Here is a 54,720-nt window from a genome sequence, read left to right on the forward strand (position 1 = left end):
GACCGCCCTGGGGTCCTACGCGGGTCTGCCCCGCTGACGTCTTCCGGACATGCCGAAGGGCGGCCCCCCCGACGGGAGCGGCCGCCCTTCAAGCTGCTCGCTTGTGCGGGCTGGTGGCACCCACGGCGAGCTGCCGGCCGCGGCAAGGTACGACGACCGGTCGCCCGACGTTCGAAGGAACCGGCAGGCGAGCCGCGGAGCGACCCGGCGGTCAGGGGGACGGTGGGGCCGGGCGTCGGGTGGCGCGGCGGGTGGTGCGTTCGGCTTGGAAGACGTCCTCCAGGCGGAACAGGTGGGCGCGGCCCGACTTGCCGGCCGGCCGCAGATGGCCGAGCTGGACCCACTTGCGGATCGTCGCCGGGGCGACGCCGGCCTCCTGGGCCGCCAGGGGCGCGGGGATCAGGGTGGGAAGGAGGCGGTCGTTCATCGGGTGGCCTCCCCCTGCGCGGTCGTACGTCCCCACTCCCCTTCTTCCCACGCGTGCCGGTACGCCGGGTCGTCGTGGCAGCCGCAGAGCGGGTCGGCGCAGCGGCACGCGGGGTTGACGCAGAGGATCGCGGCGCGGTCGGGGAAGGCGCGCAGGGAGACCGAGTCGCACCAGGGGCAGCGGCCCGGCATGCGGACCACCGTCTCCGTGTCGCCCAGCGCGCGGGCGCACCGGCGGGCCATGCGGCGCGTCTCGTCCCGCACATGGGCGGCCAGCACGGGATCCGCGGAGACGTCGTCGAGCAACGCGGTGATGCGGCGCAGCCGTTCGGGCACCGTGGCCCGGCGGGCGCGCGGCAGGCCGAGCCGGTCGCGGACGGCCTCCTCCAGCTCGACCACCCCGTCGGTGAGATCGCGGATGGTGTCGGAGATGTGCAGCCGCAGCGGTGCGGCGCTGTAGCCGGGGGCGACCAGTCCGTGCCGTTGTTCGAGGAGCAGGGCTTCCGTTCGCTCCTCGTGGCGGCGGGCGGCGAGGTCCGGCGGCGGGGGTGCGGGGCGGCGCGAAGAGGCGGCGCGGCCGGGGGCCAGCTCGGCGGACAGCTCGGGGAACTGCTGGAGCAGCATGCCGAGCCACAGGGCCGCCTGGGCCGCCGGACGGTCGTCGGGCAGCGGGGACGCGTCAGACAAGTCGGCCTCCCGCCGGGGTGAGCGTCGGCGCGAGGTCCGCCGGAAGCGGCACCGGCCGGCCCGAGCGCCACAGGCGGCCCGCGCAGACCCCGTCGAACCAGTTGTCCGCCGGGGCGACGACCCGCTCGCAGTGACCGCGGACCGTGCAACCGGCGCACGCCCGGAGCGCGGGCGCGGCCTCCTTGACCTTCTTGGAGAAGACGACCTTGGGCGGCAGCCCGGCGCAGGCCGCGGCGGACCGCCAGCCGGGAGGATCGAGCGGCGGGACGCCACCGCTCATCCCGGGGGCGTCCGGAAGACGCGATGGGCACGAGCCGGAGACGGACATGGGGCCTCCTGATGGGGCGGAACGAGCGAGCACGAGCGGCCCTGGGTCCCCGGAGGGGGCGGACCGAACGCGCCCAGAGTTACAGATTGCGCGCGCGCTCGCAACAAACATTGCCCCAAGCCTCAGCGCCCTCTTTCGCCCCACCGCTCCATCCCGCCCCCTTTACACCCCCTTCACCGTGCTTGCACGAAAGCACGTAATACCGCGCGCGCAAGCAAGCTAAACTCGGAACCCCCGAAGGAGAGCGAGCACACAGATGACCAGCCAGGACCTGGCCGCGTTCGCCGCGTGGGTCGAAGACCTGATGCGTGACCGCGGATACGACATCGACAGCCCGCGGGGGGGCGGGAAGTCGCGGATCGCGGACGAGGCCGGGGTGCACCGCGCCGCCGTCACCCGGCTGCTGCAACGGCAGAGCATGCCGGACCTCGAAACCACCCGCCGGCTCGCCCGGGTGCTCGGCGTTCCGGTGCGCGAGATGCTGATCCGCTCCGGCCGGCTGACCGCGGAGGAGCTGGCCGACCCGCACGATCATCCGGCCTCCCCCGCGCCCAGCACCGAGCTCGGCCGCCGGCCCACGCTGGAGGAGGTCGCCGAACTGCTGGGAATCCCGGCCGACCGGCGCGAGATGTTCGTACGGGTCGTGGAGCAGTTCCTGCCGCAGGAGGCCGAGCAGGCGTCCCACGCCCCGTAGAAACACCCGCCCCCACCGAAGAAGCACACCGAAGAAGCACCCGCCCCGCGCGCGGGTGCATCGGCATGTCCGGCCGCTTCACCCATCCTTCGGCAACCGGCCGCCACCCTCGCCTCCATTTTAGTTGCGTGCGCGCACGCTCGTCTGTCACAGTTGGTGCAGCGGCGGAGCTGTGCCCACCGGCCTCCGCCGCCACCCCACCCGCGCCCCGCGCGCCCCGCAGCCCGCAGCCCCGAGGTGACCCGGTATGACCACACCCACTCCACCGAGCACGTTCCCGGACGTCGAGGCCCTCGTGGTCGACATCCTCAAGCAGGACCCCGCGCTCGCCACCGCGCTCGTCGCCGTACAGCCCCCGTCGACCTTCGACGGCACCACCGCCGCCGTACTCGTCAACCGGCGCGGCGGCGCCTGGGTCGGCGAACTCCACGTCGACCAGCCGCTCATCGAGCTGGAGGTGTACGGCCCGACCAAGCAGGCCGCACACGTCCTCGCCAACGAGGCCCGCCGCGCGCTGCTGGCCACGGCCGGCAACCGGTACGGCACCAACCTCGTCACCGACGTGGAGGAACAGGACGGCCCGCGCTGGCTGCCCGACTACCTCTACCGCGCGGCCAACCGGTACGTGAGCGTGCACAAGGTGTACCTCGACGTGTACTGATCCGTACCCGGTCGTCCAGCCGACGGCCGCCGCGCCACCCCCAGACCGAAGGCCCCGCCCTCCCCATCCCGGCGGGGCCTTCGCCGTACCCGGAACCGCCGGGCACGGCACCCCCGATAAAGGAGAGACACCACCATGGCAGGTACCAACACCTCCGAGATCCGCGTCGCCGGAGTCGGCCGTCTGTACGTCGCCGGCCCCGACACCAAGGTCCCGACGACCTTCTCCGCCGACGGCTCCGCCGACTGGACCGGCTGGAAGGACCTCGGTTTCACCTCGGGTGACGGTGTGACCTTCAGCAAGAAGGACAAGCTGGAACCGATCGACGTGTGGCAGGCCGTCAGCCCGGTGCACTTCGTGTACTCGGACCGCGACCTGACGCTGAAGTTCTCGCTGCTCCAGTTCAACGAGGACACGCTGCCGTTCTTCATGGGCGGCGGCGCCGTCGACCAGGTGACCGGCGCCACCGGCGTGTACCAGTACGACATCGCCGAGCGCCCGTTCGCCGACGTGCGCGCCCTGGGCCTGGAGTTCACCGACGTCCGGGCCAGCGACGGCTCCACCGTGACCTACCGCTTCGGCATCCCGCGCGGCCAGGTCACGGCGGCCGACGACATCAAGCTGGCCCGCAAGGCCGCCTCCCAGCTCGGCATCACCTTCACCGCGATGTCCGCGGCGGACGGCTCCGCGCTGGCCAGCTTCGTGATGAAGGACTCGGCGTACGCCCAGGCCTGATCCGGCCTGAAACCGGCGGGGCGGACCACGGCCCGTCCCGCCGGCCCCCTCCTTCCCCTTCCCCTGTCCCACGGACTCAAGGAGTACGCGTCACCATGGCCCGTTTCGACGTCAACGCCGCCCGCGCCCAGCGCCTGGAAGCCCTCGGCCGTACCTGGTCGTTCGACCTGGACGGCGAGAACTACACCCTGCCCACCGAGCTGAGCCGCGCCACCGCGAAGGCGCTGCGCAAGCTCGACGACAACGACGTGGACGGGCTGCTGCGGCTGCTGATGGGCGAGAAGCAGTTCGCCCGCTTCGAGCAGCACGAGGTCACCATGCAGGACATCGCCGCCATCCTGGAGGCCTACGGCAAGGAGACCGGGCTCGGCCTGGGGGAAGACTGAGCCTCGTCGGGTTCGTCGACGAACACGCCGAGGCGCTCGAAGCGGACCTGCTCCGCTACTACGGCATCGACCTGCTCGACTGGCACCGCGACCGCCTCTCCGCCCGGCGGCTCTCGGTGCTGGTCAAGCACCTCCCCCGGGACAGCGCCCTCAACCGCGAACTCCACGGGGAGGCCGCGGACTGGTCGGTGACGGACCACCTGCTGGCGGCGGCCGTGGACCATCTCGCCGCCGCCAACTGGATGTTCGCCTGCGTCAACTCCGGCGAGGGCGACGAGCCGGAAGCGCCGGTGCCGGTGCCGCGGCCGGAGTACCGGGACGCGGAGGAGGACACGGAGTCCCGGGCGGAGGAGGGCGAGAGGGGGGCCGGACCGCGGTCCGCCACCACCCCGAGCGGCCCACCGCCGTCCCCCTCCCAGCTGGCGCACTTCTTCGGCTGAGCGGGGTACGGGACCGCCCGCGTCCGGCTCATCTGCGTACCGGCGGCCCCGGCTGGTCGTCGCGGCGGCGGGGCTGGGGGACCCGGCCCTCCAGTTCGTCGGCGAGGGCGCGGGCGCGGTCGGAGAGGCGGGGGCGGTCCTCGTCGGGGGCCGGCGGTTCCTTCGGGTCCGCGCGGCGGGCCTTGCCCGGGGCGTCGTTCTGCCGCGCCAGCGGAGGCACGCTCGGGCGGCCGTTGCGGCGCAGCACCGGGCGCCGTTCGGAGGGGGCCGGCCTTCTCTCCCGTAGCTCGCGGGCGGAGAGCAGGATGTCGGCGGCGGAGCCGGAGTCGGTCTCCGGTCCGTCCGCGCCGGTCTCCCCTGCTGCCGGCTCCCAGCCGTCCTCGGTGGCGCCTTCGCCTTCGTCGGCGGCACCGGACACCGGCGTCCCGTCCGCGACCGTCCTCTCCCGCTCCCCGCGCTGTTCGACGCGCGTCAACTCGACGGGCGGCCGGTGGAGTTGGACGTACGGCAGCGGTATGACCTCCCCACCGTCCCCCTCACCCCCGGCCCGGCGGGCCCGGCGCGGGCGGCGGCCGGTGCGGGCGTCCTCCTGGCCCTGGAGGTAGGCGGCGGTGATCCGCTGTTCGTACGCCTGCCGTACGGCGGGGAGTTCCTCGTCCACCACATCGGCCCAGCCGGCGCTGTACGCGGCCAGTTCCCGCCGGTCGAGTTCGGCGCGCGGCAGGACCACGAGGTCGTCGGGCGCGTAGCCGAGGCTGAGGACGAGCTCGGAGACACGGGCGATGAGATGAGGCAGATCCGGGGCCTGTTCCAGCCAATCGATCATGTGCCGTTGCCGCGCACCGCTCGCGTCCCCGTCCACCCCGTAGGCCCTGCTCTCGTCCCTGCCCCATCGCGCCCCCGCGCGAGAACGGCTGCCCCACCGCCGTCCACCGTCGTCTGACCGGCCCTCAGACCCCGTGTGTCCCCAGGACGTTCACTGTTGCTTCACCGACGGGAGGAACGGCCGGATCCTACTCCACGGCTTCGCCGCGCCCTCTCTCCGACCCCTGCGTCACCGCAGGTGGAGTCCGGGAGCGGAGCGCAAGCTCCCGGCCAAACCTCGAACGGCCCGCGGGGTTTACTCGTACACTAGTTCGAACAGCACGCTTCGAACGCCACGGAGAAGCGCCACACGCACCACAGCGGGACCCAGCGGACAGACCGGAAAGCAGGACGACATGGCGACTGGCACCAGCAACCTCCCGGAGCAGCCGAGCGACACCTACGCCCGCCTCGCCGCCCTCCTGCACTCCCCCGCCCCGAACCCCGAGGCCCTGCTGGACCGGCTGTACGAGGAGCTGCTCGCGCGCGAGTCCCGGGCGTACGCGGCGGGCTGGTCGGACGCGCTGGCAGAGGTACGCCGGCCCCGCCCGGCCCGGCCCGGCGCCTGACGCCGCCCGGATCGGACAGTGGCCCGTATGGCACCGGTCCCGTAATCTCGTCGCCCCCAGGAGCTCTACCCGGAGGCGCAGTGACCGACACGGCGGACAGACGGAGCAAGGGACGCACGTTGATCTTCTGCGCGGTAGGGCTGCTCGTGCTGATCGGGGCGCTGGGGATCACCCACGCCGTCCGTGAGACCGATTCCCGTGCCGCCGCGGTGGCGGACACCGGCAAGGCGTTCCTGAGGGCCCTTGGTTCGGATGACGGCAGACGCGCGTGTGCCCGCATGACCCGGACCGCGCAATCCGCACTCGCCATGGAAGAGCACCGGCACAGCTGCCCAGGGGCTGTCGACGCCCTCGTCGGTCCCCTCGACGACACCGAGCGGCACCGGCTGGCCGACTCCTACGCCTCCACGTTCTTCGCGAGGGAGGGAAGCTTCGGACACGTCAATGTCCGCGACAACCCGCTTCAGATCACCGAGTTGCTCCTTTCCGAGAGCCAGGGCAGCTGGCTGGTCGCTGAAATGAAGTAGTCGGGCCGCCTGAACCCGGTTCTCCCGCAAAAGGGGTCGTCAGTTCGCTGACGGCCCTTTGTCGTGCGCGGGAGAAGAACTGCCTGCCCGCTACCGCCCGCACCACCGACCCCGAGCACTGGAGACACCATGGGAACCCCTCCCGAAGATCCGTACAGGATGCTCAACGAACAGTTGGCGGAAATCGTCAGCGAGACCAAGAAGAAAATAGAAGAGGTCACCGGAGCTGCCTGGGACAGCGCCGGAAGTTTCCTCGACAAGCCGGCGGTGGCGATGCACGCCGACCCCAACGCCAGCTCTATCAATGCGTCGAGCCAGGCCCTCTACTACAGCCAGCAACTCGGAAAGTTCGACGTCAGTGCGGTGACCACGTCGTTCGACGCGTTCAAGGTGGACGAAAGCGGCATCTCCTTCATGGGCGCCAAGCTCTACGAATTCCCCTGGGTCTCGAAGATCGAGGAAAAGTTCGGCACGGCCTCGGCAAGCGCCAAGAAGGTCGAGGACCTGGAAAAGAGAATGGCCACCGCGGAGCAAACCATCAACGGCGATGCGCGCACCGCCGAGTCCCGGAACCGCGAGATCTACGGTTACAAGGAAGAGTCGGAAAGGTCATTCCAGCGCATCAAAGATATCCATGGAGAAGCCAAGACCTTCGCCCAGGACGTCGAGCGCCGGACCAACGCGGCCAAGGACGAGCTGGTGAGGGTCATCGAGGCGATCGACCAGGCGATCGGCAGGTCCTGATGCCTGCCGGCCATCCAATTCCCAGCAGATGGGGTGAACCATGTCACTCGTGAGTTCCCTGAACAGCGCGTCGACTGCGCTGAAGGGGTTCAAGACCCAGGCCGGGGCGGCCGGTACCGCGGCGAAACAGCTCGGCGACAAGGCGAAGACGGGAGGGGGACAGCTCAAGGGTGTCAAGTCGTCGGCCCAGGAGTCCAGCACCCAGCTGAAGAACCTCAAGACCGCTTCCGACCAGGCCGAGAAGTCCCTCGGCAAGGCCGGCAAGACCGGTTCCAGTGCCGGAAGCAACCTCGGGAAGTACGAGTCCGGGGCGAGCAAGGCGGCCAAGGGCCAGGACAAGATGAACAAGTCGATGAAGGGCAACTTCTTCGGCATGCTCATGGACCTGCTCCAGCCGCTCATCCAGAAGGTCGTCGACATGGCGACCCGTTCGAAGACGATGCAGAAGGTCATGAAACAGGCCTTCACCGTCATCAAGACCGTGATCAGCAGCGTCATGAAGGCCATCGGGCCGATCATGAAGAGCGCCGGCAAGCTGATCCAGTCCGTCTGGACCGGCGTCAAGTCGACGGTCTCGTCCATCTTCAAGAGCATCGCAAGCGCCATCCGGTCCGCCGTCAACACCTGGAAGTCGGTCATCGACGGCGCCCTGAAGGCGATCAAGTCGGTCGTCTCCGGCGCCTGGAAGGCCATCAAGGCCGTCATCTCGCCGGTCGTCAACTGGATCAAGTCCGCGATCCCGAGCGCCTTCAAGGCCGTCAAGGACCGGCTGTCCAGCATCTGGGGCGGCCTCAAGGGCATCGCGAGCAACGCCTTCAACGGCATCAAGAGTGCGGTCACCGGCCCCATCAACGGCGTCATCGGCATCATCAACCGCGCCATCAGCGCCCTCAACGGCATCCACGTATCCATCCCCGGCTGGGTCCCGATGGTCGGCGGAAAGACCTTCGGCGTCAGCCTTCCGCACATCCCCGCCCTCGCCACCGGCGGTGTCGTCATGCCCGTCTCCGGCGGTGTGCCCGCGATCCTCGCCGAGGCCGGTGAGGCGGAGGCCGTGCTGCCGCTGAGCAAGCTCGACCTGCTGCTGCGCCGGGCCGCCGCGCGGGGTCGTACGTACGGCGGTGCCGCCGGTGCCGACGGCGGGGCGCTGCACATCGAGCACTACTACGCCGCCGAGACCAGCAGCCCGCAGCGGACCGCCGACGCGCTGATGTTCCTGGCGAAGGCGCGCGGATGAGTGCGGCGACACCGGCCGACCCGCTCGCAGGCGCGGTATCCGCCCTGCGTTCCTTCCAGTCCCGGCTGGAACAGGGCAGTGGCAGCCTGCGACAGCTCGTCGACCGGATCAGGAACGCTGCCACCGCCGTCGGCGGTCTGCGCCCTGCCGCCGACGGTTCGACCTCCGCCGTACGCGGCACGAAGACGAACGCCGACGCCGCCGCCCGCTCTCTCACCAACGTCGGGCGTTCCGCCGGCAGGGCCAAGTCCGGCGTGAAGTCCTTCGGCGGCCGCGCCAAGGGCGGGTACAAGGCGCTCGGCAAGCTGGTGACAGGACTGGGTGTGCTGGCCCTGGTCGCCGGGCTCGTCGACGTCGCCGGCCCGCTGGGCGGCCTCATGGACAAGTTCGGCACCGCCATGACCATCGGCTCCGGCGTCATGCTCGCCATCAACCTCGTCACCCGCGCCAACCCCGTCGGCTTCCTCACCGGCGTCCTCCTGCCCGTCGCCGGCTGGCTCCTGGATCTCGCGATGAACTCCGAGACCGGGCAGCGGCTGATGCAGCAGCTCGCCACGCTGGTGCTGAAGTACGTCGAGTCGGTGCTGACCGTCCTCACGCCGGTGCTCAAGATCATCGCGACGCTGGTGGGCACGTACGTGAAGGGGTACTTCACCGTCATCCGCGCCGCGCTCACCGTCCTCGGCGTGCTGATCGGCACCGAGTTCGCCCTCCTCAAGGCCCTCACCACCGGCGACACCCGCGCCCTCGACGGCAGGGTGTCGGCGATCTGGAACGAGCTCAAGGCCACGGTGCGGCCGGTGCTGGACTGGATCAGCAAGGACGTGCCCCGGATGTTCCAGCGGATCAAGGACGCGGTCTCCGGGACCCTGAACGGCATGGGGCGGTTCGTCACCACCGGGGCGCAGACCGTCGCCGGGGTCGTCAAGGGGCCGATCCAGGGGCTGGTCGCGTTCGCCAACTGGGTCATCGACGGGCTGAACAAGATCAGCTTCAGCTTCTTCGGCAAGAAGTTCGGCGTCCACCTGGACAAGATCCCGATGCTCGCCGCCGGCGGCGTCGCGGTCCCCGGCGCCCACTCCCGCGCCGGCCGGGTGCTGCCCCTGACCGCCCTCGACCGGCAGCGCGCGCTCGCCGCCCGGCACCGGACCACCACGCAAGCCCGCCACCGGGTCAAGGAGTTCCACGAGAGCAGGAGTGCCGGTGCCCACGGCACCGCGGAGGACCTGCTCTTCCTGGTCTCCGCCCATGCCTGCCCATGACGACAGCCAAGTGAGGTGACGGCCCCATGGCCGACCTGACCACCACCGCGTACACCGACGACCTCCCACCCGGCTCACTCATCACCCTCGACGGGCAGATGCAGTGGGCCGGACTGCTGCTGGGCCCCGGTACGCCGTACGAGATCGACAGCGGCGGCCTCACCGGCTGGGAGGACCTGCCCGACTACGACACCACCGACGCCGACCACCCCACCGCGCACGGCGCCTGGCCGGGCGCCCGCTACGCCAAGCCCCGCAAGGTCGGCGCCACGGTGTGGACCGTACCGCCGCAGGACGACACCGCCTCCTCGCTCGCCGCGATGCGCGCGCTGCGCCAGGCGCTGCTGCTCGGCGACGACGAACGCTGGCTCGCGGTGCGGCTGCACGGCGAGACGCTGGCCATCCGGGCGCGGGTCAGCCAGCGGGTGCTGGCCGCCGACCGGACGTACACCACACAGGGCGTCTCCAAGGCGGCCGTGCAGTGGTACGCCACCGACCCGCGCCGCTACGCCATGGCCGAGCAGACCGCCGTCACCGGTCCCCCGCAGCCGGAGAGCGGGCTGACCTGGCCGCTGACCTGGCCGCTGTACTGGGGGCAGGCGGACTCCACCGGTGACGTGGACGCCGACAACGACGGCTCGGCACCCACCCACCCGGTGCTCACCTTCACCGGCCCGTGCCTCAACCCGACCGTCACCGACCGGACCTCGGGGCTCCGGCTGCGCTACGAGATCGCGCTGGCCGCCGGTGACGAGCTGGTCGTGGACACCGCGGAGGGCACCGTCACCCTCAACGCCACCGCCTCCCGCCGGCACACCGCGGCCGCCGACAGCAGCCCCGAGGAGCTGTTCGCCTTCGAACCGGGGCGCGCCCGCCTCTCGTTCCGCCCGGACAGCCACGACGCCGGTGCCCGCCTCACCGTCCGCTGGCGCTCGGCGGAGTGGTGAGACCCGCGCCCGCCCGCATCCCAGCCACGAGAACACGGGAGACCGACAGATGAACCTCCGCAGCTCATGGGTGGCCGAGACCGGCCAGACCCGCGAGGACACCCGACTCACCCAGATCGGGGCGACCACCCCGGCCAACCCGCTCGAAGTCCGCTCCGGCATCCTCCCCGGGTCCTACGACGGTCTCAACCGGCTGTCCGGCTTCTGGCTGGACGGCACGGCCGGCACCATGCAGGCCACCGTGCACGAGGGCCGGGCCGTCGTCGCGGCCGGTGCCACCCAGGGCGCCTACCCGGTCACGCTGCCCGAACCGGCCCCCCTGACCTTCGCCGACGGCGAGGACAACCCCCGTATCGACCTCGTCGTGCTGAAGATCTACGACGCGCTGTACGACACCGGCACCCCCGGCGGCAGCCGGCCCTCCACGGCCACCCTGGAGATCGTCAAGGGCACCGCGGACCCCAACCCGCAGCCGCCCGCCGCCCCGGCCATCGGGCTGCCGCTCTACCAGGTCCTGGTCCGCGCCGGGATCAGCGCGGGCAAGGGCGGCATCAACTGGAGCACCGACGTCACCGACCTGCGCACCCCCACCGTCGCGGTCGGCGGCATCCTGCCGGTCGTCGGCGACACCGGCAACGGCGCCTACCCGGGCCAGTACCGCGACTCCGGCGGCGCGCTCCAGCGCTGGGACGGCTCGGCGTGGGTGTCGTACCCGAGCGCGCTGGGCGGCATCGCCCCGGCCGGCACCGCCAACACGGCGAGCTACACCGGGCAGTACCGGGACTCCTCGTCCGGGCTGCTCCAGCGCTGGAACGGCTCGGCGTGGGTGTCGTACCAGCCGGTGCCGAAGTGGACCGACTACACGCCGGTCTGGGGGGCCGAGACCGGCGCCAAGCCCGTGCTCGGCAACGGATCGCTGAACGGGTCGTACGTGAAGATGGGCAATGTCGTCACGGTCCGCATGTATCTCAGGATCGGCTCCACGACCAACCTCTCCGCCCAGGACCCGAACGCCAACTGGACCTTCTCGCTGCCCGTCGCGCCGGTCTCCACCGCCTGGAAGCTGGACGGCCGGACGCTGACCGCGGTCGCCTACGACTCGTCGGCGGAGTACTTCTACCAGGGCACCGCCATGCTGGCGACGACGGGCGGCGGCATCGCCCGCTCGCTGCGCGACGGCTTCTCGTTCAGCGTCGGCATCTGGGACAAGGCGCTGCCGATGGCCTGGGGCGCCAACGACACGCTGACCCTCTTCGGCACCTACGAGTCCGCCTCCTGACGAAAGGGCCTGCCATGACCGTCAGTTCCGCATGGCTGTCCCCGGACGGCCAGACCCGGGCGGACACCCGGGTCACCCAGACCGGGGCGCTCACCCCGGTCACCGAGAGCACCGGACGCTCCGGCGTGCTGCCGGGCTCCACCGGCGGGCAGTACGTCACCGGGGGCCTGTCGCTGACCGGCACCACCGGCACCATGACCGCCCAGCTCGGCGCCGGCCGCGCGGTGATCCAGACCTCGCCGGTCCGCGGCGCCTACCCGGTGACCGTCACCGAGCCGGTCCCGCTCACCTTCGCCGACGGCGACGCCCAGTACGGCCGGATCGACCTGGTCGTGCTGCGGATCTACGACCACGACTACGACGGCAGCGGCCGTTACGAGGCCGTGCCCGAGATCGTCCCGGGCAAGCCGGTCGCCACCCCCACCGCGCCCACCGTCCCGGACGCCTCGCTGCCGCTGTTCGCGGTGGCCGTCCCCGCGGGCGCCGGCGCCGCCAAGGGCATCGACTGGACCACCGCCCTCACCGACCTGCGCTCCCCCACGGTCGCGATCGGCGGCATCCTGCCGGCCCGCGCCGGTGACACGGCCGCCGGCGCCTACCCGGGCCAGTACCGCGAGTCCTCGGCCGGGGCGCTCCAGCGGTGGAACGGCTCGGCCTGGACCTCGGCCGTGGTCCCGTCGGCGTTCAGCTGCGACATGGCCGCGGGGTCCACCAACTCGACGGCGTACACGTCCACCCTGGCGGTCACGACCGTCAGCGCGCTGAGCCTCTCCTTCGTCGCGCCGCCCAGCGGCGCGGTGCTGCTGCACTTCGGCGCCCGCATGTGGACCACCGACAGCACCAACAGCTCCGCCTTCATGATCCCGCAGGTCACCCAGAACAACACCGTCGTCTACACCGCGAACGACAACTCCGCCTGCATGTACGGCGGCCCGGTGAGCGGCTCGGTCGCGACCATGTGGCGGATGTACGGCCTGACGCCGGGCCTCGTCCACACGATGACCGCCATGCACCGCTCCAACGACGCCAACGTCACCTGCTGGTTCGACAACCGCTTCATGCGCGTCGATCCCGCCAACTGACATCCCTTCGAGAGGAGTTCGACGTGGCCGCACGCTCGGTCTGGCTGTCCCCCGACGGACAGTCCCGTGAGGACACCCGCCTCGTGCCGCTCGGCACGATGACCCCCGTCTCGCCCGTCGCCGTCCGCTCCGGCATCCTGCCGGGCTCGGCCGACGGCACGACCCGCCTGTCCGGCTTCGCCGCGGAGGGCGTCGCCGGGACCATGAACATCACCGTCCACCCGGGCCGGGCGGTGCTCCAGGGCCCCGACGGCCAGGGCGCCTACCCGGTCGCCCTCGCCGAGGACCTGACGGTCACCTTCACCGACGGCGACGCCCAGTACGACCGGGTCGACCTGATCGTGCTGCGGATCTACGACCACGACTACGACGGCAGCGGCCGTTACGAGGCCGCGATCGAGGTCGTCCCGGGCAGCGCGGGCGCCACTCCCACCGCCCCGCCCGTCCCGCCCCTCGCGCTGCCGCTGTACGAGGTCCGCGTCCCGAAGGGGGCGAGCGCGAGCACCGCCCCGAACTGGAGTTCGGTCATGACCGGGCGCCGTACCGCCACGGTGGGCCTGGGCGGCATCCTGCCGGTCACCAGCGACACCACCAACGGCGCCTATCCGGGCCAGTACCGGGACCTGGGCAGCGTCCTCCAGCGCTGGAACGGCACCGCCTGGGCCGACTACCAGCCGCCGGTCGCCGTGGAGACCACCACCAGCGGCGCCACCGCGGCCACCGACTGGTCGGTGCTCAGCTACAGCGCCCGCCGTACCCACGGGGTGTGCTCCTTCACCCTGGCGCTGGCCCGCACGGGCGCCAACCTCGTCGCGACCGCCGCCGGCACCACCAACCCGGGCAACGTGAACGACACCCAGATCGCCACCCTGCCGACGGGCTGGCGCCCGGCCCAGGACAGCTACGCCATCGCCACCGACGGATACGCGGACGGCAGCGTCCGCATCCTCCCCGACGGCTCGGTCCTGCTGCTCACCTGGGCGACCAGCGGCATCATCCAGACCGGCAACAACGTGCGGATCTCCGCCTGTTACGTGCTCTGACGAGCGAGGAGCCGACCGCCGTATGACCACCAACACTCCCTACCGCGCGATCTTCTGCGACCTGCTCACCGACAACACCATCGACATCCTGCCGCTGCGCGACGTCACCGTCGACGACTACATCGGCAAGGCCGGCTCGCTGACCGGCACCATCCCGATCCCCAACAGGGAGACGGCCGCCCGGGTCCGCCGCATCGAGGAGGGCCGCACCGCGGTCTACCTCCAGCGCGGCCACGACCTGTGGTGGGGCGGGATCATCTGGACCAGCACCCTCCAGAGCGACGACCAGGGCATCCTCACGCTGGAGATCCAGGCGGCGACCTTCGAGTCGTACGCGGGACGGCGGCTGATCCGGGCCAGGAAGCCCGTGTACGACCCCGCGTACACGCTGCCCTTCACCGACGCCGACCAGCTCGACATCGCCCGGGGCCTGTGGACCGACCTCCAGACCTCGCTGGACGGTGGGAACATCCTCGTCACCTACGGCACCGAGACCTCCGGCGTGCGGCGCACCATCAGCTACCGGGACGGGGACGAGACCGCCTACCTCGACGCCCTGGACTCGCTGGCCGCGCTGGAGGACGGCTTCGAGTACCACGTCGCCGTCTACACCGACTCGGCCACCGGGGCGCGCGTGCGCCGGCTGGTGCTGGGCCACCCGAAGATCCAGACCGGCGGTGCCGACCTGGTCCTGGACCGGCCCGGCACCGTCCTGTCGTACTCCTTCCCGCGCGACGCCACCCGCGGCGGCACCACCGCACGGGCCCGGGGCGCCTCCACCAACTCCGACCAGGCCAGCGAGTCCCGGCCGCTCGCCTCCACGGTCGCGGTCGCGGACCAGCTCATCGGCACCGGGCCCGGCCACGCCGGATACCCGCGCATCGACCTGACCTCGGACCACAACGACATCAGCGACACCACCACCCTGGACGCCGTCGCGCGGGCCGAGCTGAAGACCGCAACCGGCGCGGTGGTGATCCCGGAGATCACCATCCGGCTCGACGACCTGGTGCCGCCCGCGCTGCTCGGCCGCACCGCCCGGCTGCGGATCACCGACGAGTGGTTCACCGAGGGCCTCGACGCCCGCTACCGGATCATCGGCGTCAAGGTCAGCCCGGCCCAGCGCGGCCGCCCCGACACCGCCGACCTGTACCTGGAGGAGGTCTGATGCCCCAGCTCCCCGAGGACATCATCGACCGGCTGATCCAACTGGAACGCCGGATCCAGCAGCTGTCCACCGCCGTCAACACCCGGCCCGCCCAGAACACGATCTCGGGCGGCGGCGTGGAGATCACCGGCGGCGGCTATCTGTCCGTCCGGCCGCCGGCGGGCGGTCCCGCCGTCTTCGCGGTCGGCAAGTGGACCGGCGACGAGTACGGCCTGGCCATGCGCCGCCAGACCGGCGAGACGGCCCTGACCCTGAACAAGGGCGACGGCACGAGCACCTCGATGCAGCCGCTGCGGATCTTCGACAAGGCCGGCCGGGAGCTCTTCTCCGACGACGTCGTCTCCGGCGGCCTCGCCCGGCCCTGGCTCGCCATGCTGCCCCCGCAGAACACCGCCCTGTCGACCTGGCCGCTGACCACCGCGACCACATGGACGACGATCGCGATGTCCTACAACGTGATCTGGCAGCCCTACATGCGGCTGCTGATCAACACCCGGGTCAGTTCCGGCGCCACCGGCAACGTCCGGGTGCTCGTGAACGGCACCGCGTGGGGCAGCCCCCTCACGGTCACCTCCGCCGCCGACTTCGACTACACGGGACCCGTCGCCGCCGACTTCGGCTCGGTCTTCCGCTCCCAGGTCAAGGTCGAGGTCCAGGCCTACGTCTCCAGCGCCTCCGGCACCGTCTACGCCAACCCCGTGCTGATGCACGGCTGCCAGACCCCCTGAGAAAGGCGGCACACCCGTGGACATCGACACCAGTCAGCCCTGGGGCCACGCGATCGACTACGCCGGCCGCGCCACCATCACCGAGGCGGGCCACACCATCCACATCAACGTCACCGACAACAGCCTGAGTTACATCATCGGACCGGACCCGGTCACCGGCATCTACCCGCCGGTCACGGTCATGGCCCAGTTCACCGAGCCGGGGACGGACTTCACCGAGCTGCGCGGCTGGGGACAGGTCACCGTCATGCCCGTCGGCACCGATCCCGTCGTGCCCGACCAGACGGCGATCCAGCGGGCGGTGGCCGCCGCGCTCGCCGACTTCGAGGCGAACACGGCGTCCTACGCCGCCCTGTGCGCCAAGTGGGCGCCCACCGGCACCGACCCGGGGACCGGGACCGACCCGGGCACGGGCACCGACCCCGGCACCGATCCCGACCCGGGCACCGGCACCGGCACCGGCACCGGCACCGACCTGGGAGCCGGGACCCCCGGCAGCTGACTCCTTCCCGCACCTCCATCGCCCCGGGCCCTTCGGAAAGGGCCCAGGGCTCTTCACTGTCTGGAGTTCTCATGGCCACACCCCTGTCCGCCGACGCCCTCGTCGCCGCGCTGCGCGCCGAGGGCGTCACCGTCGTGGAGCAGCCCGGCTGGCGTACCCACAACCGGAACCAGAAGGGCAGCTGGGGGCCGGTGAACGGGGTGGTCATCCACCACACCGTCACCTCCGGCACCAGCGGCAGCGTCGATCTGTGCTTCAACGGCGACTCCGCGCTGCCCGGCCCGCTCTGCCACGGAGTGATCGCCAAGGACGGCACCGTCCACCTGGTGGGCAACGGCCGCGCCAACCACGCCGGCGGCGGCGACCCGTCGGTGCTGCGGGCCGTGATCAGCGAGACGTACGGCGACCGGCCCCCGGTGCCGCACGAGCACGAGGGCAGCGCCGGCGCCGTCGACGGCAACTCCCGCTTCTACGGCTTCGAGTGCGTCAACCTCGGCGACGGCCACGACCCGTGGCCCGACGCGCAGCTCGCGGCCATCGAGCGGGTCTCGGCCGCGCTGTGCCGGGCCCACGGCTGGGGCGCCAAGTCGGTGATCGGGCACCTGGAGTGGTCCGACTGGAAGAGCGATCCGCGCGGCTTCTCCATGTCCGGGATGCGGCAGCGGATCCAGGCGCGGCTGTCCGCCGGCACCGGCCCGCGGAAGCCGCCGCAGCCCCCGCGCCCGCCGCAGTACCAGCCCTTCCCCGGCGCCTCGTTCTTCAAGGGAAAGCCGGACTCCCCGATCGTCACGGCGATGGGCCGCCGCCTGGTCGCCGAGGGGTGCGGCCGCTACAAGGTGGGCCCCTCCGCCCAGTGGTCGGCCGCCGACCAGCAGTCCTACGCCGCCTGGCAGCGCAAGCTCGGCTACCAGGGCGCCGACGCGGACGGCTGGCCGGGCCCCGCCTCCTGGGCGGCCCTGAAGGTCCCCCACACCGCCTGACGCACATCCGAAAAGCGAGGTCCCCCCATGTCAGAGGCCGCCAAGCGCACCCTCCGCACCGCCCTGCAGACCGCTGTCGGCCTGTGCGTGCTGCTGCCCACCCTCGTCGACACCCTCGGCGTCCCCCGCACCCTGCCCTGGGCGGCGGGCGTGCTGGCCGTCGCCGCGGGCGTCACCCGGATGATGGCCGTACCCGGCGTCCAGGCGCTGCTGCCCGCGTGGCTGCGCACCGCCGACCGGCCGAACACGGACGCCCAGCTACGGTCCCTGGCCGCCGCCGCGCCGACGGAGCGGGGTGAGGCATGAGCGAACCCTCCTCGCTGTCCGACCCGACCGCCGTCGCCGTGGAGCTGGAGCGGCTGCGCGGCACCGTGGAGGCCGGCTTCGCCCGGGTCGACGGTTCGCTCGCACTGCTGGTCCAGCGCAGCGACCAGACCGACAAGCAGCTCGCCGACCACGAACAGCGACTGGACGCCCTGGAGCGCGGCCGCTGGCCGCTGGCCAGCGTCGGCGTGCTGACCGCCGTGGCCACGGTCGCCGTCACGGCCTGGCAGCTGACGGCCCGCTGACCGCGCCCGATGACGGCCTGGCCACGCCTGACAACGCCGAAGGGCGGCCACCCCCCGAGGGGAGCGGCCGCCCTTCAAGCTGCTCGCTTACTGGTTGTACGGACCGTAGTCGTAGTCCTCCAGCGGAACGGCCTGGCCGGAGCCGGTGCCGAACGGCGAGTAGTCGATGTCGTCGTAGCCGACGGCCGAGTACATCGCGGCCTTGGCCTCCTCGGTCGGCTCGACCCGGATGTTGCGGTAGCGGGACAGACCCGTACCGGCCGGGATGAGCTTACCGATGATGACGTTCTCCTTGAGGCCGATGAGGCTGTCGGACTTGGCGTTGATCGCCGCGTCCGTCAGCACTCGGGTCGTCTCCTGGAAGGAGGCGGCCGACAGCCAGGACTCCGTCGCCAGCGAGGCCTTGGTGATACCCATCAGCTGCGGACGACCGGAGGCCGGGTGACCGCCCTCCTGGACCACGCGACGGTTCTCGGTCTCGAACTTCGAGCGCTCGACCAGCTCGCCGGGCAGCAGCTCGGCGTCGCCCGACTCGATGATCGTCACACGGCGCAGCATCTGCCGGATGATGATCTCGATGTGCTTGTCGTGGATCGACACACCCTGCGAGTTGTACACCTTCTGGACCTCGCCGACCAGGTGGACCTGGACGGCACGCTGACCCAGGATGCGCAGCACGTCGTGCGGGTTGGTGGCACCCACGGTGAGCTGCTGGCCCACCTCGACGTGGTCGCCCTCGCGGACCAGGACCTTGGCACGCTTCGAGATCGGGAACGCCGTCTCGTCGCTGCCGTCGTCCGGGGTGACGACGAGCTTCTTCGTCTTCTCGGTCTCCTCGATCCGCACGCGGCCGGAGGCCTCGGAGATCGGGGCGACACCCTTCGGGGTACGGGCCTCGAAGAGCTCGACGACACGCGGCAGACCCTGGGTGATGTCGTCACCGGCCACACCACCGGTGTGGAAGGTACGCATCGTCAGCTGGGTACCGGGCTCACCGATGGACTGGGCGGCGATGATGCCGACCGCCTCACCGATGTCGACCAGCTTGCCGGTGGCCAGCGAGCGGCCGTAGCACATCGCGCAGGTGCCGACGGCGGACTCACAGGTCAGGACCGAGCGGGTCTTGACCGTCTCCACACCGTGCTTGACCAGCTCGTCGATGAGCACGTCGCCGAGGTCGGTACCGGCCGGGGCCAGCACCTTGCCGTCGACCACGATGTCCTCGGCGAGGCAGCGCGCGTACACGGACGTCTCGACGTTGCCCGTCTTGCGCAGGACACCGTCCTCGCCACGCTCGGCGATCGCCAGCTTGAGGCCGCGCTCGGTGCCGCAGTCCTCCTCGCGGATGATGACGTCCTGGGAGACGTCGACCAGACGACGGGTGAGGTAACCCGAGTCGGCGGTACGCAGGGCGGTGTCCGCCAGACCCTTACGGGCACCGTGCGTGGAGATGAAGTACTCCAGCACGGACAGACCCTCACGGAACGAGGCCTTGATCGGACGCGGGATGGTCTCGTTCTTCGCGTTCGACACCAGACCACGCATACCGGCGATCTGCCGCATCTGCATCATGTTTCCTCGGGCACCCGAGTCAACCATCATGAAGATGGGGTTGGTCTTGGGGAAGTTCTCGTTCATCGCCTCGGCGACCTCGTTGGTCGCCTTGGTCCAGATCGCGATGAGCTCCTGAGTGCGCTCTTCCTTGGTGATCAGACCGCGCTCGTACTGCTTCTGGACCTTCTCGTCCTGCGCCTCGTAGCCCGCGACGATCGCCTTCTTCGCCTCGGGGACGACGACGTCGGAGATGGCCACGGTGACGCCGGAGCGGGTGCCCCAGTGGAAGCCGGCCGCCTTCAGGTTGTCGAGCGTCGCCGCCACGATGACCTTGGGGTAGCGCTCCGCCAGGTCGTTGACGATCTCGCCGAGCTGCTTCTTGCCCACCGAGTAGTCGACGAACGGGTAGTCCTCGGGCAGCAGCTCGTTGAAGAGCGCGCGGCCCAGGGTGGTGCGCAGGCGGAACGAGTCACCCTGCTGCCACTCGGGCTCGCCCTCCTCGCGGGCCGGCGGGGTCCAGCCGCGCGGCGGGATGGTGCCCACCGGGAAGCGGATGTCGACCGACGACTGGAGCGACAGCTCGCCGGCGTCGAACGCCATGGTCGCCTCGGCCGTGGAGCCGAACGCGCGGCCCTCGCCCTTGACGTTGCGCAGCTCGCCGTCGGTGGTGAGGAAGAACAGACCGAGGACCATGTCCTGGGTCGGCATCGTCACCGGGCGGCCGTCGGCCGGCTTGAGGATGTTGTTCGAGGACAGCATCAGGATGCGGGCCTCGGCCTGCGCCTCCGCGGACAGCGGCAGGTGCACGGCCATCTGGTCACCGTCGAAGTCCGCGTTGAACGCGGTGCAGACGAGCGGGTGGATCTGGATGGCCTTGCCCTCGACGAGCTGCGGCTCGAAGGCCTGGATGCCGAGGCGGTGCAGGGTGGGCGCACGGTTCAGCAGCACCGGGTGCTCGGCGATGACCTCTTCGAGGACGTCGTACACCACGGTGCGGCCGCGCTCGACCATGCGCTTGGCCGACTTGATGTTCTGCGCGTGGTTCAGGTCGACCAGGCGCTTCATCACGAACGGCTTGAACAGCTCCAGGGCCATCGCCTTGGGCAGACCGCACTGGTGCAGCTTGAGCTGCGGGCCGACGACGATGACGGAACGCGCCGAGTAGTCGACACGCTTGCCGAGCAGGTTCTGACGGAATCGACCCTGCTTGCCCTTCAGCATGTCGCTGAGGGACTTCAGCGGACGGTTGCCGGGGCCCGTCACCGGGCGGCCGCGACGGCCGTTGTCGAAGAGGGCGTCGACCGCCTCCTGGAGCATGCGCTTCTCGTTGTTCACGATGATCTCGGGCGCGCCGAGGTCGAGAAGCCGCTTCAGGCGGTTGTTGCGGTTGATGACACGGCGGTACAGGTCGTTCAGGTCGGAGGTCGCGAAGCGGCCACCGTCGAGCTGCACCATCGGACGCAGGTCCGGCGGGATGACCGGGACGCAGTCCAGGACCATGCCCTTGGGGCTGTTGGACGTCTGGAGGAACGCGGAGACGACCTTCAGACGCTTGAGCGCGCGGGTCTTCTTCTGGCCCTTGCCCGTGCGGATGATCTCGCGGAGCTTCTCGGCCTCCTCGTCGAGGTCGAAGGACTCCAGGCGCTTCTGCAGCGCCGCGGCACCCATCGAACCGTCGAAGTACGTGCCGAAGCGGTCGCGCAGCTCGCGGTAGAGCAGCTCGTCGCCCTCCAGGTCCTGGACCTTGAGGTTCTTGAACCGGTTCCACACCTCGTCGAGGCGGTCGATCTCGCGCTGCGCGCGGTCGCGCAGCTGCTTCATCTCGCGCTCGGCACCCTCGCGCACCTTGCGGCGCACGTCGGCCTTGGCGCCCTCGGCCTCCAGCTCGGCCAGGTCGGACTCGAGCTTCTTGGCGCGGGCCTCCAGGTCGGAGTCGCGGCGGTTCTCGATCTGCTGGCGCTCGACCGAGACGTGCGCCTCCAGGGAGGGCAGGTCGCGGGTACGACGCTCCTCGTCGACGTACGTGATCATGTACGCCGCGAAGTAGATGACCTTCTCCAGGTCCTTCGGGGCGAGGTCCAGCAGGTAGCCCAGGCGGGACGGGACGCCCTTGAAGTACCAGATGTGGGTGACGGGCGCGGCCAGCTCGATGTGGCCCATCCGCTCACGGCGCACCTTGGCGCGCGTGACCTCGACGCCACAGCGCTCGCAGATGATGCCCTTGAAGCGGACGCGCTTGTACTTGCCGCAGTAGCACTCCCAGTCCCGGGTAGGACCGAAGATCTTCTCGCAGAAGAGTCCGTCCTTTTCGGGCTTCAGGGTGCGGTAGTTGATCGTCTCGGGCTTCTTGACCTCGCCGTGGCTCCACTGACGGATGTCGTCAGCGGTGGCCAGGCCGATCCGGAGCTCGTCGAAGAAGTTGACGTCGAGCACTATGCGTCAATCCCTCTCAGGGTTGTAAGTCTGTGGTCTGAAACGGGGGCCTGGGGGTCGGCGGGGCCCTGTGGGTGAGGGCCCCGCCGGACTCCCGTCAGACCTCTTCGACGCTGCTCGGCTCGCGCCGGGACAGGTCGATTCCGAGCTCCTCCGCAGCGCGGAAGACATCCTCGTCGGTGTCACGCATCTCGATGGACATACCGTCGCTGGACAGCACCTCCACGTTCAGGCAGAGCGACTGCATCTCCTTGATGAGCACCTTGAAGGACTCGGGGATGCCGGGCTCGGGGATGTTCTCGCCCTTGACGATGGCCTCGTAGACCTTCACGCGGCCGGTGACGTCGTCGGACTTGATGGTCAGCAGTTCCTGGAGGGCGTACGCGGCGCCGTAGGCCTCCAGGGCCCACACCTCCATCTCGCCGAAGCGCTGCCCACCGAACTGCGCCTTACCACCCAGCGGCTGCTGGGTGATCATCGAGTACGGACCGGTCGAACGGGCGTGCAGCTTGTCGTCGACCAGGTGGTGCAGCTTCAGGATGTACATGTAGCCGACCGAGATCGGGTCCGGGAACGGCTCACCGCTACGGCCGTCGAACAGCCGCGCCTTGCCGGACGGGAGCACCATGCGCTCGCCGTCGCGGTTCGGGATGGTGTGCTGGAGCAGACCCGCCAGCTCGTCCTCGCGGGCACCGTCGAAGACCGGGGTGGCCACGTTGGTGCGCGGGGCGACCTGGTCGGCGCCGATGGCCTGGAGGCGCTGGGCCCACTCGTCGGCGAGACCGGAGACGTCCCAGCCGCGGCTGGCGAGCCAGCCGAGGTGGATCTCCAGAACCTGTCCCGGGTTCATTCGGGACGGCACACCCAGCGGGTTGAGGATGATGTCGACCGGGGTGCCGTCCTCCAGGAACGGCATGTCCTCGATCGGCAGGATCTTGGAGATGACACCCTTGTTGCCGTGACGGCCGGCGAGCTTGTCACCGTCGGTGATCTTGCGCTTCTGCGCGACGTAGACGCGGACCAGCTGGTTCACGCCCGGCGGCAGCTCGTCGCCCTCCTCGCGGTCGAAGACGCGCACGCCGATGACCTTGCCGGTCTCGCCGTGCGGCACCTTCAGCGAGGTGTCACGGACCTCACGGGCCTTCTCACCGAAGATGGCGCGCAGCAGGCGCTCCTCGGGGGTCAGCTCGGTCTCGCCCTTCGGGGTGACCTTGCCGACCAGGATGTCACCGGCGATGACCTCGGCACCGATGCGGATGATGCCGCGCTCGTCCAGGTCCGCGAGGACCTCCTCGGAGACGTTCGGGATGTCCCGGGTGATCTCCTCGGGGCCGAGCTTGGTGTCACGGGCGTCGACCTCGTGCTCCTCGATGTGGATCGAGGAGAGGACGTCGTCCTGCACGAGGCGCTGCGACAGGATGATCGCGTCCTCGTAGTTGTGACCCTCCCACGGCATGAACGCCACGAGCAGGTTCTTGCCGAGGGCCATCTCGCCGTTCTCGGTGGCCGGACCGTCGGCGAGGACCTGGCCCTCGATGATCCGGTCGCCCTCGTTGACGATGACCTTCTGGTTGACCGAGGTGCCCTGGTTGGAGCGGGAGAACTTGTGCAGGCGGTACGTGATGTACGTGCCGTCGTCGTTGGCCGTGGTGATGTAGTCCGCGGAGACCTCCTGGACCACACCCGCCTTCTCGGCCTTGACGACGTCGCCGGCGTCGACGGCGGAGCGGTACTCCATGCCGGTGCCGACGAGCGGGGCCTCCGACTTGATGAGCGGAACGGCCTGGCGCATCATGTTCGCGCCCATGAGGGCACGGTTGGCGTCGTCGTGCTCCAGGAAGGGGATCATGGCGGTCGCGACCGACACCATCTGGCGCGGCGAGACGTCCATGTAGTCCACGTCCTCGCCGCCGACGTAGTCGACCTCGCCGCCACGGCGGCGGACGAGCACGCGGGCCTCGGCGAAGCGGAGCTCGTCCGTCAGCGGGGCGTTGGCCTGCGCGATGACGAAGCGGTCCTCCTCGTCGGCGGTCAGGTAGTCGACCTCGTCGGTGACCTGGCCGTCGATGACCTTGCGGTACGGGGTCTCGACGAAACCGAACGCGTTGACCCGGCCGTAGGAGGCGAGCGAGCCGATCAGACCGATGTTCGGGCCTTCAGGCGTCTCGATCGGGCACATGCGGCCGTAGTGCGAGGGGTGCACGTCACGGACCTCGAAGCCGGCCCGCTCACGGGACAGACCGCCGGGGCCCAGCGCCGAGAGACGACGCTTGTGGGTCAGCCCGGACAGCGGGTTGTTCTGGTCCATGAACTGCGACAGCTGGCTGGTGCCGAAGAACTCCTTGATGGAGGCGACGACCGGCCGGATGTTGATCAGGGTCTGCGGCGTGATCGCCTCGACGTCCTGGGTGGTCATGCGCTCGCGCACGACGCGCTCCATACGGGCCAGACCCGTGCGGACCTGGTTCTGGATGAGCTCGCCGACGCTGCGCAGACGACGGTTGCCGAAGTGGTCGATGTCGTCGGTCTCGACGACGATCGACTCGCCGTTGTCACCCGTGGTCTCGGTCTCGCCGGCGTGCAGCTGCACCAGGTACTTGATCGTCGAGATGATGTCCTCGACGGTCAGGATGCCCGCGTCCAGCGGGGCGTCGGCGCCCAGCTTCTTGTTGACCTTGTAGCGGCCGACCTTGGCGAGGTCGTAGCGCTTCGGGTTGAAGTAGAGGTTCTCAAGGAGCGTCTGCGCGGCCTCGCGCGTGGGGGGCTCGCCCGGACGCAGCTTGCGGTAGATGTCGAGCAGCGCGTCGTCCTGGCCCTGGGTGTGGTCCTTCTCCAGGGTGGCGCGCATCGACTCGTAGTCGCCGAACTCCTCAAGGATCTGCTCGGTGGTCCAGCCGAGCGCCTTCAGGAGGACGGTGACCGACTGCTTGCGCTTGCGGTCGATACGCACACCGACCATGTCGCGCTTGTCGATCTCCATCTCCAGCCAGGCACCCCGGGACGGGATGATCTTGGCGGAGAAAATGTCCTTGTCGGACGTCTTGTCGATGGAGGAGTCGAAGTAGACACCGGGGGAACGGACCAGCTGCGACACCACGACACGCTCGGTGCCGTTGATGACGAAAGTGCCCTTGTTCGTCATGAGCGGGAAGTCGCCCATGAAGACCGTCTGGGACTTGATCTCACCGGTCTCGTTGTTGGTGAACTCGGCGGTGACGAAGAGCGGGGCGGCGTACGTGAAGTCGCGCTCCTTGCACTCGTCGATGGAGTTCTTCGGCGGCTCGAAGCGGTGGTCCCGGAACGTCAGGGACATCGACCCGGAGAAGTCCTCGATCGGGGAGATCTCCTCGAAGATCTCCTCCAGACCGGACTTGGTGGGGACGTCCTGACCGTTCTCCAGAGCCTCCTCGACCCGACTCTGCCAAGCGGTGTTGCCGAGCAGCCAGTCAAAGCTCTCGGTCTGCAGCGCGAGCAGGTTCGGAACCTCGAGAGGCTCCTTGATCTTTGCAAAGGAAATGCGCAGCGGGGCAGTGCTGGCGCCGTTGTTCGTATTCGCGGTCGAGGCGTTGCGCGAGGCGGCCAAGAGGGGGTCCTTCCGAGGGCTCGGACTCACTACGCGCGTACCGGCCCCTCTCTCCAAGCACAGAGACGGAAATCCCAGGTCAGGTGGGCTTCGATCGTCAATGCTCGAGTGAGGGCAGACCCCTGGTGACGGGCAGGGGACAGCTAACAGGCAGCGCAAAGGGTCAGTGTAGCCACTTGGCACACTGATGTCCAGTGCGGGTTTGTCGAGACCCTCGCTGTCCTCACCGCTCTTGTCAACGCCCTCGGCATGTCTGCCCTCAACGCACGTTCATACTGCCCTCTTCGCCGTCGATCCATGCCTCGGATCCGGATCCTTGTGACGACGCGTCCTGAGAATTGCGCGCTCCGTGCGGTTCGTCAAGAGCCTCCCACCGGAACCGGGCCGTCCGGGAGACACGACGAAGATCACCATACCTCTCGCCACCGCGAGTGCAAGGCAACCGCGGGCACCCTCCGAACACGCCGAAGAGCGACCACCCGGATGGATGATCGCTCTTCGGTGCGTTCGCGTTACAGCCCTACCGGGCCGAGTTCAGCGCGCGTTCGAGTCCTGCGGACCCGTGAGGTCTTACTTGACCTCGACGGAGGCGCCGGCGCCCTTGAGGGCCTCGGCAGCCTTGTCCGCGGCCTCCTTGTTGACCTTCTCGAGGACGGGCTTCGGGGTGCCGTCCACCAGGTCCTTGGCCTCCTTCAGGCCGAGGGAGGTCAGCTCGCGCACGACCTTGATGACCTGGATCTTCTTCTCGCCGGCGCCGGTGAGGATGACGTCGAACTCGTCCTTCTCCTCGACGGCCTCGGCGGCGCCGCCAGCGGCACCACCGGCGACGACGACCGGCGCGGCAGCGGCGGCGGTGACGTCGAACTTGTCCTCGAAGGCCTTCACGAACTCGGAGAGCTCGATGAGGGTCATCTCCTCGAACTGGGCAAGCAGCTCGTCCTGGGTGAGCTTCGCCATGATGGCGGTCCTTCCACTCGATCGGCAGGTGCCGGATGTACTGGGTAAGGCGGGCGTACGTCGGCCCGCTGCGACCCTCGCCGGTTGGCGCGGGTCAGAAAGCGAGCCGAATTACTCGGCACCGCCCTGCTCGGCCTGCTTGGCGCGCAGCGCGTCCACGGTGCGGACGAGCTTCGACGGCAGCGCCTGGAAGAGGGAGGCAGCCTGGGACTGCTTCCCCTTGAAGGCACCGGCCAGCTTGCTGAGCAGAACCTCGCGGGACTCGAGGTCCGCAAGCTTCTTGATCTCGTCGGCGGTCATCGCCTTGCCATCAAGGACACCGCCCTTGATGACGAGATTCGGGTTGTCCTTGGCGAAGTCACGGAGACCCTTCGCCGACTCCACCGGGTCACCGGTGACGAAGGCGACGGCCGTCGGACCAGCGAAGAGCTGGTCGTCCAGCGCGATCCCGGCCTCGTTGGCCGCAATCTTGGTCAGCGTGTTCTTCACCACGGCGTACTGGGCGTTCTCACCGAGCGACCGGCGCAGCGTCTTGAGCTGCGCCACGGTGAGACCGCGGTACTCGGTCAGCACGGCGGCGTTGGAGCTGCGGAACTTGTCCGTCAGCTCCGCAACCGCGGCAGCCTTGTCGGGCCTCGCCATAGAGCCTCGGCCTCCTTCCGGGTGATTCGGACCGCGCGGACCCGAAGGAGGACTGGGTAAACGAAACGCCCCGGCGCAGGCGCTCGGGGCGGACTCGACCGGTCGCACACACGCTCTGCGCGCGCACTCCGGGAGTTCTTCCACTGACACCTGCGCGGGTCGTCCACTTTTCAGCGGATCCTTCGGCCACCGCACCCTCTACGAGCGCGCGGCAACGACCAGCGGTCTTTGGCTTCGGAGGAGACACTACGGGACCGGGGCGCCGTGGAGCAAATCGGGCCCCGGTCCCAGGAGATCAGGACCGCTTCAGGACGGCGTCAGGACGGCGTCAGGACGGCGTCAGCCGGGTCGGACCGGCTTCCGGCCGGTCAGGAGCTGAGGTCCGTGCCGCCGGCCGTGGTGCCGCCCGAGGGGCTGTTGGTGCCGGTCTTGAGCATGTCGGCGATGTCCATGGTGTCACCGGCCGGCGGCGCCTGGGTGGAGACCTGGACGCCGTAGTCGCTGTAGTAGGCGGTGGTGTTCAGCGCGCCGTTGGCGGTGGCCGCCTTCTCGGTCTTCTTGACCAGCAGGTTCTGGTCGTTGATCCAGATGTCGATGGCCTCGGTGGTGACCTGCTTCAGCTGCTTCTTGAGGGCCGTGAGCTGGTCGGCGCTGAGGCTGCTGTTCTTGCCCGCGAGGTCGGCGACGTCCACGGTGCCCGCGTAGTGCCTGGTGTGCGCGCCGTCGACCGTCTCCTCGCCGACCTTCTTCACGTCCCCGGAGACCAGCAGCATCTTCACCGACTGGTTCGGCGTGGACGTCTGGAGCTGGTCCTTCATGTACGCGCCGGAGGCGCCGCCGGCCTGGGCGAGGTAGTCGTAGTCGTACTTGACCCAGTGTTTGCCGCCGGCCTGCTGGGCGAAGGCGTCGCTCATGTGCGCGTAGTAGGCGTCCGCCAGGTAGCGGGCCTCCATGTGGCTGGTGCCGGCCTTGCGCATCGCCTCGGCCATCTGGCCGCCGGTGTACGTGATGGTCATGGTCCCCCGCAGACCGCTGCCCCAGGCGAGGGAGCCGTCGGCGTTCATCGCCATGATGTCGCCCAGGGACGTGGTGGAGCGCACCTTGGCCGACTCGGCCTTGTCGGTGGACTGCTCGACGTCGCGCAGCACGGCGGCGACGGGGCTCAGGTGGACCGTGCTGCCGCCGGCCGCCTTGTCGCCGCCCTTACCGGAGCCCGAGGAACCGCCCGAGGAACCGCACGCGGCCACCCCCGTCAACGCCGTCAGCACCGCCACGGAAAGGGTCACGCGGCGTACGGTCGTGCTCTTCATTCTCGTCCTACCCCCTGCGAATCGTCTGCCCGCGGCAGCCTAGTGCTGGCCGCTGACAGTCGTACGACGAACAGCTCGTACACAGAAAGAAAGGACGGGCCCCGCACCTGGAAAGGTTGCGGGGCCCGCCCTTCAGTCACGCGTACCCGACGCGGCTACCGGGGTGAGCGCAGGGCTCAGACGGCGGCCGGGTCCTCCTCGACGAGGAGGTTGCGGGTGCGGTTCGGGTCGAGCTGGATGCCGGGGCCCATCGTGGTGGTGATGGCGGCCTTCTTGATGTAGCGACCCTTGGCGGCGGACGGCTTCAGACGGAGGATCTCCTCCAGCGCGGCGCCGTAGTTCTCCACCAGCTTGGTGTCGTCGAAGGACACCTTGCCGATGATGAAGTGCAGGTTCGAGTGCTTGTCGACGCGGAACTCGATCTTGCCGCCCTTGATGTCCGTGACGGCCTTGGTCACGTCGGGGGTGACGGTGCCGGTCTTCGGGTTCGGCATCAGACCACGGGGGCCGAGGACGCGGCCGAGGCGGCCGACCTTGCCCATGAGGTCCGGGGTGGCGACGACGGCGTCGAAGTCCAGGCGGCCCTTCGAGACCTCGTCGATCAGCTCGTCGGCACCGACGATGTCGGCGCCCGCGGCACGCGCGGCCTCGGCACGGTCACCGGTCGCGAAGACCAGGACCCGGGCGGTCTTACCGGTGCCGTGCGGAAGGTTCACGGTGCCACGGACCATCTGGTCGGCCTTGCGCGGGTCGACACCCAGACGGAAGGCGACCTCGACGGTGCCGTCGAACTTGGTCGTGGAGGTCTCCTTGGCGAGACGGACGGCCTCGAGCGGGGCGTACAGCTTCTCCCGGTCGATCTTGGCGTCCGCAGCGCGGAGAGCCTTGCTGCGCTTGCTCACAACTTGCTCCTGTGTGTTCTGAAAGGAGTCGTGGTCCCTGGGCCGAGCAGGCCCTGCCACGTGCGACCGGCTACGGCCGCATTACCTGCTGGTGGTGGTCAGCCCTCGACCGTGACGCCCATGGAGCGCGCGGTGCCGGCGATGATCTTCGCCGCGGCGTCCAGGTCGTTCGCGTTCAGGTCGGGCATCTTGGTCGTGGCGATCTCGCGGACCTGCGCCTGGGTGATCTTGGCGACCTTGGTCTTGTGCGGCTCGCCGGAGCCCTTCTCCACACCCGCGGCCTTGAGGATCATCTTCGCGGCCGGCGGCGTCTTGGTGACGAAGGTGAAGGAGCGGTCCTCGTAGACCGTGATCTCCACCGGGATGACCCAGCCACGCTGCGACTCGGTCGCGGCGTTGTAGGCCTTGCAGAACTCCATGATGTTGACGCCGTGCTGACCCAGCGCCGGGCCGACCGGCGGAGCCGGGTTGGCGGCACCGGCCTGGATCTGGAGCTTGATGAGCCCCGTGACCTTCTTCTTCTTGGGAGGCATAGCTCTCCGGGTCCTTTCGATTCGGGTCCTGCCCGCTTCCGGGGACAACCCGGACGCAGGCATACCGCACAACGATAACGGGTATGGATGCGCGGCCAAAAACCGAGCAGGTCAGACGGGCCGTAGTCAGCCCGTCCGACCTGTTCGGAAGCGGTAGGTCCAGAAGGAACTAGTTCTTCTGGATCTGGTCGAAGGAAAGCTCGACCGGCGTCTCGCGGCCGAAGATCTCCACCAGGCCCTTGACCTTCTTGGAGTCGGCGTTGATCTCGTTGATGGTCGCCTGGAGGGTGGCGAACGGGCCGTCGGTGACGGTGACCGAGTCGCCGACCTCGAAGTCCAGCACCTGGACCTCGACCTTGCGCTGCGGGGCGGGCTTGCCCTCGGCTTCGGCGGCCTCGCGGGCGGCCTTCTCCTCGGCCTCCGGGGCGAGCATCTTGACGATCTCGTCCAGGGTCAGCGGGTACGGGTCGTACGCGTTGCCCACGAAGCCGGTGACGCCGGGCGTGTTGCGGACGACGCCCCAGGACTCGTTGGTCAGGTCCATGCGGACCAGGACGTAACCCGGCAGCTTGTTCTGCTTGATCGTCTTGCGGTCGCCGTTCTTGATCTGGACGACCTCTTCCTGCGGCACCTCGGCCTGGAAGATGTAGTCCTCGACGTTCAGCGAGACGGCGCGCTGCTCCAGGTTGGTCTTCACGCGGTTCTCGTAACCGGCGTACGTGTGGATGACGTACCACTCGCCGGGAAGGGTGCGCAGTTCCTCGCGCAGGGCCTGGACGGGGTCGACCGGAGCGGCCGGCTCCTCCTCGACGGCCTCGGCGGCGGCGTCCTCGTCGCCCTCCTCGGCTTCCTCGTCCTCGGCGGCCTCTTCATCGTCCGCGTCGTCCGCGTCGTCGGCGTCCTCGATGTGCAGCGCGGCCTCCTCGGCCGGCTCGCCCGCCTCGGCCTCGGCAGCCTCGAACTCGTCCTGCTCGTCCGCGCCCTCGACGATGTCGAGCTCGTCGTCCACCATCTCGGCAGCGTTCCCGCGAGACTCGGTGGCGTCGTCGTTCAGGTTCGGGTCAGACACGATGGCTGCTTCTTCCTGGTTACATAGGGGTGGAACATGCGAAAACGGGCGCCGGTGCCACGGCGCCCTTCGCTCTTGGCTCAGCCGAAGACGTACTTGGCCGCGTGGTTGAGCCCATAGTCAATCACGGTCACCAGCGCGATCATGATGGCGACGAAGAAGATCACCACGGTGGTGTACGACGTCAGCTGGTTGCGCGCGGGCCAGACGACCTTGCGCAGCTCCGCGATGATCTGGCGGTAGAAGGTGGCCAGGCGCTTCAGCGGGCCCTTCTTGGCGCGCTTGCCGCCCTTGCGGGCCTTCTTCTTGGCCTCAGGCACTTCGTCCTGGGCATCAGGCGTATCGATGGAGCCCACGGCGTCCGTCATAAACCTCACCTGATCCCGGGTCGTGGCCGTGCCGCGCCCGGTTTGAGCCGCACGGCGGTGCATTGCTGTACGTACAAGCGCACACATCCTGGCGGTGTGTGTAGCAGGGCCGGAGGGACTTGAACCCCCAACCGCCGGTTTTGGAGACCGGTGCTCTACCAATTGAGCTACGACCCTTTGCGTGTCCCCCAACGTACCGCATCCGGCTGGGTGCTAGGTGTGCACCGGTCCCGCCTGCGGCTGCTGAAGGCCAACGAGGAGAGAGTGTACGTGGTCCGGGGCCCGGCGTCGAACAGAAAGTGGCCGCCCGCGCCCCCGGAAACGAAGATCGTCCAGGCCGGGGGCCGTATTCGGATACCTGTTCACGCCTCGACCCGATGCCGTTCAGAGTGTGAAACCCGCGTGCCCCGGACATTTCCGGTCTGGAACCATGGGCGGCATGAGCGCTGCAACCCCTCCCACCGAGCGCCGGGTCTCCGCCCGAGTCGGCGCGATCTCCGAGTCGGCCACCCTCGCCGTGGACGCCAAGGCCAAGGCCCTGAAGGCCGCCGGGCGACCGGTGATCGGCTTCGGCGCCGGTGAGCCCGACTTCCCCACCCCGGACTACATCGTCGAGGCCGCGATCGAGGCCTGCAAGAACCCGAAGTACCACCGCTACACCCCGGCCGGCGGACTGCCCGAGCTGAAGGCCGCGATCGCCGCGAAGACGCTGCGCGACTCCGGCTGGGAGCCCGACGTCTCCCAGGTCCTCGTCACCAACGGCGGCAAGCAGGCCATCTACGAGGCGTTCGCCGCGATCCTCGACCCGGGCGACGAGGTCATCGTCCCCGCGCCGTACTGGACCACCTACCCGGAGTCGATCCGGCTCGCCGGCGGTGTGCCGGTGGAGGTCGTGGCCGACGAGACCACCGGGTACCGCGTCTCCGTCGAGCAGCTTGAAGCGGCGCGCACGGAGAAGACGAAGGTCGTGCTCTTCGTCTCCCCGTCCAACCCGACCGGCGCGGTGTACTCGGAGGCCGAGACCGAGGCGATCGGCCGCTGGGCCCTGGAGCACGGCCTGTGGGTGCTCACGGACGAGATCTACGAGCACCTGGTCTACGGCGACGCGGTCTCCGTGTCCCTGCCCGCCCTGCTGCCCGAGCTGCGCGACAAGTGCATCGTGGTCAACGGCGTGGCGAAGACGTACGCCATGACCGGCTGGCGGGTGGGCTGGGTCATCGGCCCCAAGGACGTCGTCAAGGCGGCGACCAACCTCCAGTCGCACGCCACCTCGAACGTGTCGAACGTGGCGCAGGCCGCCGCGCTGGCCGCCGTCTCCGGTGACCTGACGGCCGTGGCGAAGATGCGCGAGGCCTTCGACCGGCGCCGCAAGACGATCGTGCGGATGCTGAACGAGATCGACGGTGTGCTCTGCCCGGAGCCCGAGGGCGCGTTCTACGCCTACCCGTCGGTCAAGGCCCTGCTCGGCAAGGAGATCCGCGGCAAGCGCCCGCAGAACTCGGTCGAGCTGGCCGCGCTGATCCTGGAGGAGGCCGAGGTCGCGGTCGTCCCGGGTGAGGCCTTCGGCACGCCGGGGTACCTGCGGCTGTCGTACGCGCTCGGCGACGAAGACCTGGTGGAGGGCGTGAGCCGGATCCAGAAGCTGCTGGCGGAGGCCAGGGACTGAGCGTTCCTCCGTCCGGCGGGAGGGTCTGTCCTGGGAACGTTCCCAGGACAGACCCTCCCGCTTGTTTGTGCGGGCAAGACCTCGAACGGGGAAACGGCTACCGGGAAACCGGGGGTGTGCGGCAGGATCTGGGAATGGAGCGTGTACGTGATCTCTCTGAGCTGCCGAAAGCCCATCTGCACCTGCACTTCACCGGCTCGATGCGGCCGAGCACCGTGCTGGAACTGGCCGACAAGCACGGCGTGCGACTGCCCGACACGCTGTCGGAGGCCCTGACCAGCGGCGAGCCGCCGAAACTCCGGGCCACGGACGAGCGGGGCTGGTTCCGCTTCCAGCGGCTGTACGACGCGGCGCGCTCCTGCGTGCGCGAGCCGGAGGACATCCAGCGGCTGGTGCGGGAGGCCGCGATGGAGGATCTGCGGGACGGCTCGGGCTGGCTGGAGATCCAGGTGGACCCGACGTCGTACGCGCCCCGGCTCGGCGGTCTGATCCCGACGCTGGAGATCATCCTGGACGCGGTGGACAGCACCTCCCGGGAGACCGGTCTGGGGATGCGGGTCCTGGTGGCCGCCAACCGGATGAAGCACCCGCTGGACGCCCGCACGCTGGCCCGGCTCGCGGTGCGGTACGCGGACCGGGGCGTGGTGGGCTTCGGCCTCTCGAACGACGAGCGGCGCGGGATGGCGCGGGACTTCGACCGGGCCTTCCACATCGCGCGCGAGGGCGGCCTGCTGTCGGCCCCGCACGGCGGCGAGCTGACCGGCCCGGCCTCGGTGCGGGACTGCCTGGACGATCTGCACGCGGCGCGGATCGGGCACGGGGTGCGCGCGGCGGAGGACCCCCGGCTGCTGAAGCGGCTGGCCGACCGCCAGGTGACCTGCGAGGTGTGCCCGGCGTCCAACGTGGCCCTCGGCGTCTACGAGAAGCCCCAGGACGTGCCGCTGCGCACCTTCTTCGACGCCGGGGTCCCCATGGCCCTGGGCGCCGACGACCCCCTGCTGTTCGGCTCGCGGCTGGCCGCCCAGTACGAGATCGCCCGCCGTTCCCACGGCTTCTCCGACGCCGAACTCGCCGAACTGGCCCGCCAGTCCATCCGCGGCTCGGCCGCCCCGGCGGACACGAAGGCGGCGCTGCTGGCGGGCGTCGACGAGTGGCTGACGTCGTGACGGTGTCTACGCCCGGGCCGTCTAGAGGCTGACGCCCACCATCACCGGCTCGTTGACCAGGGTGATTCCGAAGGCCTCGCGCACCCCGGCGACGACCTCGCGGGCCAGGGCGAGCAGGTCCTCGGTGGTGGCGTCGCCGCGGTTGGTGAGGGCGAGGGTGTGCTTGGTGGAGATGCGGGCGGGCCCGGTGCCGTACCCCTTGGTGAAACCGGCCTTGTCGATCAGCCAGGCCGCGGAGGTCTTCGCACGCCCCTCCCCCGCGGGGTAGGCGGGCGGCTCGACACCTTCGCCGAGCCGCTCGCGCACGCGCGTCCGGAACGCGGCGAACTGCTCCTCGCCGAGGATCGGGTTGGTGAAGAAGGAGCCGGCCGACCAGGTGTCGTGGTCCTCGGCGTCCAGGACCATGCCCTTCCCGGCGCGCAGCCTCAGCACGGTCTCGCGCGCCTGGGCCAGCGGCACCCGGTCACCGGGCTCGACCCCGAGCGCACGGGCCGTCTCCGCGTACCTGACCGGCGCCGACAGCCCGCCCGCGTCCTCCAGCTCGAAGCGGACGCGCAGGACGACATGGCGCTCGGGGTCGGCCTTGAAGCGGCTGTGGCGGTACGAGAAGGCGCACTCCTCGCCGGACAGCGTGACCGTCTCACCGGCGCGCCGGTCGTAGGCGATCACCTCGGAGATCGTCGCGGAGACCTCCTGGCCGTACGCCCCCACGTTCTGGATCGGCGTGGCCCCCGCGGACCCGGGGATCCCGGCCAGGCACTCGATCCCGGCGAGCCCGGCCGCCACGCTGCGGGCGACGGCGTCACTCCACACCTCACCGGCCGCCAGCTCCAGGGTGGTCCCCCGCAGCTCCACCCCCCGGGTGGCGATCCGCAGCGCGGTCCCCTCGAACCCCTTGTCCCCGATGACGAGGTTCGACCCCCCGCCGACGACCAGCAACGGAGTCCCGCTGTCGTCCGCCTCCCGGACGGCGTCGATCACCTCGGCATCCGTCCCGGCGGTCACCAACCGCATCGCGGGACCACCGAGCCGAAACGTGGTCAGCGGGGCAAGGGGGGCGTCGTGGAGTACGTGCACGGGGCCAAGACTACGAGACGGCTCCGACAGCGACGTCAGCTGTCGGCGGACGGTCGTACGGGAAGGGCGGCCGGTCAGCCCGCCGTGGGCTCCATGGCCTGGGTGGCCGGTTCCACGGCCGTCGGCCGGGGGCCGGTGAGGCGGGGCGGGATGGCCAGGGTGGCCAGTGCGGCGAGGGTGACCGCGGCGGCGCCGGTGGTCAGGGCCGGGCGCAGGCCGTCGACGAAGGACCCGGCGGAGGTGTAGCCGCCGTACGCCGAGAAGATCGACGACATGACGGCGATGCCGAGCGCGCCGCCGACCTCGCGCAGGGCGTTGTTCGCGCCGGAGGCGATGCCCTGCTCGTGGGGCCGGACGCTGGACATGACGAGGTTGGCGGCCGGGGCGAAGTACAGGGCCATGCCGGCGCCGCTGAGGACGAGGCCGGGCAACTGGTCGGCGTAGGAGGCGTGCGTGGTGACCACGCACGCCAGGTAGCCGAGGCCGGCGGCCTGGAGGAGCAGGCCCATGGCGACGACCGGGCGGCCGCCCACCCGGTCGGACAGGAACCCGGCGATCGGCGCGACGACCATCGGCATACCGGTCCACGGCAGCATCCGGAGCCCCGCCTGGGTGGGCGAGTAGCCGAGCACGTTCTGCATGTACTGGCTGAGCAGGAAGATCGAGCCGAACATGCCGACGAACATCAGCAGGCTCGCCGCGTTGATCCCGGAGAAGGCGCGGGAGCGGAAGAGGCGCATCGGCAGCATGGGGTGCGCGGCGCGGGAGCCGTGGACGACGAAGGCGAGGAGGAGTGCGCCGCCGGCCGACAGCGCGGTCAGGACGACCTCGTCCGTCCAGCCGTCGGAGGGGCCGCGGACCAGGCCGTAGACGATCCCGAACAGGCCGCCGCCGGCGAGCAGGGTGCCGGGGGTGTCCAGGCGGGCGCCGGCGCCGTGCGACTCGGCGAGGCGGAGGCGGGCGAACGGCAACGTGATCAGGCCGAGCGGAACGTTCAGCCAGAAGATCCAGTGCCAGGACGCGTGTTCGGTGAGGCTGCCGCCGATGAGGGGGCCCGAGGCGACGGCGAGACCGTTGACGGCGCCCCAGATGCCGTACATCATCCCCCGCCTGGCGGCGGGCACGGCCACGGTCAGCAGGGTCAGCGTCAGCGGCGTCATCACGGCCGCGCCCACGCCCTGCACCGCGCGGGCGGCGATCAGGGAGCCGATGCCAGGGGCCGACGCCGCGGCGGCGGAGGCGGCGGTGAAGATCGTGAGCCCGGCGATGAACAGCCGCCTGCGCCCGAACCGGTCGCCGAGCGCGGCGCCGAACATCAGCAGGCAGGCGAACGGGAGGGTGTACGCGCTCACCGTCCACTCCAGGTCGTCCAGCGCCCCGCCGAGATCCTCGCGGATGGCGGGCAGGGCGGTGGTGACGACGAGGTTGTCCAGGGCCGCCATGAATCCGGCGACGCTGGTGACGAGGAGGGCCCAGACGGCGCTCCCGCGGGTCTGTTGGTTCTGCTGATTCTGCTGGGTCTGCTGTGACATCGCTCCCCCAGGGAGATGGGCTCCCGGTTCGTGTTTGGTTAGTTATTGATGACTAACTCTTGCGGGCGTGCGTATGCGCCCACCCATGGGCCCCCGCCCCGCCTACGCTTCCGGCCCGCCCGTTCCACGCTCGACGGGGACCGGCTCCAGCCCCTCCCACACCCGGTGCTCGCGCGGGAAGCCCATGGCCACCAGGGAGTTGATGAGCATTCCGTACGCCAGGAACTCGGTCGTGCCGGTCACGTCCGCGCCGAGCGGCAGGTGGACCGCGTCCCACAGCCGCGTCCAGCCGGCCCGCACGGCCTCGCCGAACTCCCGGTCGCCCTCCTGTTCGGCGGCGGCGACGGCCAGGTACATCTGCATCTGCATCATCAGCCGCGAGGGCTGTTCCGTGATGGCCGCGGTGTAGGCCTCGGCCATGGCGTGCTTGGCCTGTTCCCCCTCCAGGCCCTCGGTCGCCTCCTCGAACATGCGGATGGTGTCCTCCACGCAGCGTTCCGCCGCCGCCAGGAAGATCGCCCGCTTCCCCGGGAAGAGCCGGAAGAGGTACGGCTGCGACACGCCGACCCGCCGGGCGATGGCCTCGGTGGAGGTGCCGTAGTAGCCACCTCGGCCGAACTCCTCCATCGCCGCGCGGACGACGCTTTCGCGCCGCTCTTCTGCACTCATCCTGGGCATGGAAGTAAGTTAGTACTCAATTACCTCGATTGCCAGTTGCCGCGGTTGAACAGTTTCCGTGATCGCCCCTTGCCGTGATCGCCCCTTGCCGCAAGAGACGCGGGTGCGCGTAAGGGGCGCCCTGCCATGAGGACGCCCCTTACTCACGTACCGCTGCCGCCGCCGGGTGTCAGGCGAGTCGTACGACCGCCCGCGCCATCCCCAGCACCTTCTGCCCGGCGCTGGTCGCCGTGAGGTCCACGCGGACCGCGTTGTCGTCCAGCTTGGCCGCGACCTTGGCGCTGACCTCGATCAGGGCGCCCTCGTCGTCGTTGGGCACGACCACCGGCTTCGTGAAGCGCACGCCGTACTCCACGACCGCCCCCGGGTCGCCGAGCCAGTCCGTGACCACGCGGATCGCCTCGGCCATGGTGAACATGCCGTGCGCGATGACGTCCGGCAGGCCCACCTCCTTGGCGAACTTCTCGTTCCAGTGGATGGGGTTGAAGTCCCCGGAGGCGCCCGCGTAGCGCACGAGCGTGGCGCGCGTCACAGGGAAGGTCTGCGCCGGCAGCTCGGTGCCGACCTCGACGTCGTCGTAGCCGATCTTCGCCGTCATCAGCCGCTCAAACCCCCTCGGCCGCACGGGCCACGAGCTTGGTCCACGCGGTCACGACGAGTTCCCCCGCCTCGTCGTGCACCTCACCGCGGATGTCCAGGATGTCGTTGCCCGCGAGGGACTTGATCGCCTCGATCGTGGAGGTGACCGTCAGCCGGTCGCCGGCCCGGACCGGGCGGCGGTAGGCGAACTTCTGGTCGCCGTGCACGACCCGGCTGTAGTCCAGACCGAGCTGCGGGTCCTCGACCACCTGGCCGGCATCACGGAAAGTAATCGAGAACACGAAGGTCGGGGGGGCGATCACATCGGAATGCCCGTACGCCTTGGCGGCCTCCGGGTCCGTGAACACCGGATTGGTCTCCCCCACGGCCTCGGCGAACTCACGGATCTTCTCCCGGCCCACCTCGTAGGGCGCGGTGGGCGGATAGGTCCGCCCCACGAAGGACTGGTCGAGCGCCATGGCCCGGCACCTCCTGATGTCTGGTGTGAGGGTCCCAAACTATCCGGGCCCCGACCGTGAAAACGCCGCGAGGCCGCCCCCTCGGAAGGGGACGGCCTCGCGGACGAGCCTTTTATCGCGTTTCGCGGTGCGCGGTGTGCGCGTTGCAACGCGGGCAGTGCTTCTTCATCTCAAGACGGTCCGGGTTGTTACGCCGGTTCTTCTTGGTGATGTAGTTCCGCTCCTTGCACTCCACGCAGGCCAGCGTGATCTTCGGGCGGACGTCGGTGGCAGCCACGTGAGTGCTCCTAAGACGAACGGATGGGCTTTGTTCAACGCAGAAAAGAGTAGCCGATTGAAGGACCGACCCCACAATCGGCTACTGTCAGTAGCGGTGACCGGACTTGAACCGGTGACACAGCGATTATGAGCCGCTTGCTCTACCGACTGAGCTACACCGCTTTGATGAGATCGGATCCCGTCTCGCGACGGGAACCTCTCACACCAGAGCCCCAAAACGGAATCGAACCGTTGACCTTCTCCTTACCATGGAGACGCTCTGCCGACTGAGCTATTGGGGCGAGCGATGAAGACATTACACGGTCCGCCGCCGTTCGCCCAAATCCATATCCACGGGGCGCGGGACCGCCCGCGAGCCGCCTGCGACGGCCCCGGCGGGTGTGGTGCCGGAGCCCTCCCGGAGGGGTGCGGCACGGCACGCGGGCGGGCCGGGCGGGCCACGCCGGTACGACTATTGCGCTCCTGCGCGACCTGTGCGGCTCGTCACCCTAGGCTCGACCCGTCCTGTGTGATCTTGGGGCGCCCCGAGCCCCCGGTCGCCGTTTCCGGCACGTCACAGGCCCTCCTGCCCTCCCCGACCTTGGAGCGCGATGCCCGACAGCCAGCCGCAGCCGCACCCGCCGTCGAACTCGTCGAACCCCTCGGGCGGCCTGCTGCTGTGCGGGGCACGGCTGACCGACGGCCGGACCGTGGACGTACGGCTGGGTGGCGGGCGCATCGAGGCGGTGGGCACCGCGGGCAGCCTGGCGCGGGGTCCGGTCCCCGCGGGCGCCCAGCGGGTGGACCTGACCGGCTATCTGCTGCTGCCCGCCCCGGCGGAGCCGCACGCCCACGGCGACACCGCCCTCTCCGCCGAGCGGCCCGGCCCGGCCTCGTACGCCCCCGAGGACGTCCAGCGCCGGGCCACGGAGGCGGCGCTGCTCCAGCTCGGGCACGGGGCGACGGCGGTACGGGCGCACGTGCGCGTGGGCGACGTACAGGGGCTCGGCGCGCTGGGCGCCGTCCTGCGGGCACGGCGGGCGCTGCGGGGGCTCGCGGAGCTGACGGCGGTGGCGATGCCCCGGCTGCTGACGGGGGTGGCCGGGGCGGACGGGCTGGCGATGCTGCGGGACGGGGTGAAGATGGGCGCGGCGGCGGTGGGCGGCTGCCCTGACCTGGACCCGGATCCCACGGGCTACGTGGAGGCGGTCCTGGAGGTGGCCGCGGAGCACGGCCGGCCGGTGGACCTGCACACGGACGCCGCCGATCCGGCGCGGCTGTCCCGGCTCGCGGCGATGGCGGGTGGTCTGCGCCCCGGCGTGACGATCGGGCCGTGCGCCGGTCTCGCGCGCCTGCCCGCCGAGGCCGCCTCCCGCCTCGTGGACCAGCTCGCGGCGGCCGGGGTGACGGTCGTGTGCCTGCCGCAGGGCGGCTGCGGCGGCACCGACCGGCGGGGCGCGGCTCCGGTACGGCTGCTGCGCGCGGCCGGGGTCCGGGTGGCGGCGGGCAGCGGCGCCCTGCGGGACGTGTCGAACCCCGTGGGCCGCGGCGATCCCCTGGAGGCCGCCTACCTCCTCGCCTCCGCCCACGGGCTGCGCCCCCAGGACGCGTACGACGCCGTGAGCGCCACGGCCCGCGCGGCGCTGGGCCTGCCCCGGGTCCGCGTGGAGGCGGGGTTTCCCGCCGAACTCCTCGCCGTCCGCGGCGACCATCTGCCGGGCGCCCTCTCGCTGGCGTACAGCCGGATCGTGATCCACCGCGCCCGGGTGGTGGCCCGTACGAGCGCGGTGCGCGAGTACCGCGACTCGGCGGCGGCCTCGGAGCTGGGGCTGCCGCGGCAGGGGCGCGGCGAGGTGCCGTAGGACCGGCCGGGGCCCGGCTTGCCCGGGGCCGACCCGTGCGCGATCGGGGGTGTTCGGGCGTACGGTCGGAAGCATGCGCATTGTCATCGCTGGTGGTCACGGTCAGATCGCGCTACGGCTGGAGCGGCTGCTCGCCGCGCGTGGGGACGAGGTCGCGGGGATCATCCGCAGGGCGGAACAAGGCGACGATCTGCGGGCGGCCGGGGCCGAGCCGGTGGTGCTCGATCTGGAGTCCGCCTCGGTGGAGGACGTCACGGAGGCGCTGCGGGGCGCGGACGCGGCGGTGTTCGCGGCCGGCGCGGGTCCGGGCAGCGGTACGGCCCGCAAGGAGACGGTGGACCGGGGCGCGGCGGTGCTCTTCGCGGACGCGGCCGTGCGCGCGGGCGTACGCCGGTTCGTGGTGGTGTCCTCGATGGGCGCGGACGCCACGCACCAGGGCGACGAGGTGTTCGACGTCTACCTGCGCGCCAAGGGCGAGGCCGACGCGTACGTGACCCGTCAGCAGGACCTGGACTGGACGATCCTGCGGCCCGGCTCGCTGACCGACGACGCGGGCACCGGGCTGGTCCGCCTGGAGGCGCACACCGGGCGCGGCATGGTCCCGCGCGACGACGTGGCCGCCGTACTCGCGGAGCTGGTGGACACGCCGGCGACGGCCGGTCTGACGCTGGAGCTGACGGGGGGTTCGACGCCGGTGTCGGTCGCGGTGAAGTCGGTGGCGGGCAACTGAGGCCGTACCGGCGGGCGGCGGGGAACCGAGGCCGCGCCGACGGGAGTTGAGGGTGCCTCAGAACAGCGGTAGCTGACCGGGGAACTCGGGTACGACGTAGCCGTCCAGCGTCGGTTGCGCGGCCCCGAGTCCGGCCTGCCGCCGGGACCCCTCGCAGGAGACGAGCCGCGCTTCCTCCCGTGCTCCGGGCGGATCGTGCCGCGCGAAGCGGCCCGCCACGACGGCGATCTCGCGGTGGCACACGGGGCAGGCTCTGCGTCTGGAGGACATGCCGCCAGTGTGCCCGCTTCAGGTGCGCGACTCCGCCTCCCAGCGCTCGGGGCCCACCCCGCGCCAGTCGATCAACGGCGAGTCCGCCACCTGCTCCGGCTCGATCTCCAGCCCGGCCCGCCGCAGGAACTCCACCAGGTCCCGCACGTTGTGCGCGAGCCCCAGGATCTCCCCGTCCACCCGCACCCGGCGCCCACCGCTCGGTGAGGGCAGTTGCACGACGATGGGGCGCTTCCCGGCCATGCCTCCAGCATCGTCCGGACCGGGGACGGCCGCACCCGCACCGGGATCCTGTTCCGGATCCGACGATCGATATTCGTTCACTCGTTCGATTCTAGTGGCATTGCCACGCTCCCCGCGTGCCCCGTGTGCCCTGCCGCTTGTTCCGCGTCGGGTAACAATCGCCGTCGCCCGCCTCGAAGCGTGGTGGGACGCCTCCGATACTGCGGACACGGGGAGCGTGACCGACGGGGGGACCAGTGGGAGCCGGACGGGTCAGACGAATGACGGCATGCGGCGTGTTCTTCCTCGCCCTCGCCGGTTGCACCGACGGGGAGCACGAGCGGGACGCGCACCGTCCCACCGCGCCGGGCCACTCATCGGCTCCGGCTGCCACAAAGGCCCCGGCGGCGGTCGCGGGGCCGGCCCCGGCCGGTGGACGCGGCAGCGGGGCTCGGGCCGAAGGACGGCGCCCTGGCCGGCTTGCTCAGCACGACGACGCTCCCCGGCGAACGCCCCAGACCGCCCCGGGAGGCGGTGGTGGTCGTCCGCCGGGGCGACGAGAACATCAGGGACTTCGGATGGATCTCGGGGGACGGCTTCTGCCTCGGCCACACCTACCGGAAGGCCTACACGATCACCTGCGGCTCCTCCGACGCCGGCACCGCCGCCCCCACCCCCTTCACGCCCGGGGTGGACAACAGCGTCGCGCGCACCGTCCACCGGATGCAGGGGTTCACCGACCCCCTGCCGGCCCCGCTCGGCGACCCGCCCCACCAGCGCTACTACACGCTCACCATCGTCCTCGACGACCCCGGCCCCTTCCGCCTCGACGGAGACGATCACCGGGGCGTCCTCCACCAGGCCAGAGCCGTGCTGGCACCGGGCCGCACGGTCACCTTCCTGGAGTGGGGCTACTCCGGCCCCGAACTGCCGCCGCACCCCAAGGTCTGCAGCACCTCGACCGGCCGCTGCGTCGACGACCCCACGTGACTCCGGGGGCAGCGCCGGCATGGGCTCATGGCGACTCGAACAGACCCCGACAACGAGAAACCCCCTCTGACCAGGTATCACCTGATCAGAGGGGGTCTCCCTCAGCGTGAGGTCACCCCCGGCGGTGTTCGCCCCACCACGGCAGGATCGGAGGCAGGTCGCTGAGGCCGCGGGCCGGCCGCTTCGGCATCGGCGACTCCCCATCGTCCCCGTCCCAACGGCGCGCGTACTGGTCCGGGAGGTTGCCCCATCCCCAGTAGGAAACCGGGCGGTCGGGCACCTCGCCGAGTTCCTCGAGGGGATCGATACGCTTCTCCGCCACCGTGCACAGGTGCGCCCAGTCATCACCCATGTCGAAGACATAGGCGAACTGTTCGCCGGCCTGCAGCCTGCTCAGCTTGGTCACATGGCCGTCCACGGTGCCGTCCGGGGCTTCGCCGTCCCACCAGTCCAGCGGGCTGACGTGGGTGGCGTCGGACAACGTGAACAGGTGCAGGTGAGCCAAGTCCCAGCGGGCGAAGGCGAGATCGATGGCCGAGGCGAGTTGCGCGAAGGAGTGCGACCGAGCAGCGGCGAACACCCGGCCGGGACGCGGCCACAGGTCCGCACCGTGACCGGAGACCAACTCCACACGGATCGACAGCCAGGTACGAGCCACGTCAACAACCCCTCATGCCAGATCCGCGAGCCAGCACCGAGGCTACTGACTGTGACAGCCGACTGGGGAATCGAGCTGGCCGTACGTGGGGAATTTCTGCTGGCCGCCGTCGACTGTGGCGCACCTGATCACCTACCGGGCAGGATCGAGCTGCGTTGTAGCGGCTTCCTGGTCTTCGGGGAGCGGCGGATCTAGGGGGCTGGCAGTGGGACAGACCAGGACGCAGGAAGCCCACGGCAGGTGGGCACAAGAGGCCTACTTGGTTTTGGTCGGTGTAGCACGCAGCTATCACGCGGTCATCACCTACAAGGAACTAGCGGAAGTGATCCAAGAAAGGTCCGGCGTCCGTACTCAGGCTCCAATGCGGTATTGGATCGGCTCTGTGCTCGGGAAGGTAGTCCGCGAAGCCCACAGGAGAGGCGCCCCGCCGCTGACGGCTGGAGCGTCATGATTCGCGAGATGCCCCCGGCCTGACCTGCGCGAATCAGGAAGCTGCACTCATACGACCAGCCCACACGCTTTCGAGCGGTCCGCATGAAGCGCGTCGACTGATGAGCGGCGGCCGGTGCTCCGTTGCGACCCGACACCGGCCAGTTCAATCGAACAGCGCCCACAGGTGAGAGATCCGCGCGACCGACACGACGACGACGAGCACGGTCGTCAGCAAGCCGGCTGCCGCGTGGCGCCACGAGCAGAACACACGCGGTATGCGCCGCTCTGGCAGCGGGCCATCGCACTGCAGGCACGTACGGCTCTTGGTTCTTCGTCTGCTCTGCGCCTCAGGTCCCCCACCCATGGGGGCGACTTTAATCGTTCTCGCTGGTCCAGACGCCGCGCCCTTCCAACCATCACGCCGGCGCTCGTGAAGACGAAGACGGGCATGCCCGATGCCGCCCTCACACGACGCGCCCTCCGGCTGGGCGTTCAACCGGAACCGGTGGAGCGTGACCCCGCCGGACGATGTCGCACGCACCCTGGAGCTGGACGGACGACGGCTCGGCGCACGAGACGTGTCATCTGAAGACCCGAGCCGAGAAGAACTCCCGACCGTCCCCCTCGCACTTCGTTCGCATGCTGCGGGAGCACATCGCCACCCAGGGCACGGCGCCCGATGGCCGGCTCTTCCGGACCAACCGCAATGGTCTGCTGCCAGAGACCGCCCCTACGACCTTCGGCACGCCGGGGCGTCGTTCTGGCTCAGAGTGATCATCCTCTCCCCCCGGCGGACACCTGGGGGACACGCACTGACTGACGTCGGGATATGGGCGGTACGAGGTGAGCCACGGCCGCACTTCGTGCACGTCGAACCGAACAGACTCCGACAACGAGAAACCCCCTCTGACCAGGTATTTCACCTGATCAGAGGGGGTCTCCCTCACTGTGGCGGCGCCAGGATTCGAACCTGGGAAGGCTGAGCCGGCAGATTTACAGTCTGCTCCCTTTGGCCGCTCGGGCACACCGCCAAGCTTGCTGCCAATCGAACCCGCTTTCGGCGGTGTTCCCCGGCAACGACGTAAACAATACCCGATCCAGGGGGGTGCTTCGCCACCCGATTGATCTCCACCTCTCGGCTCCCGGGGTGGCTAGGCTGGTGCGGATGCGGCCCGGCAGGATGCCGGGCCAGGCGGTCGCCGCCGCGCACGCCGGCGCGCACCGGCACGCACCGACACGCACCCCGATACAAGGAGCCACAGGACATGGCCGACTCCAGTTTCGACATCGTCTCGAAGGTCGAGCGGCAGGAGGTCGACAACGCCCTCAACCAGACCGCCAAGGAGATCTCCCAGCGCTACGACTTCAAGGGCGTCGGCGCCTCGATCTCGTGGTCCGGGGAGAAGATCCTCATGGAGGCGAACTCCGAGGACCGGGTGAAGGCAGTCCTCGACGTCTTCCAGTCCAAGCTGATCAAGCGCGGTATCTCGCTGAAGTCGCTGGACGCGGGCGAGCCCCACCTGTCCGGCAAGGAGTACAAGATCTTCGCCTCGATCGAGGAGGGCATCTCCCAGGAGAACGCCAAGAAGGTGGCGAAGATCATCCGCGACGAGGGCCCCAAGGGCATCAAGGCCCAGGTCCAGGGCGACGAACTGCGCGTCAGCTCCAAGAGCCGCGACGACCTCCAGGCCGTGATCGCCCTGCTGAAGGGCAAGGACTTCGACTTCGCGCTGCAGTTCGTGAACTACCGGTAGCGAACCGGAGCGGAACGGAGAGAAGGGTGGGCCCCTGCGGGCGCCCACCCTTCCGTGCTGTCGGGGCAGTGCTCAGTCGCGGGAGTTGCCGAAGACGACGCGGTAGGCGATCAGCAGCACCAGGGAGCCGCCGATGGCCGCGACCCAGGTGGCGCCGTCGAAGAAGTGCTTGCTGACGGGGTGGTCCAGCCAGCGGGACGAGATCCAGCCACCGACGAACGCGCCCACGATGCCGATGACGGTCGTACCGAGGAGGCCGCCGGGGTCGCGTCCCGGCAGCAGGAACTTGGCTATGGCCCCGGCCAGCAGCCCCAGAATGATCCAAGCGATGATGCCCATGGCGCCAACCCTGCCCCTTCTCGCCCGGTGCGCACGGCCACGTTCGTGAGATCTTGGTGAGGATCGGCGGCCCGCCGCGCACACGCTCGTGCCGTCTTGGTGAACAGGACGCCGGCAAACCTCCGGCCGGTTGCCGTCGCCGTGCGGGCTTTCGTCCCGGAACGTTTCCCGATCGCGCCACAAGGGCGCTGCGGTGCTGATCAAAGGCCTGATCGGCTGATACTGGTGGCATCAGGGAAGCCCGGCCGAGTGACCTGAGAGGTGTCGATCATGAAGGTGCTCAACCTGCTGCTCAACCTCCTGTGGCTGGTCTTCTGCGGCATCTGGCTGTCGCTCGGCTACCTGCTCGCCGCGCTGATCTGCTTCATCCTGATCATCACGATCCCGTTCGGCATCGCGTCGCTGCGCATCGCCGGGTTCGTGCTGTGGCCGTTCGGCCGGACCGCCGTGGAGAAGCCGGGTGCCGGCACCGGGTCGGTCGTCGGCAACGTCATCTGGGTGATCTTCGCGGGCTGGTGGCTCGCCCTGGAGCACCTGATCACCAGCATCCCGCTGTTCCTGTCGGTCATCGGGATCCCCTTCGGCTGGGCGAACCTCAAGCTCATCCCGATCTCGCTGATGCCGCTGGGCCGCGAGATCGTCCGGACGGACCAGGCGTTCGGCGGCCGCTGATCGATGTGCGGGGGCGCCGTACCTCCGGAATCATCGGTACGGGGTGACGTCGACGGGGGCACGAAGGCCTGTTCAGGCCCGGGGGAAGCACACATCCGGCATCCGTACGGAGTCCTCAGATGCCCAGGCACCACACCGGCCCGTCCACCGACGCCACCGCGCCGCCGGCCACCCGGCGGGGAGCCGGCCCTATGGGGGTGAGCGCCGGAGACTGCGGGCTGCTGCTCCTGCGGCTGGTCTTCGGGCTGTTCCTCGCGGGGCACGGGTCCCAGAAGCTCTTCGGATTCTTCGGCGGCCAGGGGCTGACGGCCACCGGCAAGGGGTTCGAGTCCCTCGGCTACCGCCCCGGCAAGCTCTTCGCGGCCATCGGCGGCCTCTCCGAGTTCCTCGGCGGCCTCGGCCTCGCCGCCGGGCTGTTCACGCCGCTCGCGGCCGCCGCGATCGTGGGCGTGATGATCAACGCCATGGTGACCGTCAGCGCCGCCCATGGGGCGTGGGTGGACAAGGGCGGGGTGGAGTACAACATCGGCATCGCCGTCGTCGCGCTCGCCGTCGCGGCCATGGGGCCCGGGCGGCTCGCGCTGGACCGGTACTTCCCGTGGGGGAAGGGCGGCTGGCCCCAGGCGGCCTTCGCCCTCGGACTCGGGGGGCTGGCGGCGGCGCTCGCACTGGCCCTGTGAGGGGGCGGTCACCGCTCCCGGTGAGGGGCCCGGCCGGTCCCGGTAGGGCCGCCGGTCCCGGCAGGGCCGCCGGTCCCGGCAGGGCCGCCGGTCCCGGCAGGGGCCGGGGTCACAGCCTGCGGCCCGCCATGCCCTCCAGGCGCGCGATCCGCTCCGCCATCGGCGGGTGCGTGGAGAACATCTTCGACAGGCCCTGCCCCGGCCGGAACGGGTTCGCGATCATCATGTGGCTCGCGGTCTCGATCCGCGGCTCGGGCGGCAGCGGCAGTTGCCGCGTGCCCGTCTCCAGCTTGCGCAGGGCGCTCGCGAGGGCGAGCGGGTCCCCGGTGAGCTGGGCGCCCGAGGCGTCCGCCTCGTACTCCCGGGAGCGGCTGATGGCAAGCTGGATCAGCGAGGCGGCGAGCGGGCCGAGGATCATGATCAGCAGCATGCCGAGCAGGCCGGGGCCCTCGTCGTCGTCCGAGCGGCCGATCGGGATCAGCCAGGCGAAGTTCACCAGGAACATGATCACCGAGGCGAGCGCGCCGGCCACCGAGGAGATGAGAATGTCCCGGTTGTAGACATGGCTCAGCTCGTGCCCGATGACGCCGCGCAGCTCGCGCTCGTCCAGCAGGCGCAGGATGCCCTCGGTGCAGCACACCGCCGCGTTGCGCGGGTTGCGGCCCGTGGCGAAGGCGTTCGGGGCCTCGGTCGGGGAGATGTAGAGCCGGGGCATGGGCTGGCGGGCCTGCGTGGACAGCTCGCGGACCATCCGGTACAGCGCCGGGGCCTCGAACTCGCTCACCGGCCGGGCCCGCATCGCGCGCAGGGCCAGCTTGTCGCTGTTCCAGTACGCGTACGCGTTCGTACCGAGGGCGATGAGGAGCGCCACGATCAGCCCGGTACGGCCGAAGAAGCTGCCGATGATGATGATGAGCGCCGACAGTCCCCCGAGGAGTACTGCGGTCCTGAGCCCGTTGTGCCGGCGGTGCACGGTACGCCCTCCAAGTGGTACAGCAGGGAACCCTTCGGTCCAGTGGACCCTCCCGCTCTGGTCAACGCCAGGCGACGGTCACAAGTTCCCAGGTGGGCGGGGGCGGACGCGGCGGCCGTACGAGTGAAGGGTTCGGTGGGCCCGCCCGGAAGGGGTCGGTGGGCCCGCCCGGAAGGGGTCGGTGGGGCCGCCCGGAAGGGGTCGGTGGGCTGGTGAGAAAGGCCCGGTGGGCCTGCTCAGAAGAGCCCGGTCGCCGCGAACCGCAGCACCAGCTGGGGTGCCCCTGACAGGGCCACGCCCGCCACTCCGGCGAGGGCGATCGCGGCGGTGAGCGGGGCCGGGACCCGGTGCCCGGCGGCCTCGCCCTCGCCCTCGCCCTCGGGGGCGCGGAACAGCAGGGCCGTCCACTGGAGGTAGTAGAAGAGGGCGATCACCACGTTGACGGCCATGACGACCGCGAGCCAGCCCAGGCCCGCGTCGACGGCCGCCGAGAACACGGTGACCTTGGCGAACAGGCCGATGATCCCCGGTGGCAGACCCGCCAGGCAGAGCAGGAAGAAGGCCAGCAGGAGGGCGGTCACCGGGTTGGTGGCGTACAGGCCCCGGTAGTCGGCGACCCGGTTCCCGGCGCGGCTGCGGCCGACCACGGCGGCCACCGCGAACGCGCCGAGGTTCACGACGGCGTACATGAGGGCGTACGCGACGGTCGAGCCGATCGCCTTCTGCGCGTCCTGCGCGTACCCGGCCGCCGCGATCGGTACGAGGAGGTAGCCGGCCTGGCCGACGGAGGACCAGGCGAGCAGTCGTACGGCGCTGTACGCGCGCGTGGCCTGCTGGCGCAGCGCGCCGACGTTGCCGACGGTCATGGTGAGCGCGGCGAGGGCGGCGAGCGCGGGGCCCCAGACATCGGCGTACGACGGGAACGCCACCACGGTGACGAGGATCAGGCCGGAGAAACCGACCGCCTTGCCGACGACGGACAGGTAGGCGGCGACGGGCAGCGGCGCGCCCACATAGGTGTCCGGCACCCAGAAGTGGAACGGCACGGCGGCCGTCTTGAAGGCGAAGCCGATCAGGGTGAGGACGACGCCCGTCTGGGCCAGCGTGTGCAGCTGACCGCCGGTGTCCGGAAGGCGTTGGGCCACCTGGGTGAGGTAGAGGGTTCCGGTGGAGGCGTAGACGAAGCTGACGCCCATCAGGCTGACCGCGGTGGCGGTGACCGAGGAAAGGAAGAACTTCAGGGCGGCCTCGGAGGACCGTCTGTCGCCGTGCCGGATGCCGACGAGGGCGAAGGCGGGCAGGGAGGCGACCTCCAGGGCGACGATCAGGGTGGCCAGGTCGCGGGCGGCGGGCAGCAGGGCGGCGCCGGCCGCGGAGGACAGCAGCAGGAACCAGAACTCCCCCGGCGGGACGCGCCGCCGGTCGTCGTCCAGGCTGGTGATCGACAGCAGGGCCGCGAGCAGGGCGCCGCCGAGGACGAGGAGCTGGATGACGAGGGTGAAGTGGTCGGCCGTGTAGCTGCACGCGCGGCCGGTGCCGGTGCCGGTTCCGGCCAGGCAGAAGGTGGCACGGTCGCCGTCCAGGAGGGGCAGCAGCATCAGCGCGGCGGCGGCGAGCCCGGCGACCGAGATCCAGCCGAGGACACTCTTGCGGGCCTCGGGGAGGAAGAGGTCGGCGACGAGCACGGCGAGCGCCACGACGGCGGCGATCAGGGGCGGGGCGACGGCGAGCCAGTCGACGGACTGGACCAGCGACGCGGCCAGGGGGTGGGCCAGCGACCCGGCGGGCTGGGCGAAGGGCTGGGCGCTCATCGGGTGCCTCCTGCGAGCAGCTGGTGCACGGCCGGGTCGGTCAGGCCGAGCAGGGCCCGCGGCCACAGTCCGGCGACGACGGTCAGGGCGACGAGCGGGGTCCAGGCCGCGAACTCGTAGCCCTGGACGTCGGCGAGCTTCGGGACCTCGCGCTCGGCGCCGCCCATGCAGACCCGGCGGACCACGATCAGCATGTAGGCGGCCGTCAGCAGGGTGCCGAACGCGCCGATCGCCATGAAGGTGAGGAAGGCGGGGCGGCTGAGGCCGGCGGCGGGTTCGAACGCGCCGAACAAGGAGAGCATCTCGCCCCAGAACCCGGCGAGTCCGGGCAGCCCGAGCGAGGCGACGGCGCCGAAGGCGAGCAGGCCGCCGAGGCGGGGCGCCCGGCCGTACAGGGCGAGGCCCGGCTGGAATCGGTGCGGCGCGGCCGAGCCGCTCGTCGCGGAGCCGCTCGTCGCGGGGCCGTGGTCGGGCGACGCGAGGGCCAGCGTGTCGAGGTCGGTGCTGCCGGTGCGCTCCTTCAGGGCGCCGACCAGGAAGAACAGCAGGCCGGTGATGAGGCCGTGGGCGATGTTGGCGAACAGGGCGCCGTTGACGCCGGTCGGGGTCATGGTGGCGATGCCGAGGAGGACGAAGCCCATGTGACCGACGGAGGAGTAGGCGATCAGCCGCTTGAGGTCGCCCTTCGCGCCCCGCCTGACCAGGGCCAGACAGGCCAGGGACCCGTAGATGATCCCGACGACGGCGAAGGCGGCGAGGTACGGCGCGAAGGTGCGGAAGCCGTGCGGCGCGACCGGCAGCAGGATCCGTACGAACCCGTAGGTGCCCATCTTCAGCAGGACCCCGGCGAGCAGCACCGAGCCGGTGGTCGGGGCGGCGGTGTGGGCGTCGGGCAGCCAGCTGTGCAGCGGCCACATCGGGGTCTTGACCGCGAGCCCGAGACCGATCGCCAGAACGGCGATGACCTGCACGGACGCGGTCAGTGACCGGCCGTTGTCAGTGGCGAGTGCCACCATGTCGAACGTGCCCGCCTTGATTCCGATCAGGAGCAGGCCGAGCAGCATGACGACGGAGCCGAGCAGCGTGAACAGGATGAACTTCCACGCGGCCCGGGTCCGCCCCTCGCCGCCCCAGCGGGCGATGAGGAAGTACATCGGGATCAGCACGGTCTCGAACGCGAGGAAGAACAGCAGCAGGTCGAGCACGGCGAAGGTCGCGAGCGTGCCGGTCTCCAGCAGGAGCAGCAGGGCGATGAACGCCTTCGGGGACGGGCCCGTGGGCGGCTTGAAGTAGGAGTACAGCGCGCACAGGAAGGTCAGCAGCGCGGTCAGCACGACGAGGGGGAGGGAGATGCCGTCGATGCCGAGGTGGATGCGCACGTCGAGCGCGGGGATCCAGCTGATGTCGGTCGTGGCCTGCATCCTCGACGGATGGTGGTGGTCGAAGCCGAGCGCGAGGGCGAGCGCGGCGGCGAGGATCACCCCGGTCATGGTGACGCCGTGGCGCAGCACGGCCTGCTCGGGAGATTTCCCCTTCAGTCCGGGCGGGGCCGGGAGAAGGACGGCGACGGCGCCGAGGAGCGGGCCGACGACGACGAATGCCAGAAGGAACCGCATCACGGACTCGTTGATATCGATCACGCCTGCTCACGCTCCCGTGGCGACGAGGACGACGGCGACCGCCAGGACGACGGTGCCGGCGAGCAGCGCGCTCACATAGGTCTGCACATTGCCGGTCTGGGCGCGGCGTACGGCGGCCCCGAGCAACCGGGGCAGCGCGCCGGCGGCGCCGACGTAGGTCTCCACGACCTCGCGGTCCAGGAACCGCACGAGGCTCGCCCCGGCCCGCACCGGGCGGACGAACAGCGCCGCGTAGACGGCGTCGAGGTGGAAGCCGACGGCCGCATGCCGGTGCAGCGGGCCGAGCAGCGCCCGTCCGGGGTCCGCCGGGTCGGGGGCGTAGGCGATGTCGCCGTAGGCCGGGGTGTGGGTGGCGATGGCCTCGGCCTCGACCAGTGCGGCGTCGGCCCCGGGGTGGGCGGCGACCGCGCCGAGCGGGGAGCTGACGAGGCCGCGGGTGGTGCGCTGCCAGACGCCGTAGGTGGCGAGGGCGCCGACCAGGGCGAGGCCCGTGCCGAGGATGGAGGTGAGGAGGGTCGGGGTCAGGGAGTTGCCGTCGAACCAGCCGGGCAGCGCCCGGTAGGCGAGCCCGCCGAAGGCCAGCGAGGGCACCGCGAGGACCCACAGGACCACGGTCATGGTCAGCGGCTGGCGGCCGTGGTCGGGGGCCTCGGTGCCCCGGCCGTGGAAGGCCAGCAGCCACAGCCGGGTGGCGTAGGCGGCGGTCAGTACGGCGGTGACCAGGCCGGCGACGAGCACGAGCCAGCCGGCCGCGCCGGGCACGTGCGCGGTGTCCCCGTGGGCCGCGTGTTCGGCGGCGCCGAGCACGGACTCCTTGGAGAAGAAGCCGCTGAAGGGCGGGATCGCGGCGAGCGCGAGCAGCGCCACGGTCATCGTCCAGTAGGCGTCCGGGACGCGGTCGCGCAGGCCGCGCATCCGGGACATGGCGGCCAGCGAGTTGGTGCCGGCGGCGTGGATGATCACGCCCGCGGCGAGGAACAGCAGCGCCTTGAAGGCGCCGTGGGACAGGAGGTGGAAGACGGCGGCACCGCGGTCGCCGACGGCGAGGGCGCCGGTCATGTAGCCGAGCTGGCCGACGGTCGAGTAGGCGAGGACGCGCTTGATGTCGTCCTGGGCGAGCGCGGCGAGGCCGGAGCCGGTCATGGTGACGGCGGCCATCACGGCCAGGACCAGCATCGCGGCCTGGGACGCCTCGAACACCGGGAGGAGGCGGGCGACGAAGTAGACACCGGCGGCCACCATGGTGGCGGCGTGGATGAGCGCCGAGACCGGCGTCGGGCCCGCCATCGCGTCCGGGAGCCAGGTGTGCAGCGGGAACTGCGCCGACTTGCCGGCCACGCCCGCGAGCAGCAGCAGGGCGACGAGGGTCGGGTGGTGCAGGCCGCCGTTCGCGACCGTGCCGAGAACGCGGGTGACACGGAACGAACCGGCGTCGGTGGCCAGCGCGAACAGGCCGATCAGGAACGGCACATCGCCGAGCTTGGTGACCAGGAACGCCTTGAGGGAGGCGGCGCGGGCCTCCGGGGTCTCCCAGTAGTGGCCCACCAGGAAGTAGGAGCAGATGCCCATGACCTCCCAGCCGACCAGCAGCACGATCAGGTCGCCGGAGTAGACGACGAGCAGCATCGCGGAGGTGAACAGGGACACCAGAGCGGCGTACGAGGGGTAGCGCGGGTCGTCGCGCAGATAGCCCGTGGAGTAGATCTGCACACAGGCCGCCACGAAGGCGACCAGGATCGCGACGAGCGCGGCGAAGCCGTCGATGTGCAGGGCCAGTTCGATCGGCACCGAACCGGTGGGGGTCAGCTCCGTGTGCGCGTCCACGGCGGGGCCGCCGCCCTGGCGGACGGCGACCAGCGCGGCCAGTACCAGCGAGGCCAGCGGTGGCAGCACGGCGAGCGGGCGCACGAACCCGGGCGCGGTGCGGCCGAGCAGCAGCCCGGCCGCGGCGCCGAGGAACGGCAGGAGGGGGACGAGTACGGCGAGGGTGGTCGTGGTCACGCGGTGGCCTCGGTCTTCTCTGCCGCGATGGCACCCGGTTCCGCGCCATCGGGGCCTTCGGCGGTGTCGCGGAGCCGGTCGATGTCGGAGGTGCCGCGGTTGCGGTGGACGGCGAGCACGATCGCCAGGCCGATGCCGATCTCGGCGGCGGCGATGGCGATGGTGAACAGGGTCAGCGCCTGGCCGGAGTGCAGGGTGTCGCGGGCGACGCGGCTGAGCCAGACGTCGAAGGCGACCAGGTTGAGGTTGACGGCGTTGAGCATCAGCTCGACCGACATCAGGACCAGGATCGCGTTGCGGCGGGCGAGGACGCCGTACAGGCCGGTGCAGAAGAGGAGGGCGGAGAGTACGGCGGGGTAGACGAGGTGCATCAGCGGGCGCCGTCCTTCGGGGCGGGGACGGGTGTCGGCGTGCCCTCGGCCACCGCTGCCCTGTCGCGGGCGCCGGGGCCGGCGCCCGCGTCCGCCTTGGCCTTGCGGGAGAGCACGATCGCGCCGACCAGGGCCGCGAGGAGCAGCACGGACAGGGCCTCGAAGGGCAGCACCCAGTACCGGAACAGGCTCGCGCCGGTGACATGGGTGGTGCCTGCGGCCGGGCCGGTCAGGTCGATCCAGGTCGTACGGAAGGCGTCGACGACCACCCACACCAGGGCGACGGCGGCGGCGACCGCGACGGCCGACGCGGCCCAGCGGTTGCCGGAGTCGGCGTCCGGGGAGCGGCCGATGGGTGCCCTGGTGAGCATCAGCCCGAACAGGAGGAGTACGACGACGGAACCGACGTAGATCAGGACCTGCACCCAGGCGATGAACTCGGCCGTGAGCAGCAGGTACTCCACGGCGAGGCCGCCGAGCGCGACCACCAGCCACAGGGCGGCGTGCACCAGTTGCCGGGTGGTGACGGTGATCAGCGCGGCGCCGAGGGTCACCAGGCCGACGAGGAGGAAGGCGATCTCGACGCCGGTCGGGGACAGGAAGCCGTGCGGGGCCGCGGCGAGGCTCAGGGCGGGGGCGGGGCTCATGCGTCGCCCTCCTCGGGGTCGGCC

The 54,720-nt window shown here is 70.5% G+C and carries 59 protein-coding genes and 4 tRNA genes (2 of these 63 running past the window's edge); 29 read left to right on the forward strand and 34 right to left on the reverse strand.

Annotation, left to right across the window (positions count from 1 at the left end; genetic code table 11):
• A protein-coding gene (locus AB0927_RS13620; protein WP_366667733.1) for a M48 family metalloprotease crosses the window boundary here: on the forward strand, positions 1-37 show its final stretch. Its footprint begins 968 nt before the window's first position; 37 of the gene's 1,005 nt are visible here — the last part of the coding sequence; its start codon lies beyond the left edge, outside the window; it ends in the stop codon at positions 35-37.
• 174 nt (positions 38-211) lie between these two features.
• On the opposite strand, the gene AB0927_RS13625 is transcribed toward AB0927_RS13620, so the two are convergent.
• Genes AB0927_RS13625 through AB0927_RS13635 form a run of 3 tightly spaced genes read right to left on the reverse strand, consistent with a single transcriptional unit; the run spans position 212 to position 1,393 of the window.
• Entirely contained in the window at positions 212-427 is a 216-nt protein-coding gene (locus AB0927_RS13625; protein ID WP_366667734.1) for a helix-turn-helix domain-containing protein, read from the reverse strand.
• Positions 424-1,050, reverse strand: a complete 627-nt coding sequence (locus AB0927_RS13630; RefSeq protein WP_366667807.1) for a hypothetical protein — start codon at positions 1,048-1,050, stop codon at positions 424-426. Before AB0927_RS13630 ends, AB0927_RS13625 begins: the two co-directional genes overlap by 4 nt.
• A gap of 55 nt (positions 1,051-1,105) precedes the next feature.
• The gene (locus AB0927_RS13635; RefSeq protein WP_366667735.1) at positions 1,106-1,393 is read right to left on the reverse strand and encodes a WhiB family transcriptional regulator; all 288 of its coding nucleotides are present in this window, start codon (positions 1,391-1,393) and stop codon (positions 1,106-1,108) included.
• Positions 1,394-1,697: 304 nt separating this feature from the next.
• On the opposite strand from AB0927_RS13635, the gene AB0927_RS13640 reads away from it, so the two are divergent.
• The 5 genes from AB0927_RS13640 to AB0927_RS13660 all read left to right on the forward strand — a co-directional run bounded on the left by AB0927_RS13640 (position 1,698) and on the right by AB0927_RS13660 (position 4,357).
• On the forward strand, positions 1,698-2,135 hold the full coding sequence (locus AB0927_RS13640) for a helix-turn-helix domain-containing protein (RefSeq protein ID WP_366667736.1): 438 nt from the start codon (positions 1,698-1,700) through the stop codon (positions 2,133-2,135).
• A 247-nt stretch (positions 2,136-2,382) separates the two neighbouring features.
• Positions 2,383-2,796, forward strand: coding sequence for a hypothetical protein (locus tag AB0927_RS13645; RefSeq protein ID WP_366667737.1), 414 nt, complete (start codon positions 2,383-2,385; stop codon positions 2,794-2,796).
• Between the two features lie 135 nt (positions 2,797-2,931).
• Complete coding sequence (locus AB0927_RS13650) at positions 2,932-3,531, forward strand: phage tail protein (protein WP_366667738.1); 600 nt, start codon at positions 2,932-2,934, stop codon at positions 3,529-3,531.
• A 95-nt stretch (positions 3,532-3,626) separates the two neighbouring features.
• A complete protein-coding gene (locus tag AB0927_RS13655; protein ID WP_285561844.1) occupies positions 3,627-3,917 on the forward strand; it encodes a hypothetical protein in 291 nt (96 codons plus the stop codon).
• 65 nt (positions 3,918-3,982) lie between these two features.
• Positions 3,983-4,357: a hypothetical protein gene (locus AB0927_RS13660; RefSeq protein WP_366667808.1), complete on the forward strand. Its 375-nt coding sequence runs from the start codon at positions 3,983-3,985 to the stop codon at positions 4,355-4,357.
• 28 nt (positions 4,358-4,385) lie between these two features.
• On the opposite strand, the gene AB0927_RS13665 is transcribed toward AB0927_RS13660, so the two are convergent.
• On the reverse strand, positions 4,386-5,183 hold the full coding sequence (locus AB0927_RS13665) for a hypothetical protein (protein ID WP_366667739.1): 798 nt from the start codon (positions 5,181-5,183) through the stop codon (positions 4,386-4,388).
• A gap of 394 nt (positions 5,184-5,577) precedes the next feature.
• On the opposite strand from AB0927_RS13665, the gene AB0927_RS13670 reads away from it, so the two are divergent.
• The 15 genes from AB0927_RS13670 to AB0927_RS13740 all read left to right on the forward strand — a co-directional run bounded on the left by AB0927_RS13670 (position 5,578) and on the right by AB0927_RS13740 (position 17,858).
• On the forward strand, positions 5,578-5,790 hold the full coding sequence (locus tag AB0927_RS13670) for a hypothetical protein (protein ID WP_366667740.1): 213 nt from the start codon (positions 5,578-5,580) through the stop codon (positions 5,788-5,790).
• 80 nt (positions 5,791-5,870) lie between these two features.
• Positions 5,871-6,317, forward strand: coding sequence for a hypothetical protein (locus tag AB0927_RS13675; protein ID WP_366667741.1), 447 nt, complete (start codon positions 5,871-5,873; stop codon positions 6,315-6,317).
• A 159-nt stretch (positions 6,318-6,476) separates the two neighbouring features.
• Entirely contained in the window at positions 6,477-7,061 is a 585-nt protein-coding gene (locus AB0927_RS13680) for a hypothetical protein (protein ID WP_366667743.1), read from the forward strand.
• A gap of 40 nt (positions 7,062-7,101) precedes the next feature.
• Positions 7,102-8,298 (forward strand): phage tail protein, encoded by a 1,197-nt coding sequence (locus AB0927_RS13685; protein WP_366667744.1) that lies wholly within the window; start codon positions 7,102-7,104, stop codon positions 8,296-8,298.
• Complete coding sequence (locus AB0927_RS13690; RefSeq protein WP_366667745.1) at positions 8,295-9,560, forward strand: tape-measure protein; 1,266 nt, start codon at positions 8,295-8,297, stop codon at positions 9,558-9,560. The genes AB0927_RS13685 and AB0927_RS13690 overlap by 4 nt, the downstream gene beginning before the upstream one ends.
• Positions 9,561-9,586: 26 nt before the next feature.
• Positions 9,587-10,507 (forward strand): phage tail protein, encoded by a 921-nt coding sequence (locus tag AB0927_RS13695; protein ID WP_366667746.1) that lies wholly within the window; start codon positions 9,587-9,589, stop codon positions 10,505-10,507.
• A 49-nt stretch (positions 10,508-10,556) separates the two neighbouring features.
• On the forward strand, positions 10,557-11,786 hold the full coding sequence (locus AB0927_RS13700; RefSeq protein WP_366667747.1) for a hypothetical protein: 1,230 nt from the start codon (positions 10,557-10,559) through the stop codon (positions 11,784-11,786).
• Between the two features lie 14 nt (positions 11,787-11,800).
• Complete coding sequence (locus tag AB0927_RS13705) at positions 11,801-12,868, forward strand: hypothetical protein (protein WP_366667748.1); 1,068 nt, start codon at positions 11,801-11,803, stop codon at positions 12,866-12,868.
• A gap of 23 nt (positions 12,869-12,891) precedes the next feature.
• Positions 12,892-13,911: a hypothetical protein gene (locus AB0927_RS13710; RefSeq protein WP_366667749.1), complete on the forward strand. Its 1,020-nt coding sequence runs from the start codon at positions 12,892-12,894 to the stop codon at positions 13,909-13,911.
• Positions 13,912-13,933: 22 nt separating this feature from the next.
• The gene (locus AB0927_RS13715; protein ID WP_366667750.1) at positions 13,934-15,079 is read left to right on the forward strand and encodes a hypothetical protein; all 1,146 of its coding nucleotides are present in this window, start codon (positions 13,934-13,936) and stop codon (positions 15,077-15,079) included.
• The gene (locus tag AB0927_RS13720; RefSeq protein ID WP_366667751.1) at positions 15,079-15,807 is read left to right on the forward strand and encodes a hypothetical protein; all 729 of its coding nucleotides are present in this window, start codon (positions 15,079-15,081) and stop codon (positions 15,805-15,807) included. Before AB0927_RS13715 ends, AB0927_RS13720 begins: the two co-directional genes overlap by 1 nt.
• A gap of 16 nt (positions 15,808-15,823) precedes the next feature.
• Entirely contained in the window at positions 15,824-16,309 is a 486-nt protein-coding gene (locus tag AB0927_RS13725; protein ID WP_366667752.1) for an ATP-binding protein, read from the forward strand.
• Between the two features lie 71 nt (positions 16,310-16,380).
• Positions 16,381-17,289 carry a peptidoglycan-binding protein gene (locus tag AB0927_RS13730; protein ID WP_366667753.1) on the forward strand — a complete coding sequence of 303 codons (909 nt, stop codon included), beginning with the start codon at positions 16,381-16,383 and terminating at the stop codon, positions 17,287-17,289.
• Between the two features lie 27 nt (positions 17,290-17,316).
• The gene (locus AB0927_RS13735; RefSeq protein WP_366667754.1) at positions 17,317-17,595 is read left to right on the forward strand and encodes a hypothetical protein; all 279 of its coding nucleotides are present in this window, start codon (positions 17,317-17,319) and stop codon (positions 17,593-17,595) included.
• Positions 17,592-17,858, forward strand: a complete 267-nt coding sequence (locus AB0927_RS13740; protein ID WP_366667755.1) for a hypothetical protein — start codon at positions 17,592-17,594, stop codon at positions 17,856-17,858. The genes AB0927_RS13735 and AB0927_RS13740 overlap by 4 nt, the downstream gene beginning before the upstream one ends.
• An 87-nt stretch (positions 17,859-17,945) precedes the next feature.
• Here the strand turns inward: AB0927_RS13740 and AB0927_RS13745 are convergent, their stop codons facing one another.
• The 10 genes from AB0927_RS13745 to AB0927_RS13790 all read right to left on the reverse strand — a co-directional run bounded on the left by AB0927_RS13745 (position 17,946) and on the right by AB0927_RS13790 (position 31,386).
• A complete protein-coding gene (locus AB0927_RS13745; protein ID WP_366667756.1) occupies positions 17,946-21,845 on the reverse strand; it encodes a DNA-directed RNA polymerase subunit beta' in 3,900 nt (1,299 codons plus the stop codon).
• Between the two features lie 97 nt (positions 21,846-21,942).
• Positions 21,943-25,428 carry a DNA-directed RNA polymerase subunit beta gene (gene rpoB / locus AB0927_RS13750; protein ID WP_366667757.1) on the reverse strand — a complete coding sequence of 1,162 codons (3,486 nt, stop codon included), beginning with the start codon at positions 25,426-25,428 and terminating at the stop codon, positions 21,943-21,945.
• A 570-nt stretch (positions 25,429-25,998) separates the two neighbouring features.
• Positions 25,999-26,385 (reverse strand): 50S ribosomal protein L7/L12, encoded by a 387-nt coding sequence (gene rplL / locus AB0927_RS13755; protein ID WP_366667758.1) that lies wholly within the window; start codon positions 26,383-26,385, stop codon positions 25,999-26,001.
• A gap of 111 nt (positions 26,386-26,496) precedes the next feature.
• Positions 26,497-27,027, reverse strand: a complete 531-nt coding sequence (gene rplJ / locus AB0927_RS13760; RefSeq protein ID WP_366667759.1) for a 50S ribosomal protein L10 — start codon at positions 27,025-27,027, stop codon at positions 26,497-26,499.
• A gap of 368 nt (positions 27,028-27,395) precedes the next feature.
• Positions 27,396-28,337: a hypothetical protein gene (locus AB0927_RS13765; protein WP_366667760.1), complete on the reverse strand. Its 942-nt coding sequence runs from the start codon at positions 28,335-28,337 to the stop codon at positions 27,396-27,398.
• A gap of 176 nt (positions 28,338-28,513) precedes the next feature.
• Positions 28,514-29,239 carry a 50S ribosomal protein L1 gene (gene rplA, locus AB0927_RS13770; protein ID WP_366667761.1) on the reverse strand — a complete coding sequence of 242 codons (726 nt, stop codon included), beginning with the start codon at positions 29,237-29,239 and terminating at the stop codon, positions 28,514-28,516.
• 98 nt (positions 29,240-29,337) lie between these two features.
• On the reverse strand, positions 29,338-29,772 hold the full coding sequence (gene rplK, locus AB0927_RS13775) for a 50S ribosomal protein L11 (protein WP_037657523.1): 435 nt from the start codon (positions 29,770-29,772) through the stop codon (positions 29,338-29,340).
• Between the two features lie 169 nt (positions 29,773-29,941).
• Positions 29,942-30,841 carry a transcription termination/antitermination protein NusG gene (gene nusG, locus AB0927_RS13780; RefSeq protein ID WP_366667762.1) on the reverse strand — a complete coding sequence of 300 codons (900 nt, stop codon included), beginning with the start codon at positions 30,839-30,841 and terminating at the stop codon, positions 29,942-29,944.
• 80 nt (positions 30,842-30,921) lie between these two features.
• Complete coding sequence (gene secE, locus AB0927_RS13785; protein WP_366667763.1) at positions 30,922-31,209, reverse strand: preprotein translocase subunit SecE; 288 nt, start codon at positions 31,207-31,209, stop codon at positions 30,922-30,924.
• Positions 31,210-31,313: 104 nt separating this feature from the next.
• Positions 31,314-31,386: transfer RNA gene (locus AB0927_RS13790), tRNA-Trp, on the reverse strand.
• Positions 31,387-31,648: 262 nt separating this feature from the next.
• Here AB0927_RS13790 and AB0927_RS13795 point away from each other — a divergent pair.
• Both AB0927_RS13795 and AB0927_RS13800 read left to right on the forward strand, forming a co-directional pair.
• Complete coding sequence (locus AB0927_RS13795) at positions 31,649-32,875, forward strand: pyridoxal phosphate-dependent aminotransferase (RefSeq protein WP_366667764.1); 1,227 nt, start codon at positions 31,649-31,651, stop codon at positions 32,873-32,875.
• Positions 32,876-33,009: 134 nt separating this feature from the next.
• Complete coding sequence (locus AB0927_RS13800) at positions 33,010-34,041, forward strand: adenosine deaminase (protein WP_366667765.1); 1,032 nt, start codon at positions 33,010-33,012, stop codon at positions 34,039-34,041.
• Between the two features lie 21 nt (positions 34,042-34,062).
• Here AB0927_RS13800 and AB0927_RS13805 read toward each other — a convergent pair whose 3' ends face one another.
• The 8 genes from AB0927_RS13805 to AB0927_RS13840 all read right to left on the reverse strand — a co-directional run bounded on the left by AB0927_RS13805 (position 34,063) and on the right by AB0927_RS13840 (position 38,946).
• Complete coding sequence (locus AB0927_RS13805; RefSeq protein WP_366667766.1) at positions 34,063-35,118, reverse strand: UDP-N-acetylmuramate dehydrogenase; 1,056 nt, start codon at positions 35,116-35,118, stop codon at positions 34,063-34,065.
• A 74-nt stretch (positions 35,119-35,192) separates the two neighbouring features.
• On the reverse strand, positions 35,193-36,650 hold the full coding sequence (locus AB0927_RS13810; RefSeq protein WP_366667767.1) for a DHA2 family efflux MFS transporter permease subunit: 1,458 nt from the start codon (positions 36,648-36,650) through the stop codon (positions 35,193-35,195).
• Between the two features lie 102 nt (positions 36,651-36,752).
• Positions 36,753-37,328, reverse strand: a complete 576-nt coding sequence (locus tag AB0927_RS13815; protein ID WP_366667768.1) for a helix-turn-helix domain-containing protein — start codon at positions 37,326-37,328, stop codon at positions 36,753-36,755.
• 169 nt (positions 37,329-37,497) lie between these two features.
• On the reverse strand, positions 37,498-37,926 hold the full coding sequence (locus tag AB0927_RS13820; protein ID WP_366667769.1) for a MaoC family dehydratase: 429 nt from the start codon (positions 37,924-37,926) through the stop codon (positions 37,498-37,500).
• 7 nt (positions 37,927-37,933) lie between these two features.
• Positions 37,934-38,386, reverse strand: a complete 453-nt coding sequence (locus AB0927_RS13825) for a MaoC family dehydratase N-terminal domain-containing protein (RefSeq protein WP_366667770.1) — start codon at positions 38,384-38,386, stop codon at positions 37,934-37,936.
• A gap of 112 nt (positions 38,387-38,498) precedes the next feature.
• Positions 38,499-38,663, reverse strand: coding sequence for a 50S ribosomal protein L33 (rpmG, locus tag AB0927_RS13830; protein WP_003948671.1), 165 nt, complete (start codon positions 38,661-38,663; stop codon positions 38,499-38,501).
• 91 nt (positions 38,664-38,754) lie between these two features.
• Positions 38,755-38,827 (reverse strand) — tRNA-Met (locus AB0927_RS13835).
• A gap of 46 nt (positions 38,828-38,873) precedes the next feature.
• A tRNA-Thr gene (locus AB0927_RS13840) sits at positions 38,874-38,946 on the reverse strand.
• A 309-nt stretch (positions 38,947-39,255) separates the two neighbouring features.
• On the opposite strand from AB0927_RS13840, the gene AB0927_RS13845 reads away from it, so the two are divergent.
• Positions 39,256-40,506 carry a hydrolase gene (locus tag AB0927_RS13845; RefSeq protein ID WP_366667771.1) on the forward strand — a complete coding sequence of 417 codons (1,251 nt, stop codon included), beginning with the start codon at positions 39,256-39,258 and terminating at the stop codon, positions 40,504-40,506.
• A 73-nt stretch (positions 40,507-40,579) separates the two neighbouring features.
• Positions 40,580-41,236 (forward strand): SDR family oxidoreductase, encoded by a 657-nt coding sequence (locus AB0927_RS13850; protein ID WP_366667772.1) that lies wholly within the window; start codon positions 40,580-40,582, stop codon positions 41,234-41,236.
• A 57-nt stretch (positions 41,237-41,293) separates the two neighbouring features.
• Here the strand turns inward: AB0927_RS13850 and AB0927_RS13855 are convergent, their stop codons facing one another.
• Both AB0927_RS13855 and AB0927_RS13860 read right to left on the reverse strand, forming a co-directional pair.
• Positions 41,294-41,506: a hypothetical protein gene (locus tag AB0927_RS13855; RefSeq protein ID WP_366667773.1), complete on the reverse strand. Its 213-nt coding sequence runs from the start codon at positions 41,504-41,506 to the stop codon at positions 41,294-41,296.
• A gap of 18 nt (positions 41,507-41,524) precedes the next feature.
• Complete coding sequence (locus AB0927_RS13860; RefSeq protein ID WP_366667774.1) at positions 41,525-41,749, reverse strand: hypothetical protein; 225 nt, start codon at positions 41,747-41,749, stop codon at positions 41,525-41,527.
• A 459-nt stretch (positions 41,750-42,208) separates the two neighbouring features.
• Between AB0927_RS13860 and AB0927_RS13865 the strand changes: the two genes are divergently transcribed.
• A complete protein-coding gene (locus tag AB0927_RS13865; protein ID WP_366667775.1) occupies positions 42,209-42,718 on the forward strand; it encodes a hypothetical protein in 510 nt (169 codons plus the stop codon).
• A gap of 112 nt (positions 42,719-42,830) precedes the next feature.
• Here the strand turns inward: AB0927_RS13865 and AB0927_RS13870 are convergent, their stop codons facing one another.
• Positions 42,831-43,376, reverse strand: a complete 546-nt coding sequence (locus tag AB0927_RS13870) for a hypothetical protein (RefSeq protein ID WP_366667776.1) — start codon at positions 43,374-43,376, stop codon at positions 42,831-42,833.
• Positions 43,377-44,757: 1,381 nt separating this feature from the next.
• Positions 44,758-44,839, reverse strand: a tRNA-Tyr gene (locus AB0927_RS13875).
• A gap of 234 nt (positions 44,840-45,073) precedes the next feature.
• On the opposite strand from AB0927_RS13875, the gene AB0927_RS13880 reads away from it, so the two are divergent.
• Complete coding sequence (locus AB0927_RS13880; protein ID WP_366667777.1) at positions 45,074-45,562, forward strand: YajQ family cyclic di-GMP-binding protein; 489 nt, start codon at positions 45,074-45,076, stop codon at positions 45,560-45,562.
• Between the two features lie 72 nt (positions 45,563-45,634).
• On the opposite strand, the gene AB0927_RS13885 is transcribed toward AB0927_RS13880, so the two are convergent.
• Complete coding sequence (locus AB0927_RS13885) at positions 45,635-45,901, reverse strand: GlsB/YeaQ/YmgE family stress response membrane protein (RefSeq protein WP_366667778.1); 267 nt, start codon at positions 45,899-45,901, stop codon at positions 45,635-45,637.
• A gap of 270 nt (positions 45,902-46,171) precedes the next feature.
• On the opposite strand from AB0927_RS13885, the gene AB0927_RS13890 reads away from it, so the two are divergent.
• Positions 46,172-46,573, forward strand: a complete 402-nt coding sequence (locus AB0927_RS13890; protein ID WP_366667779.1) for a YccF domain-containing protein — start codon at positions 46,172-46,174, stop codon at positions 46,571-46,573.
• Positions 46,574-46,764: 191 nt separating this feature from the next.
• Positions 46,765-47,253, forward strand: a complete 489-nt coding sequence (locus tag AB0927_RS13895) for a DoxX family protein (protein WP_366667809.1) — start codon at positions 46,765-46,767, stop codon at positions 47,251-47,253.
• 109 nt (positions 47,254-47,362) lie between these two features.
• Here the strand turns inward: AB0927_RS13895 and htpX are convergent, their stop codons facing one another.
• From htpX to AB0927_RS13930, 7 genes are all read right to left on the reverse strand, one after another.
• Positions 47,363-48,226, reverse strand: a complete 864-nt coding sequence (gene htpX / locus AB0927_RS13900; RefSeq protein WP_366667780.1) for a zinc metalloprotease HtpX — start codon at positions 48,224-48,226, stop codon at positions 47,363-47,365.
• Between the two features lie 236 nt (positions 48,227-48,462).
• Positions 48,463-50,037: an NADH-quinone oxidoreductase subunit N gene (locus tag AB0927_RS13905; protein WP_366667781.1), complete on the reverse strand. Its 1,575-nt coding sequence runs from the start codon at positions 50,035-50,037 to the stop codon at positions 48,463-48,465.
• Entirely contained in the window at positions 50,034-51,677 is a 1,644-nt protein-coding gene (locus AB0927_RS13910; RefSeq protein WP_366667782.1) for an NADH-quinone oxidoreductase subunit M, read from the reverse strand. Before AB0927_RS13910 ends, AB0927_RS13905 begins: the two co-directional genes overlap by 4 nt.
• Positions 51,678-51,683: 6 nt before the next feature.
• Entirely contained in the window at positions 51,684-53,678 is a 1,995-nt protein-coding gene (locus AB0927_RS13915; RefSeq protein ID WP_366667783.1) for an NADH-quinone oxidoreductase subunit L, read from the reverse strand.
• Positions 53,675-54,049, reverse strand: coding sequence for an NADH-quinone oxidoreductase subunit NuoK (gene nuoK, locus AB0927_RS13920; RefSeq protein WP_366667784.1), 375 nt, complete (start codon positions 54,047-54,049; stop codon positions 53,675-53,677). Before nuoK ends, AB0927_RS13915 begins: the two co-directional genes overlap by 4 nt.
• Positions 54,049-54,696: an NADH-quinone oxidoreductase subunit J gene (locus AB0927_RS13925; protein ID WP_366667785.1), complete on the reverse strand. Its 648-nt coding sequence runs from the start codon at positions 54,694-54,696 to the stop codon at positions 54,049-54,051. The genes nuoK and AB0927_RS13925 overlap by 1 nt, the downstream gene beginning before the upstream one ends.
• On the reverse strand, positions 54,693-54,720 hold the 3' portion of the coding sequence (locus AB0927_RS13930; protein WP_366667786.1) for an NADH-quinone oxidoreductase subunit I. It continues 551 nt past the right edge of the window; 28 of the gene's 579 nt are visible here — the last part of the coding sequence; its start codon lies off the right edge, out of view; its stop codon occupies positions 54,693-54,695. Before AB0927_RS13930 ends, AB0927_RS13925 begins: the two co-directional genes overlap by 4 nt.

Origin of the sequence: Streptomyces sp. NPDC048106 (assembly GCF_040706415.1) — a bacterium.
Lineage (GTDB): Bacteria > Actinomycetota > Actinomycetes > Streptomycetales > Streptomycetaceae > Streptomyces.

Bases quoted from the DNA above. Each gene is read 5' to 3' on its own strand.
- AB0927_RS13625 (WP_366667734.1), bottom strand. From the start codon at position 427: ATGAACGACCGCCTCCTTCCCACCCTGATCCCCGCGCCCCTGGCGGCC.
- AB0927_RS13630 (WP_366667807.1), bottom strand. From the start codon at position 1,050: ATGCTGCTCCAGCAGTTCCCCGAGCTGTCCGCCGAGCTGGCCCCCGGC.
- AB0927_RS13635 (WP_366667735.1), bottom strand. From the start codon at position 1,393: ATGAGCGGTGGCGTCCCGCCGCTCGATCCTCCCGGCTGGCGGTCCGCC.
- AB0927_RS13640 (WP_366667736.1), top strand. From the start codon at position 1,698: ATGACCAGCCAGGACCTGGCCGCGTTCGCCGCGTGGGTCGAAGACCTG.
- AB0927_RS13645 (WP_366667737.1), top strand. From the start codon at position 2,383: ATGACCACACCCACTCCACCGAGCACGTTCCCGGACGTCGAGGCCCTC.
- AB0927_RS13650 (WP_366667738.1), top strand. From the start codon at position 2,932: ATGGCAGGTACCAACACCTCCGAGATCCGCGTCGCCGGAGTCGGCCGT.
- AB0927_RS13655 (WP_285561844.1), top strand. From the start codon at position 3,627: ATGGCCCGTTTCGACGTCAACGCCGCCCGCGCCCAGCGCCTGGAAGCC.
- AB0927_RS13665 (WP_366667739.1), bottom strand. From the start codon at position 5,183: ATGATCGATTGGCTGGAACAGGCCCCGGATCTGCCTCATCTCATCGCC.
- AB0927_RS13670 (WP_366667740.1), top strand. From the start codon at position 5,578: ATGGCGACTGGCACCAGCAACCTCCCGGAGCAGCCGAGCGACACCTAC.
- AB0927_RS13680 (WP_366667743.1), top strand. From the start codon at position 6,477: ATGCTCAACGAACAGTTGGCGGAAATCGTCAGCGAGACCAAGAAGAAA.
- AB0927_RS13685 (WP_366667744.1), top strand. From the start codon at position 7,102: ATGTCACTCGTGAGTTCCCTGAACAGCGCGTCGACTGCGCTGAAGGGG.
- AB0927_RS13690 (WP_366667745.1), top strand. From the start codon at position 8,295: ATGAGTGCGGCGACACCGGCCGACCCGCTCGCAGGCGCGGTATCCGCC.
- AB0927_RS13695 (WP_366667746.1), top strand. From the start codon at position 9,587: ATGGCCGACCTGACCACCACCGCGTACACCGACGACCTCCCACCCGGC.
- AB0927_RS13700 (WP_366667747.1), top strand. From the start codon at position 10,557: ATGAACCTCCGCAGCTCATGGGTGGCCGAGACCGGCCAGACCCGCGAG.
- AB0927_RS13705 (WP_366667748.1), top strand. From the start codon at position 11,801: ATGACCGTCAGTTCCGCATGGCTGTCCCCGGACGGCCAGACCCGGGCG.
- AB0927_RS13715 (WP_366667750.1), top strand. From the start codon at position 13,934: ATGACCACCAACACTCCCTACCGCGCGATCTTCTGCGACCTGCTCACC.
- AB0927_RS13720 (WP_366667751.1), top strand. From the start codon at position 15,079: ATGCCCCAGCTCCCCGAGGACATCATCGACCGGCTGATCCAACTGGAA.
- AB0927_RS13730 (WP_366667753.1), top strand. From the start codon at position 16,381: ATGGCCACACCCCTGTCCGCCGACGCCCTCGTCGCCGCGCTGCGCGCC.
- AB0927_RS13735 (WP_366667754.1), top strand. From the start codon at position 17,317: ATGTCAGAGGCCGCCAAGCGCACCCTCCGCACCGCCCTGCAGACCGCT.
- AB0927_RS13740 (WP_366667755.1), top strand. From the start codon at position 17,592: ATGAGCGAACCCTCCTCGCTGTCCGACCCGACCGCCGTCGCCGTGGAG.
- rplL (WP_366667758.1), bottom strand. From the start codon at position 26,385: ATGGCGAAGCTCACCCAGGACGAGCTGCTTGCCCAGTTCGAGGAGATG.
- rplJ (WP_366667759.1), bottom strand. From the start codon at position 27,027: ATGGCGAGGCCCGACAAGGCTGCCGCGGTTGCGGAGCTGACGGACAAG.
- AB0927_RS13765 (WP_366667760.1), bottom strand. From the start codon at position 28,337: ATGAAGAGCACGACCGTACGCCGCGTGACCCTTTCCGTGGCGGTGCTG.
- rplK (WP_037657523.1), bottom strand. From the start codon at position 29,772: ATGCCTCCCAAGAAGAAGAAGGTCACGGGGCTCATCAAGCTCCAGATC.
- secE (WP_366667763.1), bottom strand. From the start codon at position 31,209: ATGACGGACGCCGTGGGCTCCATCGATACGCCTGATGCCCAGGACGAA.
- AB0927_RS13795 (WP_366667764.1), top strand. From the start codon at position 31,649: ATGAGCGCTGCAACCCCTCCCACCGAGCGCCGGGTCTCCGCCCGAGTC.
- AB0927_RS13800 (WP_366667765.1), top strand. From the start codon at position 33,010: ATGGAGCGTGTACGTGATCTCTCTGAGCTGCCGAAAGCCCATCTGCAC.
- AB0927_RS13810 (WP_366667767.1), bottom strand. From the start codon at position 36,650: ATGTCACAGCAGACCCAGCAGAATCAGCAGAACCAACAGACCCGCGGG.
- AB0927_RS13815 (WP_366667768.1), bottom strand. From the start codon at position 37,328: ATGCCCAGGATGAGTGCAGAAGAGCGGCGCGAAAGCGTCGTCCGCGCG.
- AB0927_RS13820 (WP_366667769.1), bottom strand. From the start codon at position 37,926: ATGACGGCGAAGATCGGCTACGACGACGTCGAGGTCGGCACCGAGCTG.
- AB0927_RS13825 (WP_366667770.1), bottom strand. From the start codon at position 38,386: ATGGCGCTCGACCAGTCCTTCGTGGGGCGGACCTATCCGCCCACCGCG.
- AB0927_RS13845 (WP_366667771.1), top strand. From the start codon at position 39,256: ATGCCCGACAGCCAGCCGCAGCCGCACCCGCCGTCGAACTCGTCGAAC.
- AB0927_RS13850 (WP_366667772.1), top strand. From the start codon at position 40,580: ATGCGCATTGTCATCGCTGGTGGTCACGGTCAGATCGCGCTACGGCTG.
- AB0927_RS13855 (WP_366667773.1), bottom strand. From the start codon at position 41,506: ATGTCCTCCAGACGCAGAGCCTGCCCCGTGTGCCACCGCGAGATCGCC.
- AB0927_RS13860 (WP_366667774.1), bottom strand. From the start codon at position 41,749: ATGGCCGGGAAGCGCCCCATCGTCGTGCAACTGCCCTCACCGAGCGGT.
- AB0927_RS13880 (WP_366667777.1), top strand. From the start codon at position 45,074: ATGGCCGACTCCAGTTTCGACATCGTCTCGAAGGTCGAGCGGCAGGAG.
- AB0927_RS13885 (WP_366667778.1), bottom strand. From the start codon at position 45,901: ATGGGCATCATCGCTTGGATCATTCTGGGGCTGCTGGCCGGGGCCATA.
- AB0927_RS13890 (WP_366667779.1), top strand. From the start codon at position 46,172: ATGAAGGTGCTCAACCTGCTGCTCAACCTCCTGTGGCTGGTCTTCTGC.
- AB0927_RS13895 (WP_366667809.1), top strand. From the start codon at position 46,765: ATGGGGGTGAGCGCCGGAGACTGCGGGCTGCTGCTCCTGCGGCTGGTC.
- AB0927_RS13905 (WP_366667781.1), bottom strand. From the start codon at position 50,037: ATGAGCGCCCAGCCCTTCGCCCAGCCCGCCGGGTCGCTGGCCCACCCC.
- nuoK (WP_366667784.1), bottom strand. From the start codon at position 54,049: ATGCACCTCGTCTACCCCGCCGTACTCTCCGCCCTCCTCTTCTGCACC.
- AB0927_RS13925 (WP_366667785.1), bottom strand. From the start codon at position 54,696: ATGAGCCCCGCCCCCGCCCTGAGCCTCGCCGCGGCCCCGCACGGCTTC.